Source organism: uncultured Maribacter sp., from assembly GCF_963974015.1.
GTDB lineage: Bacteria > Bacteroidota > Bacteroidia > Flavobacteriales > Flavobacteriaceae > Maribacter.
Genome location: NZ_CAXBBZ010000007.1, coordinates 1 through 57,671, shown reverse-complemented (window position 1 = coordinate 57,671; position 57,671 = coordinate 1). Strand labels below are relative to the sequence as shown.

The window sequence follows — 57,671 nt, the reverse complement described above, 5'->3', positions numbered from 1 at the left end:
ATCACCCAGTCACCTTTTATGGATGAGTTTACAGGGACAAAAATAAATTTAGATAAAAATACATTTGCGCTTCAAAAAAACATGGAAAAAAGAATAGATGATGGGGTTATGGTCGATGGTATTTCTGGTGCAACTATGACTAGTGAAGGGGCAATAGAAATGGTCAACGAAGGATTAAAAAAATATAAGGCATATTTAAGGCCTTAAAAGATGAAAATAGAATCATAATTATTGGTTGAATTTTAGGCTAAGCTTTTGGGCGAATCTTGTCACATGCCACCCATAGCACTTTATAAACGCCAAATTGGTTTCATATTAAACTTGATTTGGAATTTTAGGAGGCATGACTTTGATTACTAATCTAAAGGTTTTAGACCCTTCCACCTTCTAAGATTGGGAAGGGTGCTGTGGGCCAATATTGTAGCTTCTTCTCTGGGCATTCCCCTTTTCTCCGCAAATGCAATATTATTTTCTATTTTCTGCTCTAAGGTTATTCCATGGTCTACAAATGCTCCTTTTACATAGCAAAAATGACAATAATCGGTATTGACAGTGCCATCTTTATTGGTGCCGAAATCTGATAAATGGTGCATGGGCATACCACAACTTTGACAAATATTTAATGAAGGTTTCATTTGTTTGAATTTTAGAATTCTAATGCTATTATGTCCTAAGGTAGAGTTCTAATCAAAAAATTAAAATGATTTTCGTCAGTTGTACTTTTCTTCTCGAAACAGCACCATAGCAAATATTCCTAATCCATCAAAATTAGGATTTTAGGGATGTTTATGTCCTTGCCCGTTAGACAAGTGAAATCGGTTAATACCAACCGATAATTGCGTAGTACTCCTCGGTTGTTTTGCCAATCCCACACTTGGACGGGCAGTAAAGTTAAAGTTGGTTCCATGTGGAGGTAAACTCTTAAAAGTATTAAGGATTTCTCCACTAAAATCAATGAATAGTCTAATACCAGCTATGCGAATGCAATGCTATCTAAAAAGGAAAGATGTGCCTGTTCCAAAACTCTCAGTTCTTGTTTCTTGTGTGTCTGCATCTATGTTCAGAATCTGAAACCCAATGGTTGTAGAGAGATCTAAAAGACCGTAAAATGCCAGGTTTTTGAAAGCATTGAACCGTATCCTATATGAAGGGAGTAAGCTTCCACTGAAGTGTCAAAACCAGAGGCATATTCCAATCCAACGAAATAGAGTTTTCCACCTTTCTGGTAGAAACAATTATTGGTTTTATTTTGAGCGATCAAACTTGAAATTGTGATTAGAAGATAACATCTCAAAAGAAATGATAACCGTATTTTTTAAATATATCAAGTCTAATAATTGTTAGTATAACTATTGATATTTTAACTGCATTTATCTTCTAAATTTATCCCACAGGGTTGTAATATTTGATTCGCTCGGCTACCATTTCGGTATATTGTTATCCCTTTTAGACCATACCTCCAGGCAGTGTTGTAGATTTCAGAAACCTCTAGGGTTGTAGTATTTCTTGAAAGGTTAATAGTTTTGGATACAGCATTGTCCGTATACTTTTGAAAGGCCCTTTGATGTAACAAGTGGTATTTCCACGGAATTTCTAAACTCGTTTTAAATAATTTTTTTATTTCTTTTGGAATGCACTTTATATTTTGAATGCTTCCATTCACGATGACTTCATGTTGTATTTCCTTAGACCATAATCCTAAGGATTTCATTTTTTCAACGAAAATAGAATTGATTTCTATTTGGGTCTTATCATCTAAAATACCGGATCTTTTATATGCAAGAGCGTAGAGTGGTTCTATGGAATAAGAGGTGTCGGCAATGACCGAAATGCTTCCAGTAGGTGCAATGCTATTACAGGTGGCGTTACGTAATAAAGTATTGGGAGCATATCGACTAGCTTTCCAAGATGGGAAACACCCTCGTGTCTGTGCCAAGTTGCCCGATGCTTCATGGCTTTTTTTTTGTATGAATTTCATGAGTACTTCAGCAAGCTCGACGGCCTTTTCCGAGGCATAGGGTATGCCAAGTATAATCAACAGTTCGGCCCAGCCCATAACACCTAATCCTATTTTACGGTTGGCCAATGTTATTTCCTTGATATTGGGTAATAAGTAGTGATTAGAACTGATAACGTTGTCTAGAAACCGAATTGCTATCAAAATAGTTTTTTCGAGTTTATTCCAATCTATTTCATTTTTTTTCTCATCATGCACTACCATTTTGGTCAGATTGATGGAACCTAGATTGCAGCTCTCAAAATCGAATAGCGGTACTTCTCCACAGGGATTGGTACAATGAATTTCTCCCTGTTTTGGCAATGGATTGTCTTGGTTAATGGTATCTAAAAAAATAAGTCCAGGCTCTCCGGTTTTTTGGGCATGTTCTACAATCAAGTCCCAAAGCTTTTTGGCCCGAATCGTCTTCGATACTTTTTTAGTTCTTGGGTTAACCAATTGCCAATCTTTGTTCTTTTCTACTGCATTCATAAATACATTCGTAATGCCTACGGAAATATTGAAGTTTTGTAGACTTTTCCCATCAGATTTTGAGGTGACGAAAGCTTCGATATCTGAATGTGTAACATCCAAGATTCCCATGTTGGCACCTCGTCGTTTGCCTGCCTGTTTCACATACTCGGTGGCGGTATCATATATTTTCATAAAAGCGATTGCCCCAGCCGAGGAGCCTTCAGATGATGTAATAATATCGCCCTTGGGGCGAAGTTTTGAGAAATTATAACCTGTACCCCCACCACTATTATGAATAAGTGCTGCATTCTTAAGCGTAGTGAAAATGGCCTCCAAATTATCTTCAACAGGAAGTACGAAACAGGCACTTAATTGGCCATTCGGTAAACCGGCATTCATTAAGGTAGGACTATTGGGTAGAAATTCAAGATTTCGCATAACACCATAAAAACGGTCGAACCATAAATCGCGGTTATCATTTTCTACGGTCACAATATGCTTTGCCACTCGTTGAAAAAGGTCATCGGGAGTTTCTGCTTTGTGCAAGTAACGAGCATGAAAAATTTGTAGCCCATTGGGGCTTAGATTCGTCATTTACTTATATTCTGAATTACTTTTTTTAGTTTTTCACGAACCGTTTCGGCTACCGTGATCAGTGCGTCATTTCTAACGGCCTGCATTGAGGCTGCGGGATCAACTGCGGCGATTTCAATCGTATTTTTTTCTTTTTCTTGAAGAATAACGTTACAAGGTAGCATTGTACCGATTTTGTCTTCAGCCTCAAGCGCCTTATATGCCAATGATGGATTACAAGCTCCTAAAATTGTATAATTGTAGAAGTCTACATCCAATTTTTTTTTCAAGGTGGCTTTCATATCTATTTCTGTAAGCACTCCAAAACCTTCTAATTTTAGCGCCTCTTTTGTTTTTGATATCGCCTCATCGAACGTTGAATTTTTTAGTTGAGTTGAAAAATAGTAGTCCATTATAAGTGTGTTTTTTTTGGTTGTTATTATGCGTTTATTTTCATTTTTTTAGTGGAATCTGTATTCGAAATTATCCATTCATTCAATTCTTCCACATCCTTCTTTTTGCAGAGTTGAGTGCCTTCTGTCATGGTAGCGGCGGTACCACAAGCCACGCCATATTTTACCATATCCGTCATCGATTTTCCGTTGGCCATGGCATGTACCATTCCTGCAACCATACTGTCACCGGCACCAATAGTGCTTTTCTGGTAAACAATAGGCGCCGCAATATGCTCAACTACGTCATTTGTTACCATAAGTGCTCCCTGTGACCCTAATGAGATCACTAACACCTCACACGCATTGTTTCTTATGAAATCTTTAGCAATAGATTCCACATCTAAAAAAGAGATGGTCTTTACACCGCAGAGTGCTGCCAGTTCACCTAAATTTGGTTTTAATAAATAAACTCCTGCTTGGGCTCCTTTTAATAAGGCTTCACCAGATGTATCAAGAATTAATTTTGCATTTTCTTTTTGGGCGATTTTAGAAACTTTAGCAAAAAAATCAACAGGCATACCTGGGCATAGACTACCACTAGCTACCAAGAAATCGCCTTCCGATAGTACCGATTCCAATTGTCTTAAAGTGTTTTTACATTCGTATTCATTGACTATGGGGCCCGGCATTCCAAATCGGTATTGCTGGTTGTTTATAGTATCGGTGACCGAGAGGTTTTCTCTTACCCATCCTGCTATTGGAATAACCTGTTGTTGTATATCCAAATCGATAAGCATATCTCGTAATTGGTTTCCAGTAGGTCCTCCGGCCATATACATGCCTAAAGAGTTTCCTCCCAATTCATTGATGACCCGTGAAACATTGATACCCCCACCACCAGCTTCATATACAGGAACTTCACAACGTAACTTACTGTTTGGCTGTATTCCTGCCACAGTAGTGCTTTTATCAATAGCTGGGTTGACCGTTAGTGTGATGATCTTTTTCATATTCAGTTCTTTTAAGCATGTGTTTAGTATCAAATGTAATGGTTCGCGTAAAGGTCTCATATGACCAAAGTCATTGTTGAAAAAGCACTACGAAAATACCCAAGTGAAAATTTTTAGAATGAAGGGATTTTTAGAATTGGGCAAGTAGCAAGTATAAAATTAGAGGTATATTTTAATCTTGCCTTGCTATTCTATCGGAAAGGATTTGTGTAATTCCAAAATTATAGTAGTGTGTAAAAGGGGGGGTATGGCCAAGGTCTGACATTTGCACTCATGGTTTGTGTAATACTTCATGATTTAGGTCATGTCCTTAGAGGAAGAAAGTTCAATAAACGTAATTTCGGGTCTCATACCTAACCTGCCAGGAAATCCCATCCAGCCTAAGCCTCGGGTCACATAAAGGTATTGACTACCTTCTTTATATAAACCTGCCCAATGTTTGTATTTATATTTTATAGGGCTCCATTTTTTATTTCTAAAACTAATTCCGGCCTGCATGCCATGGGTATGACCCGATAGGGTCAATGCAATATCTGTATGGTGTGCCACCTCTTCAGGCCAATGCGAAGGGTCATGCGATAATAAAATTTTGAAATTGGAGTCATCCACTTTTTCTAAAGCTTTTTCCAAATCACCATATTTTTTAAAACCAACATTTCCCCAGTTTTCTACGCCGATGATGGCTATTTGTGTATCGGTATTTTCAATAATTTCTGCTTCGTTCATCAACAGTTTAAAATCAATTTTTTTATAAAATTCTTGAATTCTATTAAAATTGATTTCTTTGTCGAGTGATGTAGGCCATTGACTGTAATCTCCGTAATCGTGGTTCCCCAAAACGGCGAATTTTCCTTGCTTAGCCGATAATTGTTTCAAAACAGAATCCCAACCTCGTAGTTCCCAAGCAAAATTATTCACTAAATCTCCTGTAAAGAAAATAAAATCAGGCTCTAAGTGATTTATTTTTTTGATGGCCTTTTGCAGATTATGATACTTGTAATTAAAACTGCCCAAATGAAGGTCTGAAATGTGTACGATGCGTAAGCCATAAAACCTCATAGGCAAGGCATCGAAATTTAATTTAATGTGATGTACCTTAAAACGATAAACTGCACTAAAGATGGCATAAAGAATCACGAAAAAAGGCAGAAAACCAGAAAAAATACCGACTAGAGGTATGACGATAAGGGACTCCTGTTCAGAAAATATGAAATTAGAAAAGTATAGAATGCTGATGACCACTACAAAAATAATTTTAGGGATAAATGACGATACTGTTAACCCGTATAATCTTGATATAATAAGCTGTTGACGTTCAGGTGCTACTAATTCCAATTTTATTTTTAGAAGTAAAATTGACGATATTAGGCCAATGGTAAAAATCCAGAAGGCGATATAGATACTGTTTTTTAGTAGTATCGATGTAATTGGTCGGGTTATGGATAATAACCAATAAAAGGCTAAAGCATCAATTAATAATATGGCCAGACATAAAAGAACAATGGTAAAAAAAGAGTAGGAGCGCATGTTATATTTTATTGCTTTGTGGCATTAGTGCCTTTTAATCTTCTTTTATCCTTTAGAGCGAAAAGAAGACCCTTAACATCCGCTACCCAAGAATCGTACATAAAGATGAGTATAATTTCCTCTAATGTTTCTAAAAGCCCTACTATAATCATAAAATAGAACAGCCAATATACGTGGCCGAAAAATAGTAGCCATAGTATAAAAACCCCTTGAACAACAGCAGATACTTTTGCCAAATAGGTATGAAAAGATGTTGCCTTACCATATTTGATGAATGCTATAATCATTTGAAGTAGATATGGCACAAATGCAATCAAGATGAGTGTTAGATTCGATTTTATAAAATCGGTCTCGAAAACTACTAGACCGATAAGACCCATTGTAAATGTTAATTGATCTCCGATTGAATCTAATTGAGAGCCTCGGGCGCTGGTTATTTTTAATTTTCTAGCTAAATACCCATCAATCGCATCGGTACTATAACTAATAAGTAAAAACCAAGTAAACAGTTCTCGTTCTCCGAACCATAAGAGTATTGATAGCAAAGGTACTGCTGCAATCCGATAAAATGAAAACCAATCGGCGATATTAAAGTTTTTGAATTTCCACATAGGTTTTCTCAAGCTTATTAAATAGGTGTAATTACTCTTCTTTGAAGAAAAAAGAATAAATTCTTGTGTCTAAAGCTAGAGGATAATAACGATTTTCTAAATGATATTTATCATAATTGAACGCGTAGTAAACCAGAATAGATAGTTAAATAAGTACTATTGATAGCTATTGGCATCCTTTTTTTAAAATAATAGCAAAAAAAAAATCTGTACTGACCTGCGTCATTTTATACTCTTTGTCATGAACCTAATTTTGGGGTATAATTAAATGTATAACCTTAAAATAAAATAATATGTCACTAGTAAAATTTAAAAGACAACCTTTCGGAAACTTGATTACACAAGATTTTTTTGACATGGACGATTTCTTCGAAAATCGGGGATGGATCAGAAATATGGTACCAGAAAATTTCTGGAACGGTAAAAGGTCAGAACCTGCATTGAATATTAAGGAAACTGATGATAATTTCGAAATCGAGCTTGCCGCTCCTGGTTTTGGTAAAAAGGATTTTGAGGTGACCATTGATAATGGTTGCCTGAACATTAAGGCCGAAAAGTCGTCCTCTGAAGAAGAAACCGATGATAACTATACACGTAGAGAGTTTAGTTATAATGCTTTCGAGCGCTCTTTGCAACTACCTGAAAGTGTAAAACAGGAAGCCATTAAAGCTAAATACAACGATGGTATTTTAAGTTTTAACCTAGCGAAAAAGGAAGAGGCAAAAAAACTACCACCTAAAAAGGTTCAGATTGCCTAGTGTTTAAGACACTAGTTAATTTAACCCTACTTTTTACAATACCCTCCGGCCAAAGCCTAAATACGTAAATGTTGATAGGTAAGGTTCGGAGGGTATTAATTTATACCCTTAACTCATAATATAAATGGACATAATTGTCGAGAAACCGTTTGCAATTCCCATAGACAAAGTTGTAGCCAGTTTGGATAGTCATTCCCAATTGGGGTTAGATAGGGAGGTGATCCATCAACGTTTGAACAAATATGGTACTAACGAAATACCACAATATGCACCCAAAAAAAGATGGCGCATTCTTGTTGATCAGTTATTGAATCCTATACTGTATATTCTTATAGCCGCTTCCATACTCGCATTTATTTTTAATGATATTTTAGAAGGTATTGCTATTATCATCGTTATTTTAATTTCGGCTGGTATTGGGTTTTTTATGGAACTTCAAGCTGTGCGTTCGTTAGAAGCGCTTCGTAAAATGGGTCAGTCAAAAATATTCGTCACTAGGTCGGGGAAAAGTGAACAGATTAAGGCATTTGAAGTTGTGCCTGGCGATATTATTATGTTGAGAACCGGTGATATGGTTCCTGCCGATGCTCGTTTAATACTAGTAGACAACTTATTGGTAAAAGAATCGGCCTTGACCGGTGAAAGTGCCCCGGTCATAAAGCAAACAGGAATTTTACCCAAACATACACCGATAACCGACCAATATAATATGGTATTTAGGGGCACCATGGTAATAGCAGGTTCAGGAAAGGCAATTGTTACCGCCACGGCCAAGCATACACAATTGGGGCACATACAACAACTCGGTATCGAAGCCGTTGAAGAGCGAACCCCTTTAGAAAAAAAGTTGAACCAATTGAGTAAATGGTTGATCTGGTTGACTTTGTTTTTTGCAATAACCGTAATTGTGGCAGGATATATAAGGGGAAACGATTTTTTATTAATGGTAGAAACGGGAGTAGCATTGGCCGTGGCCGCCATACCAGAAGGCCTACCTATCGTGGCGACCATTGCTTTGGCACAAGGTATGTTACGGTTATCGAAACGCCAAGTCATTATAAAAGAACTGGAAGCGGTTCAAACCCTTGGTGCAACTGATATTATCTGTACGGATAAGACAGGTACCTTGACCGAAGACCGTATGAAAGTACATGCATTACTTTATGGTAACGAATCGGTAGATATTGCATATACCGCAGAAATATCTTCTTCAATTAAAGAAAATCCAGTTTTTGAAACAATAATTCGTGCCAGTATTCTTTGTAATAATGCAGATACGAATGCTAATGATGCTCAAGGTGATTCTATTGAAATGGCATTATTGGAATTTGCCAAATATTTAGGATACGACCCGCTTTCTATAAAAGGAGATAATCCAGAAGTCTTGGAATTACCTTTTGAAGCAGCCCGCAAATTTATGGCAACCGCCCATAATCATGGAGAACATATTCATGTGTATGCCAAAGGGGCTTTTGAAAGCCTTATTACACATTGCGATTTTATGATGAATGACACCGGCATTATATCTTTTGATACTAAAAGCGAATGGCAAGAGAAGGTGAACATTCTAGCTGGCCAGGGTTTACGAACCTTAGCGTTTGCTTTTAAAGAAACGCAAAAAATACCAACTTCTAAAACGATAATGGATGGGCTTACTTTCTTAGGTATTATAGGGTTTCTTGATCCGGCACGTAAAGATGTTAAGGCGACCATAGATATTTATAAAAAAGCAGGAATAAAAGTAGTTATGGTTACTGGGGATCACCCTGGTACATCGAAAAAAATAGCGCAAGAAGTAGGTCTGTTAGAAATGAATGCTTCTCCAGATAAAGTGCTGATAGCCAAAGACCTATTTATAGTGAAGAATCCTAATACGACTGTAATGAAAAGGTTATTGAATGCTACTGTTTTTGCGCGCGTTACCCCAGAGCAAAAGCTGGATCTTGTCAAATTATATCAAAATAATAACCACATAGTAGGTATGATCGGTGATGGTATAAATGATGTTCCCGCTTTGAAAAAAGCTGATATTGGTATCGCAATGGGTATTCGTGGTACTGAGGCCGCCCGTGAAGCAGCAGATGTTATCTTGAAGAACGATGAGTTTACCGCTATAGAACTAGCAATAAGACAAGGTAGGGTGATTTTCGAGAATATCCGTCAGTTCGTGGTATATCTACTATCATGTAATTTGGCAGAGATACTTTCAGTTGGTGTCGCCGCATCTTTGAACTTTCCGTCGCCCTTGTTGCCTATGCAAATTTTGTTCTTGAACTTGATAACCGATGTCTTTCCTTCATTAGCACTAGGGTTGGGAAAAGGGGAGATAGATATTATGGAGCGACCGCCTAAAAATCCTAAGTCACCCATCATTAATAAAAGGGATTGGTACACAATAATTTTGTACGGACTTTGTATCAGTCTTGCAGTTTTAGGTATTGTTGCCTATTCACATCTTGTGTTGGAATTAACAAGTGAGACTATAAATAATATGGCATTTTATACGTTGGTAATGGCACAATTATTCAATGTTTTCAATTTACCACGACATACAGAATCTTTTTGGATCAATGAGGTGACTACTAACATTTGGGTGTGGGGGGCAATAGTTTTATCTCTAGTAATAACATTTGGTGTGTATCTAATCACTCCTGTTGCCAAAGTATTATCATTAGAGCCCATTTCTATGCAACAATTGATTTTGGTTGTGCTATTTGCCATGGGTTCTTTGGTTCTGGCGCAATTATTAAAACGTTCGAAACTATATTTCCTTGGTAAAACATGAATTGGCTAATATAATAGTACATCAATTCAAAGCGGTGTTTTAAAACCAAGTCAGCATGAGACCAAAGTTTTGAAACCTTATTCGTGACCATATGTAATTCATATCATTCTTTATATAAAATATTATGGTTTGTTTAAATTAGGTAATCATTCATTTTTCAAAAGAATTTACATAAATCTTCCATTACCTTTTCGCAATACAAAATAATCAGGTTTTTAGTTGAATTGTTGAAAGTACCGCCAACTATATAATAACCTTCTCTGAATGATAAAGGTGTATAAAGCTTGGGTACTGTGCCGAAGCCAAAACAGTTTTTATGAGTTCTCTTAGGCGAAAAACGTTTTGCTACCATTAAAAAAAAAATATTTTCTTTTTCGAACCTGATTGATGACTAATATCATTTTTATCCTTGCATAGCAATGATACATTTGAAGAAATGCAATACATGGTGATGTGTATTTCAGAAATAATCTAAAAAAAATTATTGGTTTTGTTAACAATATAATCGGTCAGATAAATTGCCAAAAATATATTATTCAGAATACGAAATGTAAGAAGTATAAATTTATGTAACGCTATGAACCGATTAAAAGAAAAAGGTAAAAAAAAACCAAAATTAACTGAAGCTTCCATATATCAAGTCATTTTCGACTCTTCTTTAGCAGGTTTGTTCGTGCTTGATGCAGAGGGCAATATTCTAAAAGCAAATGCTAAGAGTGAGCGTATGTTCGGTTACAAAAAAGGAGCATTAATAAATAAAAATATCGAGATCATCTTTCCGAAGAGATTTAAAAAAGAGTTAGAATTCTTCATGAAAAACCCGCCCTCAGATCCAGTACAGATTTTAGGTTTAGATAAAAATGGGGTAGAATTTGCGATTGATTTTAGAATGGTTAGAACAGTTATCGAAGACCAAACAATTTCAGCGGTTTATTGTAAGAACGCCGATCTAGCCGTTTTTGAAAGTGACAGAAAACTTAGAACACTTATTGCGAACGCACCTGGTATTGTATACCGATGTAAAACGGATAAGCTCTGGACAATGGAATTTCTTAGCAGCGCATGTGAATCTATCAGTGGGTATGTACCAGAACAATTTTATGAACAAGGTAATTTAAGTTGGGATACACTCATTCATACTAATGATAGGGACGAGGTCAATAATGAAAGGCGAAAAGCCATATCGAAGAAAGAATCGTATCAAATTTGCTATCGAATTACAACAGCCACCAACAAGTTAAAATGGATATTGGAAATGGGGTCTTGTGTAGAAGATCAATTAGGTAGTGTTGATTATCTAGAGGGTTTTATGCAAGATATTACCAAACAAAGAGAATTTGAAGTTTCACTTACAAAAGAGAAGGAACTGCTTCATAAATATTTAGATACTGCCGCATCGATTTTTCTGGTTATTGATATTGACCATAAAATTACGATGGTAAACCGAAAAGCGTGCGAGGTACTTGGTTATGAGGCTAAGGAGATTTTGGGTAAGAATTGGTTTAATCATTTTATTGATAAAAGCGAACAAAAAGATTTAGACCATTTGTTCGACGATATAATTAAATGTAGAATAGAAGCACCTGATGTATATGAGAACTGGGTGATTGCCAAAGGAAATAAAAGTAAATTGATTCGTTGGCGAAATGCTTTATTGAAAGATGAAAACGGTACAGTGACCGGTTTGATAAGTTCAGGTATCGATGTTACCGAACAAGTAGGTGCTGAAAAGGAATTAAGCGATAGCGTAGATAAAAACAAGGCTATTCTTAAAGCTTTGCCTGATGTAATGACCATACATGATAAAAAGGGTACTATTATAGAATTACATGTTCCCGAAGAATCATGTCACGTTGGCCCAATAGCTAAATTTGAGGTAAAAAAAATAAAAGATCTTCTACCAAAAGAAGTGGGGGATAAGCTGAAAAAGGCAATATCAACTGTTCTTCGTAACCAACAAATGGAAACAATGGAAGTAACGGTACCAGTGGCCTACAAAAAGGTCGATTACGAATGTAGGTTAGTACCATTGAACAAAAGTCAAGTGTTGACAATTGCTCGAGATATTTCAAAAACAAAGGAAATTCAAAACACGTTACGTTTAAGGAACAAAGCACTAAATGTTGCCGGAAATGGAATCGTTATCGTTGACGCCCAAAAACTTGAATTACCCATAATTTATTGTAATAATGCATTTATTGAAATGACAGGTTACGAACGCGAAGAAGTTATAGGTGCCAATTGTCAATTTCTACAGAATGACGATCGAGATCAAGAGGCCATTGTGACAATGGCAAAAGCGATTCAAAAAGGTGAAGCATGTCGAGTGTTTTTGCGAAATTATCGCAAAGATGGCTCCCTATTTTGGAACGATCTGAGTATTACACCCTTATTCGATGAAAATAAAAAATTAACCCACTTCATTGGGGTACAGAACGATGTTACCGAAATTCAGAATGCAAAAAACCAGTTAGAACAATACGCTATTAAGCTAGAAGATAAAGTAGCCGAACGCACTAGGGAAATAGAAGCTACGGTACAAAAATTGGTCGAGAACAATCTTATTCTTGAAGATCAGATTCAAGAGACCAAATTAGCAGAAAGTATGGCCAAGTTTAGCCAAGCTCAGTTCAACGCAATTGCTGAAAATTTCCCAAATGGGGTTATTATGGTATTCAATGCCGATTTTGAACTTGTGTATATAGAAGGGGAAGAACTCAAACATTCGTACCTCAATAAAGACGATTTTGAAGGAAAACATATTGATGTTATCCCGATTTTTTCCAAAAAGGAAATTAATCAAATAAAGCAAGATCTACTCAGAACTATAGCGGGTGAAAGTCTTTCTTTTGAGGCAGAGTTCGGGAGCAATTTTTATGCCGTGAATACCACGCCCTTAAAGTCTAATGAAGAAAGTTTGGTTTGGGCACTTATGGTTTACAATAATATTACCGAACAAAAAAAAGTACAAGTAGAATTATCCAAGGCTTTAAGGGCAGAACGAGAACTCAATGATCTAAAATCACGCTTTATCTCAATGGCCTCTCATGAGTTTCGCACGCCATTAAGTATTATTCAATCTTCTGCGATTTTGATAGGAAAGCAAAATGGACCGGATATGGAAAAACGACGAGAAAAACATGTTTCGCGAATACATACCCATGTAAAAAATTTGGTTGTTATCCTAAATGATTTTCTATCACTAAGTAAATTGGAAGAAGGTAAGTTGTTTGCAAAACCTCAATATTTTGAATTGATCGATTACTGCAAAACTGTTATCGATGAAATGGAGTCGACTAAAAAGGAAGGACAGACTATTCTATTAACGTATACAAGTGCTGAAATATCTGTCTTTTTAGATCCAAAATTGTTGAGCCACATCTTAATCAACCTGTTGTCAAACGCCTTAAAATATTCTGAAGAGGGCAAAGAGGTGATTATGGAAATTCAACAGGCCAATGAAGCAGTAGTAATTAAAATCACAGACAATGGTATCGGCATACCGGAAAAGGAACAAAAGAGTTTGTTTGAACGTTTTTTTCGCGCCGAGAACGTAACGAATATAAGTGGTACCGGCCTTGGGCTGCATATAGTCAAACACTATACAGAGCTGATGGATGGCACTGTAGGTTTTAAAAGTAAAACCGGTAAGGGAAGCACCTTTACGGTACAACTTCCTTCTAAATAAATAAGAACATGAAAAAAATACTATTGATCGAGGACAACGAAGATGTTCGAGAAAATACAGCAGAAATATTGGAACTGGCCAATTACCAGGTAGTTACCGCTGAGAATGGTAAAATAGGAATAGAAAAAACGAAGGAATTCACACCTGATATAGTGCTTTGTGATATCATGATGCCACTAATGGATGGATTTGAAGTACTACGAGCTTTTGAAAAAGATGGTAGTATAGCTAGTACACCCTTTATTTTTCTTACGGCAAAGACAGATAGGTCGGACATGCGAATGGGTATGAACTTAGGCGCAGATGACTATTTGACAAAACCATTTGAGGAACAAGAATTGTTGGATGCAATTGCCTGTCGTCTTAATAAACATGAGAATTTAAAAAAAGAAATCATAAAAAATTTAGAGGGTCTCAATAGATTTTTTGGTGAAGTTTCTGAATATGAAGATATGGAAGGCCTCTCTAAAAACCATAGCCTAAAGCCCTATCAAAAAAAGGAAATTATATTTTGGGAAGGGGACAATGCCCATTCACTTTACTTTATAGAAAGTGGAAACGTAAAAACCTACAAAAGTACCGAGTCTGGTAAAGAATTAGTTACAGGGCTTTATGGGCCAGGTGATTTTGTTGGGCAATTATCATTATTACATGCTGCCGGAACCTATGTAGAAAATGCTGTTATTATGGAAGAGGCTGAACTTTGTGCCATACCTAAGTCTGATTTTATAAAATTGCTTAATGGTAACCCAGCGGTCTCTCAAAAATTTATTTCTCTGATTTCTAATAACTTAATAAACGTTCAGACACATCTAGTAGATATGGCCTTTGCTACCGTGCGACAACGTGTGGCCAAAGCACTATTGGAACTATACGAGAAAGGTCTTATTAAAGACAAACCGAACAAGGGTATGTCAATTCCTCGTGAAGATTTTGCAGGTATGATCGGCACGGCCACCGAAACTGCCATTCGCACACTTTCCGATTTTAAAGATGAAGGTTTGATTACAACAGATAGTGGTCGAAGAATCATTATTCTAGATAAAGAAGAATTACTTCATATTGCAGATTGTTAAATCGTGTGAACTACTATTACTTAATCATTTTTAATATCTGCTTAAAAACAACTTGGGGAAAATGCTCTTGAAATGACTTGAATTATACTTAAAAAGTATGGAGTTGTTTAAATATGCCTTAGTGGAACTTGTTTATCTACATCTATTACAAACCTTATGAAGTCGTGAAAACAATATGGTTAAAACAGGATTCTCGGTACTTTTTTAATTAAAATTTATCGAAGGCCACCCCATATTAAAGAGGCAATTCTAGAAATAAGTAATACTACTTCAGTAAAACCAAATATTTCCATTTTAGGAAAATTAGGGCAAGATTGTTTACTGAACAATAAACAAACCAAATTAGCCAAAACGGAATTAAAGCATTATTTGAATGGGGTATTGGGAGAAAAACTGATTTTGCGATTTTCTGTTATCTCGAAATAGGTACACTGTTCATAACAGGTTCTTTGGCTTCCCAGTTTTTGAATGAAAATCATGTTACAGTTTTGGTGAAATACCTTCTGGACCATATGGTATTCTAAGAGGTCTTGGTATAACCGAAAATAATTCATCCAAATATTTAAAAGATTTGAACGAGGAATGTTTTCTTCTCTTCGTAAGAGGTTATGATCCTGAATTGAAAATCATTGAATAATTACTTTAAAAATAAAATTCACAGCATGATACATTTTAGAGTAATTCTCTCATCACTTATATTTTAAAATAGAACAAATAAAAACAGGAGACCGAGGCCTCCTGTTTCACACGAAACGTATGAATTCGTTTATGATTTCTATCTAACTTTTACATCATTTTATCTCTAAATTGATTCAAAAGTTGATTTTGACACTTACGGCATCATCCGAAACGCTATGGTTTCTTTTTCCTTACAGAACTAAAAACCAATTTTGTATTTAAAAAAGAAACCGAAGTACCGAAATACCTCGGTTTCCTAGAAGATGTTCTTCAACTTAATTTCTACTATAATGATCCTACTTAAACATATTGCTATATCCGTTCGAGATTAAAAAGGTATCAACTAGTTTTCGCAACCTCTTCTTTTCTTGCATTTTAGTACTCTTTATGAATACTAAATATAACTGTTGTTTTTCAATGAACTTTTAATGATACAGCTAAGTTGCATTGTTGTTTTGATATCTAAAATGACCTAGGTCAGTTTGGCTGTTTTTTTATATTATACGAACTCGGGGTAAGATTGTACCACAATATCATTTTGTACATGTCGAACACCATTAGCTTTATAAGCTGTTTTTTCTATCAATTCCCGTTCCTTTAAAGAATGAACCCTTCCCTTAAGCTGAACAGTGTCACCATCAACTTGAACTCGAATACCTTTGGCCATCAAATTGGTAGAACGCTCTAAGGCCTGGGTAATTTGCTCTTCAATATTCTTGGCTTTTGCCACTGGTATTATCTCGATGTTGTTGACGACACCCTTTACTCCTAATAAGTTTTGTAAACTGTATTCTGCCTCTTTTCGTTGAAAATCCCAAGCTACATTACCTGATAAATATATATAACCATCTTCAACAAAAACCATGATTTTTTCATTGGGTATTTTAGCGTTCCATTCCAATGCGTGTACCGCTGCTTTTGCAATTTCTTTATCGGTCTTTTTAAAATCTTCACCATATTTTACCTCAATATCTTCAGCAACTGCTTTAACGCCAGCAACATGCTTCGCAACTTTATTGGCCAAGGCTTTTTTGTGGTATTCATTTACAACGCCACTTAGTGTTACAATACCATCTTCAACAATAACTCCTATTTGTGTTTCGTCTATATTGGGTTCAAACACGAGTTCGTCTAATATATCTTGTTTTATTTGTGCATCTGATTTCATGTAATGTTGATTTTACATAAAATTACTTTATTCAAAAGGCTTTAAAAATGACGTTGGTCAGTTTTAGTACTAATTTATTACGCCTATATTTTTAGTGAGAATTTATACTGATCTAAATCATTTGGTGCTATAAAACTATTTTGAATTTTTGAGGAGTAATAAAATCAAAATAAAATTCAAATGAAAACAGCAACTTCAAATACAAAAGCAGCATTATTACTATTGGGTGCGAGCCTTGATGTTCTTCATCAAGAAAGTAGAGAGTGGTTAGAAACCATTGCCTTCTGGCAAGACGAAACCAAATTCTTTGCCAATTTGTTGAATAAGGATAAAAAAAAGACATCTGAGTATACCGAAATGTTGAAGAATTTAGACCAAATACATGCAAATCTGTTTGATTATTTAGAAGACGATATTAAACAGCATGAGCGCCTTTTATCACATTTAATTAAAGGTCAAAAAGGATTATCTGACATGGACTACCGTGATAAACATAGAAGCCTTGGTGAGCGAATGGATTTATTCACCAATGATTTCAGGGAATTCAAAAAAATGGTGTTCGGGTATGTCAAGAAACTCTAAATGTTAAAAAACTAAAGCTATGGAACTGACCGTATTTATAAATGATTTTAGACCTGTGGATAGCATTGCCCGTTTTATGGATTTTTACTATAGCGCACAAATGACGTATTTAGCTAGTGATCTATTGGAACAAGGCCTATCACCCAAGCAGATATCAGATGCGGTTATTAAGGCGATAAATATAAGCAAGGCTTCAGGATTGGAATTGAACAAACATTTCAAACCGGTTTTTAGTGGGATCGAAAGACAAATTATAAACGATTGTAAACTATCCCACTTGGCTTATGGCCTAGTGATGATTAATGCAGATGTAGAACTTTCGGTCGTAGGTGATTTTCAGGTAAGTTTGTTACAGTCCTATTTAATTAATCATAGCTGATTGAATATCGATTTCCTAGCCTATTGGGCAATGGTCAGAGCCAAGTAATTGAGAATATATAGTAACTGCTTTTACTTATTATACTATTGATTTGATAATTAAAAAATAGTCGTTTCATCAGCCAGTATTGCGTGCTCAAATTTGAAAGTGACAGCTTCAATATTTTGTGTGGAGATTTAAATGTTTTTAATAACTACCCTAAGACCTAATTTATATTTCATAGAATAATCTTCATACTTTAAATCTTATAGAATTTGACCCAATGAAAAAGCCCTAACTATAGATATAAAGAAAGAGCTTTTTCATTGATACTATACTAAGCTTACCTAAAGATTATGCATATGTGGGATAGTATTGAACTTTAAGTTTGTTAACAACATGAAGTACTCCTGGAGCCCTAAATGCCGCTTTTTCCGCTTCCTCTTTTTCTTTGATTGAGTTTACTTTTCCACTAAGGGTTACGGTATTACCATCGGTAGAGACCATAATCCCCTTTGCATCGATTCGTGCAGATCTCTCAAAAGCTTCCTCAATGGTGTCTTTCACCAATATAGGTTTTACATCTTGTTTGATCGAAATACTATTGGATACGCCTTTAACACCTACCAAATCTTTTACGGCATTTGAAGCTGAATATTTTTGGTAAGCCCATTTAACAGCTCCCGAAAGAGTCACCCAACCATTCTCTACTTTTACAATAACAGCGTCATTTGGTACTGAAGAGTGCCATTCTAAAGCATCAACAGCGGCCTTGGCAATTTCAGTATCAGATTTATCCAAACTTGACGGATATTTCACCATGATATCTTCTGCGACCGCTTTTACGCCACTCACCCGTTTGGCCGCTTTTTCAGCTGCTATTTTTTTTGAATGGCTATCCACTTCACCACTTAAGGTAACGACACCTTCGTCTACCGCCACGCCGATTTTGGTTTCATCTATACTAGGTTCCCATGCCAGTTCGTCTTGTACATCTAATTTAATTGTTGCATCTGTTTTCATCTGTAAATTATTTAATTGTTTATTTTTTTTATTTGTAATTCGCCAATAATGGTATAGGTTAAAAATGACTATCTGCTTGGATCTAGTCAAAGTATTTAGATTTGGCTTATACTATTAAGAGTAAATGTATAATGATGCTAAGCGGCTTAAAATGATGTGCATCAGTATAGAATATTTTAACAAATTAGATTAGTTGTTCTGATGGGTAAATAATTATGCCAGGTTTTACGATAATTCGAATATATTCTTAACCGCGTAAGAGAAATAAAAAAGTATTAGGTTTTACTTTAGCATACTAGTTTTACAGGTAATTAAGAAATTAAAGTTGGGTGTTTTTTACCAGTAACCGATGTATTCACTAATTCAAGGGTATTGAAATTGTTCATTAAAGGTTTTACGAATGTTTGCAGTTATGTATTTCTTGAAAATTAAAAGAACCTTTAGCCCAAACAGGTAATTTTTTTTAAATACGAAGGATCTTATTTTAAGATATGAGGATAAGATAGTCATGTTTTCTTATCTCAAATATAGTATTGGCCGGTTAACTATTTATTTGACAGAAACATTTAATTTCACCCATTTAAAGATTTTTTCAACATCTTCTTTTTGACAAAGTTGGGTTCCACGTTTTAAGGTAGCGGCGGCTCCAGCAGCGACTCCATATTGTATCATAGTTTTGGGAGTATGCCCTGCCTGTGCTTTCAAAAGCATACCAGCTAACATACTGTCGCCAGCACCGATCGTATTCTTTTCATGGACTATGGGCGCCGGTATGTATTCAAGAATATCTTCAGTAACCAATAAAGCACCACGACGCCCTAATGATACGGCCATGATTTTGCAATTATGGGTTGCCATAAAATCTTTAGCAGATTCTTCTAACATCTTGTTTGATAACATCTCATTTCCATAAAGACTTGCGAGTTCGGATAAATTTGGTTTAAATAAATAAATGTCCGTATTTATGGCGTGCTTTAAGGCTCTTCCTTTGGTGTCTAAAATAAATTTTGCTCTTTTTCGCTTGGCTATCTCGCCTACCATCATATAATAATCATCTGGGATACCTGAAGTTAATTTTCCGCTGACTACTAAAAAATCGGTTTCGTTTAAAGTGCTTTCAATTATGTTCAAACCTTTTTGCCATTCATTATCGTTTACGGTCGGTCCTGGGAGTCCGAAACGATAATATAAATCTGTAGCGGTATCAAATACTGAAAGGTTCTCACGCGTTGTTCCTTTCAAGTCAATAACATAGTGTTCAATATCTTCATTTGATAATAATTCTTGAAGATGTATTCCTATACGCCCACCAGAGAAATGAATGGCGACTGATTTGCCTCCCAAATTATTTATGGCCCTAGAAACGTTGATGCCACCTCCGCCAGAATAATATACTGGTTCAGTACATCCTATCTTTTTGTGAGGTACTAAACTTGGTATTGTCGTGTTTTTATCAACGACTGGGTTTACGGTAAGGGTGAAGATTCTGTTCAATTAGTTGTGTTTATTTAAAATGAATTTATAGTTACTGCTTTCTGCTAGCCTAGAGTTAGTTCGTTTTTTTCACCTTTGTTGATGTTCCCGGTACCTTGTAAAAAGGCATCGGGGTTAAATGAATTACTATCAATGTCCTCATCGACCAGAAATTGGGCAAATTCAGGAAAATCGCTAGGTGCTTGTCCGCATAATTCGAATTTTGTATTGAACGCTTTAGCAGATTTGATTGCCATTTATCTACCGAAATAATCCCATCAGCACATAATTGGACTATTGAATTTTTACACATAGCAACTATTTTGTGCCCTTCAGACGAATAACCGGTAATCGTATTGGTAGCATAAACATAGTAGTATGTAATGGGTACTACTTGGGGGGTAAGAGCTTGAAATATATGCTAAATGACCAATGTAATTGTTGGTCAATAGTTCAATAGTCAATAGACTCCTTTTTATTTTAATTTCTTCTCATAACCTCCGGTATTTCTTAGCTTTTCTTAAAACTAAGACTTACACGTTGTACGGCATATGATTTTGGTCAGTACTTATAAAATTGATAATTAATCGGTTTATACATTTTTTTTCAACTGATACAGGTCATTGTAGACAATGGCATTCCTCAATAATTTAGCCAATAGCAACAAGTGAAAAATTAAGTAAACACGAACATTTAAGTATTAACTAAAAAATTAAAAATCATGAAAAAAGTATTATTAGGTTTATTGGCAATTGGGTTAAGCTCTCAAGCTTATTCCCAAATTATTAAGACAGAGAAGTTATCTGAGGTATCTGTGTATGCAACTAATTATAAGTACTTGAACGAATTAAATACAAAAGAAGAAGCATCGATTCCTGTAGAATTATTACAACGTAAGGTCGCATCGTTCGATGTTAAAGATTCTGAGTTTTATCAAGATGATTATGATTTATATCAGATTAACTTTTTTATTCCTGAGGGCACTATTTTAGCTGCCTACGATGCAGATGGAAAACTGATCCGTACAGCAGAAAGATTTAAGAATGTCAACCTGCCGAAAGCTGTGAGGGAATCTGTTTATAATCGTTTTCCTGGATGGACAATTACCAAAGATATTTATTTAGTGAATTATCAAGATAACAAGGGAGCAAGTAAGAAGTATAAGTTGAAACTAGAAAACGGTAATGAAGTTGTAAGGGTCAAAGTTGATGAAATGGGAAACTTTCTTTAAAAAAAATTATTAATCATAAAAAATAAAAATTATGTCTGTACTAAAAGTCATTGAACTCATGGGAAACTCAACTGAAAGTTTTGAAAAAGCAGTTGAGAACGTTATTGCACAAGCATCAAAAACGATAAATAATATTAGATCAGTTTACATTCAAGATATGCAGGTATCGGTAGATAACAATAAAATTGTTCAATATAGAGTAACTACCAAAGTTTCCTTCGAAATTTCAATGCAAGAATGATTTTGGCAATTTAATTGAGAGCGTTGTTTTATGAATATCCGATCAAATTCTAGATGTTCAAAACAACCTCTCATTTTGTGATTTTTTTATAAATAAAAAAAATATTATGGAAACTCAAATTTTAAACAAGCAGCACCGGCATCTTAATCGTAATATGGATAGGATTGCCAAAGTTAAACCGCAAGTGACTATTCAAATAGAAGCGAACGGTTTACATGAACTTTTTAAAAAGAGCTTAAAAAGCTTGGCCAATAAGTTGAAATATAAAATTTACAATCCTACGCGACATACTGATTGTACAATGAAAATAGAGGTTGATGCAACAAATAGCACGAATTTATTGAAGAAATTCTTAAACCAAGTCTTAGAATTGACACATACACATCATACCATTTTTTGCACTATGTACATCGAAGAACTTAATGAGAAGAGATTGATTGCACAATTATTTGGTAATTGGTTCGATAAGTTTGATAATAAGATAAAATATGTTCCTGAAAACGGTATTCTTATAAGTAGTGAAACGGATTCGTCAAACCCTTTTACAGGCTCAATCATTTTTAAGTGTGAAGAGTAATTCTAACGGTGTATTTGAACAATATTTTCAAATACAAGCTTTTTCAAATTGGTAATTAGCTACCTCATAAATAATTAACAGGGTCATTCTGTAAGTTATTTATCGAGATAGATTTATATTTTTTTTCTTCAAAATAGTTAAGTGTATTCTCACTTGTAATATTATAAAGTTTTAACCTTCATAATAAGATTTGAAAACAAGTATATTTTTATTCAAATCGATATTGGATTATTAGTTCATGCTATTGATCCACATTGCATGAACTAAGCTCATATCTTCTCTAATGGACACCAAATAAAGTGCCGATACGTTCATATCAATTTTCAAACTTCAAGGAAGCCTTTTTCTGCAACAGTGTATATGTAATTAATCCATATGCCATTGCGATAACGACAAAGGATAATAAGGTACCTAAGAAGGGTATAAAGGTCAGCAAACGTATAACCGAGGCAATACCCAAAGCCAAAATTGCCATTGACCAAAAATTCCATTGTTTATCGGCTTTTTTGCCAAGATATTGCGCAATTAACAAGGCCGTTATTAAATGCCCAAATAGTAAGCTGAAGACATAAAAGCCCCCTAGAAATAAACCAATAGGAATACCGATGATCATGACGATCATTGCTATAACTAGAAAAGGAACTCCGATGAGATATATTGCCCCGTAGCCCACGCTCTTTAAAAAGGTAGTATCTAGATAGGAGGCAGCAGTTGAAAAAAAGTTGCCAAATGCCCAATTCAAAAGAACGATAACCAAAAATGCCGAGAAAAGATAGAACAACCAAAAACCGAAAGCGGCGATACCAAAACCTTTCCATGAAAATTCTTGTCGGTCGCCCATAAGCGTTTCATCAAAATTGGCCGTTGCGCCGATAAGGGAATTCTTAAAATCTACTTGATTGTCCTCTGACCAATAGTGTACATTCTCATGAAACTTGGCACTTTCGCCAATGGTAATCGATGAAGCCGCTAATTTAGAGGTGCCTTTGATTTCTCCATTAATGAGTATGTCTTCACCAAATAGCTCAGCTTCTTCGTTAATAGTTCCATTTATTATTAGTTCTCCTGAATACGATTTTATAGTTCCCATGACTTCACCATTCATTTCTATATCACCAGAAAAATTGATGAGGTTACCGTGAATGATGGTATTTTCGGTAATAAGAACTTCACCACCGGCCACGATAACATCGTCACCAACTTCAGCGTCAATGGTCAATTTTCCTCCTGCTGCACGTATATCATCGGCCACATAGCCTTTGACGATGACTTCACCACCGGCGACTATTAAATCTTGATAAATGGTATCTCGAATCGTAATTTTACTACCTGCCAAAACCATATCGCCACTTACTACAGCATTGATATCTATGTTTTTTCCAGCCAGATAGATGTCATCTTTTTGATGTTCTGAAATTAGTATGTCCTTTCCTCGTTCATGCTGAGCGATGGCTACTATTGTAAAGAGTAATGTACAGTGAAGTAGTAGTGTTCTCATAACGCTGGTTTTAAAAAGTTTAACTCAAAGTAATTGAAAACTAGAATGTTATAAAATGATTTGAGTCAGGTGGTATATATTTTTATGCATGTATCAAGAACTTGAATTTCATTCGATACGAGTATTGTATTTAATCAAATTTTTATAGCCATAATCCGTTCTTGTAATAATCAACAGGAAAAGGTTTTATCCCAAAGAATAAAGCCTACAGAATCGGTATGTATATTTGTTCTCTTATACCTTGCCCTATGGCCAAAGTGTAGATTTTAATATACTTCTAAATATAGGTAATGCCCTTACCATTGTAGGGTCAGGTTTGCTAAGGTCTTATCGATTTTGAACCGATTTATTTTTCTAAACGAAAAATTATTTTACTATAATCTTGGTTTGGATGGAAGTTATTTAGCGCTTTTATGGGTTTCTAGATGGTGTTTCAATAATTGCTTTAAACTTTCTAGGTATTCTTGCATGACTTCCTTATCGATATGTGGATTTTGCTTAGTGGGAATAGTCAATGGATTTTCATCCAAAGAACGATAAAGTTCTGGATAATTGGTCTCGATATTCGTTGTAAGCTTTTCGATTTCATCTACTACCTTTCTTAAATCGTTCATGACACTAGTGCATTAGTTGTGAGGAGTAAATATATTCTACATTTTAAATGAAGAGCATGATATAGGTCATTTGTTAGCATGTTAATGGTTAATAGTTTTGAACTCAAATTAAAAGCAATCAAATTGAAAACAATTTTATACGCCACAGATTATTCCGATAATTCAGCAGCAGCTTTAAAATATGCCCATGCATTGAACACGCAGTTAGGTACTCGTTTGGTTATAACACATGTGTTCGATTACCCCACTGTACTGGGCACTGAGGTGCTTTCAGAACCTTTTCCGGATTTAGAGAAAGATAATTTTAAAATGCACCGTTCTAAATTAGAGAAATTTTGCAACGAACATTTGGGCAAAGATTGGAATGCCCCGAACATACATTTAGAGATTGTAGAAAACAAATCTGTTATACAAGGTCTTTTTACAATAGCCAACGAATGGCACGCCAATATAATTCTTGTTGGTATGAAGGGAGGTAGTGGTATACGAGAATTGATTATGGGTAGCACAACTAAACAACTCATAGAAAATGCACCTTGCCCTATATTGGCGATACCAGCTGATATGAGCCATGTTGAGATAAAAACTATTGTGTATGCCACAGATTTTGAAGAAGAAGATATTCATACGATCAAGAGCCTGGTCGAAATTGCAAAACCCTTAGATGCGAAGATCAATATCGTTCATATTTCCACAAAGAAAGAATATAAAGGAGATATGCAGATGGAGTGGTTCAAAGACGCGCTTAAAGAACGGGTGATGTATAAAAACATTGAATTTAAACTGTTTATTTCTGATGATATTTTTGATTCGCTTCGAGTTTATTTAGGAGATGTCGGCGCCGATTTGGTGGTTATGCTTGAAAGGGAAAAGAAAGGCTTGAAAAAATGGCTTCATCAGGACCTGGTCAAAAAAATGGAGTCTTACGGCAGGGTTCCCCTAATGAGTTTTAATGAACGTAATCATCAAACCTTTAATTATTAATTATACCACTTAAAATAACCACCTATTATGGCCAGAAGAATATTTAGAATAGTAATAGTGATTTCAATTGCATTGGCAATTTATCTATTTGCCTTAAAAGATAATCATACGAAAAGTTTTCTTATAGTTGCTTCTAGTCTAACATTTCTGATATTTAGTTTTGGAATACATGGACTTATAGCACATTCACTACAACCTAATTCCAAAGGGAATTTAATTGTATATCCTATATTGATGTGGGCACTTTGGGCTGTTCTATTTTTACTATTTGTATTTTTTATAATACCTATTTACTGTCCCGACTTTTTAATTGATTTCTAGTTTATTGAAAACGGTAAATAATCTTTGTCTTTTTATTTAAATTGATGGTATCAATTTGCTTCGGATTTCCTGTAACATAAATTTTACCGGTGCCCTGACCATTTATTTTAAGACGATCTTCTGCAAATACCTGAATATCCTCAGAGTTTGATGAGAAAAGATACACGTCTTTTGCTAAGAGTGCCCAAGCATATAATTGTGCTTTGTTGTCTACTGTTGCACTTAATGATTGTGTCTTTCCATTTAAGCTTACTATACTCTTGTCCGATTGTTTCACATTAACTTTGTTAGATTTTAGTTTCATTGATGTGTTTGAGGCTCCTTTCGCATCTATAGATACATTTTTTGCTTCTACAGATATATTTCCTGTACTCGAACCATCCATAATTAAATTAAAATTCTGACAATCGATTAGTAGGTCGTAATAGGATTCTCCTAAAGAATACAGGGTAAAGCTGTCTGTAGCTAATTTTTCATTGGTCTCTATTGAAGCCGTTTCTGACAATTTTACTTCTTTCAGTTCATTTACATAAAGAATAATTTCAGTAGTACTGGCCAAAGGGTTTTCTTGATTCGTATAAAGTATTAGCGTTGAATTTTCAAATTTCCATTTTATAATGTCCTTTAGACTCCTATCTCCCTTAATCTGTACACCATAAAAATATGTTGGGTATAGACTAACACAAAGATTGTTATGTATTTCAATAGTCTTAACACCTTCAAGGGTTGCATATGAACTGAATGTTTTGTCTTCTTGGGCGAATAGATAATTGAAAGATAAGACTACGATAATACACCAGGCTTTTTTCATAATAGAGATAGATAGACCATTTAAGCATGAAATTTATTTACTAATAGGTGATTTTAAAATGATATTGGTCATTACAGGTAATAACAAACGGTTATACCTTAACATCTTAAACAAATTAATTTATGAAAGCTGCATATCTAATAAAGTACGGAAATTCCGAGAAGGCTTTTGAAATTAGGGAAGCAGATAAGCCCAAGCCTAGACCAAACCAGGTTTTGATAAAAGTAGAAGCCTTTGGGTTGAATTTTGCCGATGTTATGGCGCGATTGGGACTTTACAAAGCAGCTCCTCCATTGCCTGCAATATTGGGTTACGATGTGGTGGGTGTAATAGATGCGATCGGCGCTGAGGTACATCATCTGAAATTGGGAGATAGAGTTATTGCATTGACCAAGTTCGGGGGGTATGCCGAATTTGCTTTGGCCGACAATGGGGTAGTTTATAAAATACCGAATTTATTCTCTGCAGGTTTTGCCGTTGCTTTAGCGACCCAATACAACACTGCCTATTTTTTAAGTCACAATATGGCCAATTTACAAGAAAATGATATTGTACTTATACATGCAGCAGCAGGGGGAGTGGGTACGGCCCTAGTTCAGATGGCATTGCATAAAAAGTGTATTGTTTTCGGTACGTGTGGTTCTCAAGAAAAGGTGGCCTATCTCAAAAAGAATGGCGTGCACTATCCAATAAATTACCGAAAAGATGATTTTGAAGAAGTTATAAGGAAAGTTATTGTGAAAAAGGGCTTGGATGCTGTTTTTGATCCAGTTGGTGGAAAATCGGTTAAAAAGGACTTTCGTTTGCTCGGGGCAGGTGGAAGAGTATTTTCTTTTGGTATTTCAAGTATGAACCGGACCAAGACCATATTTGGAAAAATTCGGGTGCTTTTGCAGTTCGGGCTATATCACCCATTACAATTTTTGAGCGGTTCAAAGGGAATGATAGGTATCAATATGTTGAAAGTTGCAGAAGAAAATCCAGAGAAAATAGCAAAGGTTATGCAAGAGGTCATTCGATTGACGGAAGAAGGGATTTTTAAGCCACATGTAGGTGGCGAATATCAAGTAGCGCAACTCGCAGAGGCCCACGCTTTTTTGGAATCTCGAAAATCTATGGGAAAGATCGTTGTAAAATGGTAATGGTATGAAGAAGAATTACTTAAAAAATAAAGTGGTTTTAGTAACTGGTTCTAGCATGGGTATTGGCAAGGCCATAGCTTGGGAGTTGGCGAAACAGGGTGCCGAGGTTATGCTAAACGGTAGAGATGATGAGAAATTAATAGGTACAGAAAATGAACTCTTGGCTAATGGCTGTAATGTAAAAGCTGCTATTGCAGATATTCGAAAACAGGACCAATGTAGATTTTTGATTGATATGGTCATAAAAAAGTATGGTAGACTAGATATTTTGGTGAATAATGCAGGGGTAAGTAGTAGGGGTTCTATTGAGAATTCGGCAGACAGAAATTTCACCATTCTTTCTGAGACCAATTTTACTGGGGCTGCCCATTTAAGCAAGTATGCCATACCTCACCTAAAAAAAACAAAAGGGCATGTTATCTTTATCAATAGCATAGCAGGCTTTAGGGGAATGCCATTCAATTCGGCCTACAGTGCTTCTAAAATGGCCCAGGCAGCACTTTCAGAGGCCCTTCGAATAGAACTTTGGGATTATGGTGTTCATGTTGGTATCGCCTTTGTGGGTTTTACCCAAAACGACCCGAATAAAAAAATCTTGGATGTTGATGGTTCTCTGGTCTATTTACCCAAACGTACGAACATGCATTTGGCCACTCAAGAATCTGTTGCCCAAAGCATTCGTAAGATGATTGAAAAAAGAACAAATAGAATAACATTAACAGGATTGGGAAATTTGGCCAATTTCACTATCCGTTATCTTCCTGCATTTAGCAGCTGGCTACTTTGGCTCTATCGAGAAAAAATAAAAAGCCAGTATACTATGATCGGTGGGCTAAAAGTAGATGAAAGTGCTCAGGTAACTAGTGAATATCAAGAAATCATTGCTGATTCTGACGTTGAGGTAGTTAAAGTCCCCCGACATTAAAACTAAGTAAAGGCACAGTACTTTTTTTTACCATTTGTTGTACCAAGTCGGGTTGAAAGTATTTTTGATAAAAAGCACCTTCTTTCCGTTCCAACATTACTAAAAGGTCAGCTTCTGCATTTTCAAGATACCATAGTAAGTCTTCAAAAATTTGTTCTGAAAAGACGAGGTCAAATTCCATTTTGGCATAGTCCACTTTTTGTTTTAGGGTTTCCTTAAACCATTCCATTTGGCCCTCACCATCATATTCATTTCGTGTTGTAATATGTACCACTCTTATTTGTGCATCAAATTGATGTGCAATTTTTGCAAGTTTGTTAAGGGCAAAAATATCTGCCTGCTCAAAATCTGTGGCATAGACCATTTTATTCATTTCTGTCTTTTCACCACCTGTAGGTACGACCAATAACGGACATGGAGATTTTTTTAGGAGTGTTTTCGCTGTACTTCCCAATAATAATTCTTTTAATACACTGGCTCCTTTGGCACCGACACATATCAGATCTGCATTGAACTTGATAGCTTTTTCTATAATGCTGCTTGAAACAGAAGTACCTTCATATACCACAAAATTCAAATCCATGTACATTTCTATAGTATCTAGATAATGGTCAACAAAGTTTTTCAATTTGGCTCGGTTTTCTACATATAGCTTTTTTTCCTTTTTCAAATAAGTTACCGTAACTGTACTTGCCAAAGTAATGGGCATATCAAAAACATGCATAACAATCAGTTTTGCACTTAATTTCTTTGCTAAAGAATATGCAAGTCGTAATGCGGAAACCGAATTTTCAGAGTAATCAGTGGCATATAAAATAGTTTTCATAGCAATAGATTTATTATGATACTGTAAATCTACAGCTACCTCATGTTAGTGAAAATGACTAACGTCATAAGAAATTTATCTTACTAATGATTTGGGTCATTTGTATTAATAAGGCACTCTATTATATTTAAATCACAAATAAAAACTTGAGTGTGATGAGTAATTTAAAATACAGTGAAGACATTGAATTTTTAAAAAATGGACCATGGGACGAACTCTATGTGTTGACAAAATATTGGATATCTGATCTTGAGTTCTATCGTGATGATCTATTATTTCTGCACCATCTTATCGATAAGTATTTTATTTGGATTACAAAGCAAGAAAATATGGATATGGTGAAAGAGCTGAAATTGGGATTGCAAGAAATGACTGTGAGCGTTAAAGACTTGCTTGAAAAAGTAAGTAGGCACCATGTTCGATTAGGTTTTTTGATAGAAGACTCGAATGCAAAGGATGCAGGAATTGTAATAACAGAGCACGAACATTTAGAAAAGGAGATGGAGCAGTTCGTAATAGCTTTTCGAAAAAATAGAAAAGAGACTTTTAAGGTTACCGAATACATAATGGATAGCGAAGAGCTATCAAGTATCATTGACTCATAATTCATATTGAATGAATGTTACACAAATTATAGGTAAGTAAATTTTAAGCTTATTGACCTAAACAAGCAGTAATAAGTTTTTTATAAAAATGAGAATTGAATATTGAAGGTAAACCCAAGTTAACTTCTGTTAGAATCTAATAGAAGTTACGATAAAGCCACAGTAATGAAGTCTTATCCTCAAGATTTAAAAAAAACTTTAAGAGTAGTATTTATAAACTCGTAATACCATAATAAGATGAAACTTTTCAAAAAAGTAGTTTTAATAATTTTAGCTGTAATGATTGTCTTTTTCCTTTTTCTTATATGGTACCAATACAACTATTCGATGGATGTTGTAGCGCCTTATGAAGTCAACACTCCCAGCTTTGAAAAAAAGCTATTGATTGCCACCCAGGGCAGTGATTTTAAAAATAAGGTGACCAGTGGAGTAGTGGATCATTTTAAAGCTGATTCTGTATATATCGAAGTTGTTGATATTTCAACACTGCCGACTATTGACCCAAGAAAATATAACGCTCTCGTTATCATGCATACTTGGGAGAATTGGAAACCGCCCTTAACTGTGCAAACTTTTATTGAAGAATATCCTGAGTATAGTAATAAAATTATTGTTCTCACAACCTCTGGTGAAGGCAGTTATAAAATGGAAGGTGTAGATGCCATAACAGGCGAATCAATACTAGCTGATGCTCCACTTTTTGTAGATACAATTATTGAGCGATTGAATAAGATTTTAATTTCAAAAAACAACTAATGAGCGAATGACCCAGGTAAGAATGAAACGAGGAAAATTTAAAATATTAAATATGGATCTCGATACAGCAGTGTTGATTATACTTGCATTTTTACTGTTTGTTGACATTTTAATTGGAATTTTTATATTTTTTGATATACCATATGATAATATAAGTATTCCATTTTTATAAAAAATAAATTAAAGAAGTAGTTAAAAAGGTAAGCAAGGACATTGTTAGTAAATCAAACATTTGTTTCGATGTATTCGTTGCTATTAGTTATCAAAACAAATTACTGCTGATTTTTATCATTTTTTAAGTTGACAGTTACCCTTAGTTTTATAATACAAACTTTAGTGAATTATTATAAAACATTAAAAATGAAAAAAGGATTGATAAGAATTCTTAAAACAGTTGTAATAATATTGCTTTTGGCTTCATGTCAACCAGCAGTAGTTTTTGGAGAACCACAACCTGTTGCTGTTAAACCACTCTCAACAATTCCGAATATGTACAAGGGTATTTACTGGTGCAAGGTAGACAGTGCATCTTTGTATGTTGACGATAAGGTCTTTGTAAGGCGTAAGGAGTTTTTGATTAAAACAACCAAAGAAGAAGTAGTGGCAGACCCTGATCTTGAACTGGTAAATGGGCAGCTGTACGTAAAGGATTGGGAAGGGTATTTTCCCATTACCGAAAAAGGGGATACCTTAGTTTCCCAAATTATTATACGCGATACTATTTTTGCAATTGGTGATGCAGGGATTTTAAAACCCTTTAAAGGGCATCTTGTTTTAAACCTAAAATTGAAAGAAGATGCATGGGAAGTTTTGGTGGTTTCTCAAAGAAGGGGAGACTTCCTGTCTATTGCTCGGGCAGATATACCTGATAACTTGGCGCAATTAGATTCCATTACCACAGTGGGTACGCTTAAAGGAACTGATAGTATTCGTACCCAAATTTACTTGAAACCTACGGCCAAAGAGTTTGAGCGAATTTATGATGAAGGACTACTTTTCGATGTATCATGTACTGAATATGAAAGAATTTTTCCCTTAAAAGAAATTATTTATTGATTGTCTTAGAACTTTTTATTGTACCAAGTTTGTAAAAACATAGGGTATATAGATTATGCTTATTACCCTGATTTATTGTTATAATGTTTTTAAAAAACTGGTGGTCAATCTTCGGGTAGTTGTATGGTAAAAGTACTGCCATGGCTCAAGGCACTGACATATTCGATGCTTCCACTTAACAGTTCAACATACCTTTTTACAATACTCAGCCCCAAGCCAGTGCCTTGATAGTCTTTAACATTCTCGGCCCTAAAAAACCTTTTGAAAAGATTTTTTTGATCCTGTTCAGGAATACCGATTCCTTCGTCTTTTACAATAACCGTCAATTCCCCGTTTCTATTTATAGTATTTAGCACCACATCTGTTTCAGAGTATTTTATGGCGTTGGTCAAAAGATTGACCAATATATTATGTAATATTTTTTGATTTTGTACTACCAAATTGTTTCCTTCGTGCGAATAATGAATATGTTGCTCTGGTTTGAGTATGGCTTCCATTTCTTCGGTAAGTACCTTCATAAATTCTATGATATCAAAAGTCTCTTTTTTTACCCTTACAATGCCCCGTTCTAATTTTTCCAAAGAAAGAAAATCATCAAGAATTACGGTGAAATTTTTTATCGCAGATTTGATGCGTTGAATATGCCGGTCAATTTTTTCGTATTCCCCTTTATTCTTGAACTTTTCCATAAGGATAACAGAAGATAGAATAATGGTTACAGGGGTGCGTAGTTCATGTGAAGCAATTGAGATAAAGGCACTTTTCATCTCGTTGATATCCTTTTCCGATTCGAGGGCGTCGCTCAGTTCTTTAGTGCGCTCCAAAACGATTTTCTCCAGTTCTTGATTGTATTTTTCGATTTTCGTGTTTTCCCTCTCTAGGTCTTCATGTTGTTCTTGTAAGACCTCCATCTTTCGAGTTTCGGTAATATCTTGAATTGCAACACGACATACGGGACCATCTATATTTTGGACGGTATCTATTATACCATGCATTAGCGCGTTAAAGTATGTATTGTCTTTACGTCTTATTTTAAATTCTAAGGTAGCTAGGGTACCTGTCTTGAAAGCCTTTCGTAAATTAACGAAAAACATATTAGCTTCTCCACTCGATAAATATGCGGATAGGGGTTTGCCCTTTACATGTAAACGTTCTATGCCGAGCAGGTTACAGGCCGTAAGATTAATGTTGTTGATTACCCCCCTGTCGTCCAATATCAAATAGCCCACAGGTGCAAAGTCGAACAGATCACAATATTCATCACGCGCTTTTTCTAATTGCTGCTGGGCCTCGCGCAATTCTTGGTTTTGCATTTCAAGTTCTATCTGATGCACTTCAAGTTCGTGCATCAAAATCTTGGCCTTTTCCATAGTTAGGTCTAGGGTCGATAGGGGCAAATTTTTTATTTGTGCCTCCGCCTTTTTTCGCAAAGCGTTATTCGGTAGATTTTTCGCCTTCATTCCTTTCTTTTTTTATTTCCACCAACTCTTTTTTAGCTTCATGCAGTTCTGTGATATCTATCAAGGTACAGGCAATTCCTTCCATAGCATCATTCAAGTAAACAGGTCTCACCAATAAATCGTACAGGAACGTTGTCTTACCAATAGTTAAGTCAATTCTTTCCCGTATGGCTTTTCCTTTTTTTAAGACCTCCATCTTTATTTTTTCCAATCTTGACGCATCTTTCTTCGAATAAAAATCGCTATCTTTTTTTCCGACCATTTTTGCAAACTGAAAGTTGGGTTGAATGTTGTCGCCGATACTTGTGTATTTTAAATCTTTATCTTGGGTATAGACAATGGTCTTTGACATTTCAAGTAAATCTTCATAGCTCTTCTTGGCATTCTTTAGGTCATCTGCCAATTGTTTTTCATGGGTTATATCGACAAAAGTGATTACCACGCCTTCTATCATATTTTCAGAAGTACGATACGGTAATATTTCCATTTTGTACCAAGTGCCGTCGCTGCTTTGAACCGATGATGTGATTGGGACGAGCTTTTTCAGTACTTGTTTTATATCATTTTCGAGTCCATCGTAGCCCAAATTCGATGATAAATGTGTAATTGGCCTCCCAATGTCGGTCTGTATTAAATTTATGATTTTTGTCATCGGGGGGGTAAATCGTTTTATGTTGAGGTCAGTATCTAAGAAAACTGTTCCTATATCGGTACTTGCCAGCAGATTGTTCATGTCATCATACGCCAAGGCAAGTTCGTCAATTTTTGAGGTGAGCTCAGTATTTATAGTTATGATTTCCTCGTTAACGCTTTGTAGTTCTTCTTTTGAGGTTTCGAGTTCCTCGTTGGTGCTTTGTAGCTCTTCATTACTAGACTGTAGTTCTTCATTACTAGATTTTAACTCCTCGTTCGAAACTTCAAGTTCTTCAATGGTAGAGCGCAGGTATTCTTTAGTTGCCGTGAGTTCTTGCTCTAATGCATGAATTTCAGATATTTCTTGGGGTTTTACCGGCGTAACTTCTAAATGGGAAATCTTTACATTATCTATGTCTTCGAAAGTTATCATATAAAAACCTTCAAAGGTATTTAAAGGTTCTAATGGCGTTATTTGAAGTATTATGGTCTGATAATTACCATTGGTCTTTACATTGACCCCTTTACTTATTTCGGTCTTTTTGCTCTTTCGTACCTTAACGATAAGTGCACGTAGGTCTGTTTTGAGTCCTTCACGTGCCATATCTACAATGTTCAGCTTTGCCTCACCTGGGGAAGGCTGAAGATATTTACCGGTATTACCCAAAAAATAAACAGCATCACCTTCGTTGTTTATAATGGCGCATGCAGGGGCATATTTGGCCAATAATAAACGCTCGGTTACCTCGGCTAGGTTTTCACGGGGTTGAAATTTTATGGGAAGCGAATTTTCTAAAACTATTTGGCCTTGCTCTCGAAATAGTTGACTAATATCGGGCACTTTGGCAGTAACCACATTTTTATGCCTGAATATTTTATTTTTTCGGTCGATGACTTCAAAAATATTGGCAAGTTCCCCTAAAGATTCAGAACTGCCCAAGAACAAAATGCCATCGGGTTTTAACGCATAATGAAAAATGGTGAACACACGTTTTTGTGCTTCTTGGTTCAGATAGATCAAGAGGTTTCTGCAGCTTACCAAATCTTGTTTTGAGAAAGGGGGGTCTTTAACGAGGTTATGCTCGGCAAATATGATCTGATCCCGTATTTCCTTTTTGATCCTAAAAGTTGCTTGGTTTTTTATGAAATACCGGAAGAGCCTTTTGGCACCTACATCTGTTGCAATGGTCTCTGGATAGATACCCTGCCGAGCTAGATTAATACTGTCACCGTCAAGATCAGAAGCAAAAATCTGCACTTTCAAATTTTTACCACACTTACCAATTTCCTCATCAAATAGTATGGCCAAAGAATAGGCTTCCTCACCAGTAGAACAGCCAGCGACCCAGATACGGATGGTTTCACCATCTTTTTTTTTATCCAATATTTCTGGGATTATAGCTTTTTGTAAGGCTTCATACGCCTCGGTATCGCGAAAAAAATTGGTTACACCGATGAGCAGTTCTTTAAAGAGTTTGAGAACTTCTTCTCGGTCTTTTTGAAGGTACTTTAAATAGTTTTCAAGTTTATCGATTTGGTTGAGTGCCATACGTTTGTCTATCCTCCTAATAACAGTACTACTCTTATAATCCCCGAAATTACATCCTGTTTCATTGCGCAAAACAATGAATATTTTTTCTAATAAGTTTTTGGTCGTATCTATTTTTGTGGTTGTTTTTTCTAAACCAAATTTTCGATTTTTAGCATATTTGATTAACATTTCGGGCATTTCCTTGATGGGAAGTATAAAATCATGGGCATCTGCGGCAATGACACTTCTTGGCATACCGTCATATTTTGCGGTATCGGGTTTTTGTACAATAGAGAGTCCGCCTTGCCCTTTAACTTGTTTCAGACCCAAAGTACCCTCGGTACCTGTACCTGATAAAATTATACCAACGGCCCTGTCCATCTGGTCTGCTGCCAGTGAGCGTAAAAAATTATCGATCGGTTTTCGAAAACCCCGGGCCATTGTAGGCTCCATTAAGTGCAGTACGCCTTTAAAAATGGCCATATCCTTATTGGGAGGAATGACATAGATATGGTTCGGTTGTACTTCTGTATGATCCACAACCTCGGATATTTCCATCTGGGTATGCCTTTTTATCAAATCTACCATGAGGCTTTTGTGGGTAGGATCTAGGTGTTGTACTAAAACAAACGCCATACCTGGGTTTTCGGGCATGGCCTCAAAAAACTGGTTAAAGGTCTCTAGCCCGCCTGCGGAAGCGCCCATACCAACGATAAGAAAATTGCTTTCCGTGTTTTTATCTGAGCTTTTTTTCACTTGAGCCTCTGACTTATCGGTCTTTTTAATCGATGGTTTTCTATTGGCCATAATCTTTTACAATGCCTTTTATTGATATTCAAATATAAGCAAAAGTACATTCTTGAATTCATGAAAGCTGAGGTACAAGATATATTGAAAAACATACATTTTGTATGATAAATATCACATATAAGAGATGTAATTACTATGTTTTTGGCCGTTTAGTCCTCTTTAAGAATATTGACGAAAAAAGCGTTAACTACATAGTTTTTGAAAGAAAACGGAAAAAATCCTTTTTAAGATCGGCATAGATCTGTCGTTGGGTTTCCATTTGATTTCTGAATTCTAGATGTTTTTTGGTGAGTGCGGTGTCCAATGATTCTTGACCAGAATTAACCTGCCCTGCAATACGGGTTTCATGCTTTTCTATAGTTTCTTGAAGTTTGTCAATAATGCCCTCATGAAGTATAAATTCATTTTGGTAATGCTCTAATTGTGCTAATACTTCTTTATTCGTCCAACGCTTTATTAGATCACCCAAACGGTTTTTGAACGACTTTAGCTCGTCTTTCCAAAAATCTAATTCGCTTTGCCATTGTTTGTGCTCAAAATGTAAATTTTCATTGTAAAGTACTTCGGTTTTTGTTTTCATGATTAACTCGTTTTAATTATTTATGATTTTAAAATGCTTGATATCTTTAGCAATTAATTTGCACGCCTTTTCTGTCAACTTAAAATCTTGGGGCATACTCTAATGATACGTTTTTGGTATAGCACATTAGAAAGTAAAGTTTTTATTCCTTCCCCACCAATACTTCCATTTCGCGTTTGCCGAGTAGTTGTTCTAAACTTTCTTTTTCCACAACTTCTTGTTTTAAAAGAAGTTGTGCCAGTTTTTCAAGTTTGTCTTTATGTTTCAATAATAAGTTCTTTGTTCTTTCATAGGCGGTGGTAATCAATGCTTGCACTTCCTTATCAATCAGTTTAGCCATTTTTTCACTATAAGGTTTACCTATTATTTGTTCATTTTGTCCCGTAGAATCGTAAAAACTGATGGGGCCTATTTCCCTATCTAATCCATAATAGGCAACCATAGCATAGGCCTGTTTGGTTACCTTTTCAAGGTCGTCTAATGCACCTGTAGATATTTCGTTAAAAATGATCTCCTCTGCGGCACGCCCTCCTAACGAAGCACAGATTTGGTCTATAAATTGAGATTTGGTAACAATCTGTCGTTCCTCAGGTAAATACCAAGCAGCACCTAAAGATTTTCCGCGGGGAATAATAGAAACCTTTAACAATGGATCAACATGTTCTAAAAACCAACTCGCAATTGCATGACCTGCTTCATGATGCGCTACGATTTCTTTTTCCTTGGGAGAAATGATCTTACTTTTGCGCTCTACACCACCGATGACGCGGTCTCGGGCCTCCATAAAATCGGTATGTTCAACTTCTTTCTTTTTCTTTCGGGCTGCAATTAGAGCGGCCTCATTGCAGATATTCGCGATATCGGCACCGGAAAACCCTGGACTCAGTTTGGCAAGTTGAGCACGATCTACATTTTTTGATAGTTTTAAAGGACGTAGATGTACCCCGAAAATTTCTTCCCGTTCTTCTTTAGTAGGTAGTTCTAAATAAATATGGCGGTCAAAACGGCCAGGTCGTAACAGTGCTTTGTCCAATACGTCGGGGCGATTGGTAGCGGCCAGTACGATAACACCGGTGTTCTGCCCAAAACCATCAAGCTCGGTCAGTAATTGATTCAAGGTACTTTCTCTTTCGTCATTGGCCTGAAAGGCGTTTATTTTTCCACGAGAACGGCCCACGGCATCGATTTCGTCTATGAAAATGATACTCGGTGCTTTTTCCTTGGCCCTTTTGAATAGGTCACGCACTCTTGAGGCACCGACACCAACGAACATTTCTACAAATTCAGAACCCGAAATAGAGAAAAATGGCACTTGGGCTTCGCCCGCCATCGCTTTGGCCATTAATGTCTTTCCTGTTCCTGGCGGCCCCACGAGCATTACTCCTTTGGGAATTTTAGCACCTAATTTGGTATACCTCTCGGGGTTTTTTAGAAAATCGACTACCTCCATTACTTCTGCTTTAGCCTCTTTAAGTCCTGCGATATCGTTAAATGTAACAGGACTTTTGGCGCCTTTTTCGGTCAGCTTTGCGGTAGATTTGCCGAAGTTGAAAAGCGTACCGCCCCTAGAGCTGCCGCCTCCCATTTTGCGGAGCATGAATAGCCAGAATAAAATAATGATCCCAAAGGGGAGTAACCATGAAAATAGGTTAATCCAACTCGTTTGGTTTTGATACTGCACATCAATTTTTTCCTCTTTCGAGAAACCCTCTTGCGCTTGTTGTAATTTGTTCTCAAAGGTCTCTACAGATCCTATAGTCATTCGGTAGTGGGCCCTTTCTTTGGTACTTAAAACTCCGTCGGTTATCCATTTATACTTTTCATTTTTAAGGCGGTCTTGTTTGATGTATATATTTGCCACTTCCTTGTTGATGACCACAATCTTTTCCACATCGTGTTCTGCCAAAAGATTCTGCTCAAAATCTGACCAACTTATTTCCCGTACTTGGTTAGTATTATTTAAGGTCAGATAAATAACCGTCATAAGAATAACGAAGATGATATAGAACCAACTAGATCCATAGCTTCCATTAGGTGGTGAAATTTCACCATTTTCCGGGAGTTGGGTTTTATCTTCTTTATCGTTTTGATTTTTCATTCTATGTTGGGTACGGATGTCATCCCTATTAAGGTTTTAAAACTATTTCAATAAGATTGGTATAAAAATGATGTAGGTCATTTACAATCTTTTCATCATCCTTTTATTTTGTTGTCAAATATTGAAGTGATGGAAAGCAGAAACTTATATAAATCTTTTGTTCTATTTATAACAGTAATAATTTTATTGTTTTTAGCCAGTTGTGGCCCCATAGTTGTGTCATCTAGGATCGGCCAACCACCACCACCATGGTTCTATCCAAATCGATTGGAAGTAGTTAGGTATGTCTATTTTCCTGAATATAGCTTCTATTATGATCTTTCGGCGCGAACCTATGTATATCTAGATGGTGGGGTATGGGTAAGGCGAAACGTGTTGCCACCGCGATACCGAAATATCGATTTAAGTCGTGCGAAATATGAACGAATTCGTAATTATAACGATGAGAACATACGTCGTTACCATGAAGAACATAATGCAAATAGGGGCAGAAGCAATAGAACGACACCACGTTCTCGTTCTTCAAAAAGAAGTAATTGATCAATAAATCACAACAAATGAACACTTAAATAATAACTATGCCAGTATAGCTTTTTGTTGGCATGTAAAGGACAATAAAAAGAGCCGCTGACTAGCCGAACAAAGAAGTATTCGGTCATTGAAGCCAAAGGTTCTTGGAATGTTAATAGATTATATGACGAACTCGCGAATTTGATCAAGTACGATTCTGTGTATGTGTAAACTAACATTGAAGGCGTTTCGATTATGGTAAACCTAGATTAGCATTATTATTAGCTCTTTTTGAAAATAATATCAGTAAAATGCTCTTTTGTAATGGAAAAACAATTTTTCATTTTTCCCTAAAAACTATTTCCTTTTTTATGAAAGTTTTTTAATGACGATTATTTCTTTAATCAGCAATGGGAACCACAACCTAATGTAGATTGAGGATATAATGAGAAAAATGGACTTTATTTGTAATGCCTTCTTAAAGCGATTTAACCCTGATTAAATGAAATCTATAAAGAAAGATTAGTGAAATTCCTTTTAAAAGATAATGGGAAACATATTCATGATCCCATAGAATTTATCGGTCTTATAGTTTTTCAGGAAGAACCAAGAGTGGTACGTGGGTCATGAAAGTCATATTTTTAATAATCGGTTCACGTACCAATTTTTCAAAAAAACTATGTTTGGTCTTTAGAAAGGTAACCATGCCGATGTTCTTATATTGTTTTTCTAAATCTTTTAGCGTTGACGAAACCGAATTCTTTTTCTTAACTTTTATAAATCGATGCCTAGTGTCCTTTAGGTGATTTTGAACCAATTCTTTGTTCGATTTTTGAATGTCTTCAAGCTCGTTTTTTGAATTGATGTATACAATGTTTATGATTGAATCCCAAAGGGAGGATATCTTGATCAAGGGTGTTAATTCAAAGGATGTGAATGCATGTTTGAAATCGCTTGCAAAAAGAATATCATCAGGTATATCATAATCATATTCACCGGGTACGGCAACGATAGGGCAATTATCAATATATTTTATGACACTGGTAGTAACGCTTCCCATAAAGATTTCCTTTAATGCTGAAGATCCCTTCGTACCCATAAAAACATAATCGATGTCTTTTTCAGCTATAGTTTTTTCTATACCACCCAAAGCCGTATCGGTCAACAATACGTTTTCAAACGTGTGTTTTGCATTTTTCAATGCCTCTAGTCTTTTTTGTAGTAGCCCTAATGCATTACCTGCATCTAATTTAGTACCTGTTTCAGAAGGTACAATATAATAGGCATGTAATAGGTAAAAAGTACAAGGCTCCCGTTCAAAAAGATATACGGCATAGTCGATAGCATTTTGAGCTATATCTGAAAAATCGGTGGGTAGCAATATTTTGTACATGGTGTAATTTTTTTTTAAAAGTACTGTTGACATTTATGCAAAACCATGATATCGGTCAGTCAGTTAAAAGAGCTGATGATTTGGTTTTAATGCATTTATAATGTTGCCTAATTGGACAAAGTGACCCTCGTCATTTTGGGTAAGATGAAAAATCATCAAATTTATCTTCATGTAAAAAATTTGTTCAACATCGCTAAAAAATAATAATAATGGCTTCAATTATACATTTTGATATTTCTGCAGAAGATGTTCTTAGGGCCAAGAGTTTTTACGAAAACTTATTTGGATGGAAAATAGAGAAATTCCCTAATGGCCCTACCGAATACTATCTTATTGAGACTTTGGCAAAGACAGGAGAAAAAGGTATTGGTGGCGGAATAGCCAAAAGGGAAAAGTCTGGTCAGCATATTACAAATTTTATTGAAGTAGATTCTATTGATGAAGCTATGGCCAAAGTGAAGGAACTAGGTGGGGAAATCGTTGAACCTAAATCTATTATTTCAAATATCGGGTACATCGCAGGTTGTAAGGACACCGAGGGAAATAGCTTTGGACTCATGGAGATTACTGAAAAATAATACCACCAAAGCTTACTTTATGTGAATATGACTATGTAACTGCGGATGAAAAAATATTTTCAAGGTGTAAAAAGAGGGATGATCTAGAGTGAATTACCACTTAGAACTACAGCTTTGATTTTTACGGTATTACTTTTATCTGCTAGTGAATATTTAGGCCCACAACTGCTAACGCATGGGTTACTTTTAAGAAAGAGTACTTTGAATGAGTATCACCCAAGAGAGGCATTACAGAACCTATTAAAATCTTTTTGAAAATTAAATCATGGAATGACAAATGTCATTTTTATCCTTTTTATTTAGGGCTAGCTTTATCCTGATAGTTTAGTTGGCAATATCAAAAATGAATACGAAAAACTAAATGGTAATAAATTGTAACTAACCTTTTTGATCTCAATTATGACAATAACCAAATATTTACACGAGCATAAGAAAGCAAACGACTTTACCCAATTTTATAAAAAATTGGAGGGTTTTGTTCCAGAATTGAAAAAGTTCATAGCCGGAAGCCTAAAGGTAGCGGAAGATCAAGGTCTACTAGATATAGGATTTTACTCTGCCGATGATATGCTCGATGAAATCTTTTTAGAGACATTTAATGCCTATTTACCCGAAATCGAAACTGCTCAATTACATAGATCTCTTTTTAAAATGGCCATTCAAAAAATGGAAGCAATAAAAGAACAGGAAGTTCCCGATGATGTTAATTATCATACACTTTTAAAGACAGAACTGAAAACTCTGAATGAAAAGTTCACTACCGATGGTGATGGTGACCGCATAACCTTTGATGAGTTAGACGATATTTCGTACACTCAAAAACAAGGTTGGTCAAAACAGATTTATTTAGATGAAACCTTAGAAAGACAATTGGTAGACAAACTAGAACTTCATGAAGCCTCATTGCTGTCCGATGAAAAAAGACGACTGTTAGGGTTATTGTATGCCGCCATTCCTACAAGAAGTAAAACTGTAATCGAGTTGCTTATTTTTGGTACACAGAATGCAGGCAGTATCTCCCAAATTTTAGATGTTCCCCAAGATGTCGTTGACAAAATCTTGTTCAAGGTCAAAGAAAAATTTAAATTGATATAATTTTTTTAAAAACGATGCGAAAATATACTCTCAATTTAGCAAATACTTTTTATTTCATATTTACGCTTACCCTTGTTGTCTGGATTCTTGTTGCGGCCAAAGTGGTAATTATTCCGCTAGTATTCAGTTTTTTTTTGCCTTAATGTTAAAACCCATAGTGTCCTTTTTTGAACTTAAATTTCATAATCGAATTTTAGCCATATTTACGGCATATCTTTTAGCCGTTGCTCCACTGTTCATTTTAATTTTCTTCTTTTTCAACCAAACCAGAATTCTCTTTAGTGATCTGCCCTCGGTTAGAGGTCGCTTGGCAGAAATGATGACTGTTATTTCTGATTGGTCAGACCAAAAACTTAGTTTAAAGGCTGATACAACCGCTAGTTGGGTATCTGAAAATGTGCTTGCGGCATCTGATTTTTCAATCAATATTATTAAGGGAAGTCTGCAATCGACCACTACTGTATTGGCCCATTTAGTGCTTATTGTGGTCATCACCTATTTTATACTATTATACAGTACGGCATTCAAAAGTTTTTTATTGGTACAATCAAATCTTGAAAACAGAAAAAGACTTGATCGATTTTTTGAGAAGTTGCAATACCTTGCTAAGCGTTATTTGTTAGGGCAGGGCTTGGTCATAATAATTTTAGGACTCTTAATTGGGTCAGGGTTGTGGCTTATAGGTGTTCCTTATCCTTTCTTTTGGGGTTTTTTGGCAGGGTTTCTTGAAATTATCCCCTATATCGGTACGTCTATCGGTGGAATTTTGCCCGTTTTTTACATGTTTATGATCGCCGATAATTTTTGGCAACCTATTGCTGTAGTTTGTCTTTACATAGTTGTGCAACAATTGGAGGGTAATTTAATTTCGCCGAACATTATGGGTACTAGTATTAGAATAAACCCCTTTTTCGTAATTCTTGGACTTTTTATTGGAGGTATTTTATGGGGAATTTCAGGTATGATTTTAGCATTGCCGATTTTGGCGATGACAAAAGAAATATTTAGAAGTTTTGATATGTTTAAACCATTGAGCTACCTAATGGAAGATGGTCTAGCCCGTAAAAAGAATGTTTTTCTAGAACATTTCGATGATGAAAAATATAGGTTTATCAACTTTTTTTTCCAAGAAAGGCAAGAATAGCATAAAGTTTTACCTATCGACTCACTTGATTTTGATTTTGATTTTCAATATAATAGGATTGTCTAACTACTCTGTACAAGGCCATGTCTAGACCAATGAACCAGCTAATAAATAATGCAAACGTAAATTTTTGTACGACAGGAAGCGCCTTTATATAAATGCCGGTTTCGTAAATATAATAATTGGAAAGAAAGGTAATAATACAGACTAGACCTAAAAGAAAAAGTTTTTTATGGTTCGTTCTATTAAGTTCTACACAACAAGCAATAAATGCAACAACACCAAATACTCCTGCTATACGCACAATTACATCATGATTGCCGAGTGCTAAAAATAGGATGGTCAATAATGATAAGTACCCCGAGGCACTCATAATCTTTTGAATGTTATTTTTTGTTTTGAATAATTTTGGAAGTAAAGACCATAAAAAAAATATACCGAGGCAAAGCAGGCATAAAGCTGTAATTGCATAAGTTCGACCTTTGTTGGGTTCACCGTTAATGGCATTTATATCTAATAAGTCGCATAAATAATTGTGCCAAAAACTAAAACCATTTTTATCAGGGAGTATCCAAGATCCCCCAGGATAATATTTAGCAGCCATAAAATAAAAAAAAATAAAGGATCCAATACCAATTAATGGAAGCGACAATAGAAAAAGCTTGTAAGTATCCAATACTGGCTTAGTTTTCATGAGCAGGTATTCGTATCTATTCTATTGTTAAAGTTGAAAGGTATACAAACAGAAACAGGAGGCCTATGGTCTCCTGTTTCTTTTGCAGTGTTCGTTTTATTCTTTGCGTTACATCTAGCCTTAAGTCATGTTATCGCTAAAATGACATAGGGGTGATTTTGTCAATAAATAATTCGAACACCTACCGACCTTAATAACCTTGCGATAATTTTGGTCTTTCCCTAAATGTTTTTTAAAAAGGACCAGAATACCAGAATATCTGGCCCTTTTTTTGGTATCGCATTTCTGTAAATTTTGAACGCAGATCAAGCTATAATGTACTAGCTACATTTTCGCTTTCTTTTCTCTATAAAAGAAATGGGTGCGATACCAAATATATGGCCGCTAAGGCATTGCTGCTTAGAAGCCTTAATTTTTAGTTATAATTTTATAGAAGAAACAGGAAGCCGAAACTTCCTGTTTTCCGTAAAGAATTTAATTAGTCGTTACCTTTTATCGATCTTTTAAATCAACTTATTGCTAAGATTATTTAACATATCGATTTGGGTAGCAACAGCATTTCCTTCTTTACTATGACTTGTATCCTCTTGCGATAATGCAAATCAATTCCTTTTTATTTTATAAGAAACCAAGTTACTACGGTAACTTGGTTTCTAAGAAGACGATATTTCACCAATTTACGCTTACTTTGACTCTAATTTTGTGATTATTGCCAAACTCAAAATAGAATTCAAACGGGCAAAATGGTTACGTGTTATCTTCTTGTTAAATTGAATCCCGGTTCCCCCGAACAAGATTCAAATGGTTATTAATTTCAAAGAACTTTATAATGTTTGATTATTATTGTGCTAATGTAATACGAGCAGTACCTTTTTAAAATGACCTAGGTCAGTTTGGCGAAAATTTTTCGGTTTTAGGAATTTTTAATGCCAAATTCATGATTTTACCCTTTCTTAAGATGGTGGCTTTTAATGTATCTCCAAATTGAAGGTTATGTATAAAAGACCACGCCTTAGCCAGATTTTTTTCATTTGTTAGCGGTATGTCATTAAAAGTCAATAAAACATCACCACCAACATCTAATTGATCACCCTCAATATTTAGTTTATAGTATGATCCCCGTAGACCTAGGTTTTCTCCTATAGATTGTGGGGCTACTTTTTGTACCATTACCCCGGCAATTTGTGGCAAGTTCAATATTTCCGCTAAAGGTGCGGTAATGAAATATGCCTCAATACCGGTCCAAATGGGTCTCTCGTCACAAAGAAGCTCTTTGGCAATATTAGAGGTCGCCGCAAACGATATACCTTGAAACCCCTCGGAATGACTTAATATAAAACTGGCAATGCCAATTACTTCTCCTTTCATGTTAAATAATGGTCCGCCAGAGCTACCTTCGTTTACAGCGGCATCGGTTTGTAAGAATTCTGTCTTTATGAATCCGCTTGAGATTTGTTTACGGGAATATTTTCCACTTATATAGCCAACCGACAGCGAATGGCCCAAACCAAAAGGTGATCCGATGACAAAAACTTGATCACCAATTTTAACTTTATCCGAATCGGCCAAAGTAACAACAGATAGCGGGGTGTTTTTCGATTCGGTCAGTCTGATCAATGCAACATCGGCAGTCGGGTATGAGTAAAGAACCTGTGCCGGTAGTTCTTCTCCATCCGAGAAAACTACCCTGATCATAGCGGCACTCTGTACAATATGTGCCGCGGTCATAATATCACCGTCATTTGAAATAACGAAACCCGACCCAAGTCCTGCTAAGGTAACCATGGTTTTCATTTTTCCCTGGCCATATATTTCTGGTTGCCACGTTTTAATGAGTACAACAGATGCATTGGCCTTTTCATATAACTTGCTTATACTTTGTGATTTGGCTAACGTTACGAAGAAAAATGAAATTAATAGTATTGTCGTTTTCATAGTATAATATTGAAACTATTCATGCCAATTAGTTATTGGGACTTTATGGTCAAGGTTATTAGTGTTTAAACAATGGTCTAGCTTTTGTAGAAGCATTTCTGATCTTTCACTTTTACCTCTAAGTTTTGCCTTGTGCACGGCATATTTCTTTTGATTTAAACATAAGATTACTAAAATGAGGATAGTAAAAATGGTTAGTATTGGAATATTCATATTTCTAAAGTTATAATTGATAATAAATTTCATAACAAAGTAATCTTCGATGGTTTACTATGAAATGATGTACGTCATACATGAAATGTAGTCGTCATTTACTTTTTTCAATGAAATAGCGCAATGATTACGGGTAACCTACCCAAAATTGGTTAGGTGTTTAAATGGGTTTTGATTTTGTGTGATAAGGATGTTTAACTGTAAGTCTTACTTTCAAATGCCCTCTATATTTAATTACAATTCATGAAGCTTGAAAATATTATTTTTCCTACATATTAATTTTGTATCTTTTATGTTCTCCAAAAATTAGAAACTTAATTGGTTTTACGTATGATCAAAATTCTTATCATAGAAGATGATAATGCCATTCGAGAAAATACTTCCGAACTTCTAGAACTAGAAGGCTATGCTACTCTGACGGCTTCAAATGGTAAGATAGGGTTAGAAAAAATTAAACGTCATCTGCCAGATTTAATACTTTGTGATCTTCGTATGCCCGAAATGGATGGTTTTACAGTACTTAAGAATCTTGGTGAAAGTCCTGATTTAAAAAGAATACCATTTATATTCTTCAGTGCCAAATCTGAAAAAATTGATATAAAGACAGGCATGGATGCTGGTGCAGATGCTTATCTCGCGAAGCCTTTTGAATTTGAAGAACTTTTGGCATCCATCCAAAAATGCATAAATAATAAAAAACAAGTTTAAAAAGATAAAGTAGAACTTTCGAATAAATTACTTCTATTCTTCATCAGATTTTAACACAGTATTTTTTACTACCTGATTCAAATCATTTTACCTCTTTTGTGCAATCGGTACTTTGGCAGAAAATTGATTGAATATGTATACTGCTGAAAAACATCCGCTAACAAAGACAACTTTTGAAACATTGATAAAGAGGAACGCCCTTTATTGCGTGTCAATATATTTTTCGATGGATAAACAAGGGATGCAACAAAACCTTCATTTGGCCCAAGCATTGTTGAAAAATTGTTTAGAAGAGGTGCGAGTAGTATTGTTGCAGCATCAACTACATGAGAATGAGGTAGAAGATTACCTTGAGCCAATAGTACAATTATTAAATAGGGTAGATTTATGGCGAAACCCATCTGACGGACTTGCTATCTTTCTAGATTCCGAAGCGGGGTTACAATACTACCAGATACCCCTACCTTTTGAGACACAAACATTTGTAGCAAGTCATTTTTACCTGAAGCCCTTGTTGCCACTATACCAAAATGACGGTCTCTATTATCTTTTGGAACTTAGTCGTGATTATGTAAAGCTGTTTAAAGCATCAAGATATCATTTTGAAGATCTATACGTCGAAGATTTTGCACCCAAACGCTTAGAAGAGGCCATTGGGTTTGATTATAAGCCAAAAATGTTACAGTTTAGAAGTGGACAGAATATAGGTGGGGCAGGTTTATTTCATGGACATGGGGAGGGTAAGGATGATAATAAAAAAGAGTTGGTCAAATTTTTTAGGGAGGTTGATAAAGGAGTAAAAAAGACCATTGAAAATCAAAATGCCCCTTTATTATTGGCTTGTACCGATTACCTGTACAGTTTCTATAAACAAACAAGTTCTTATAAAAACGTTTATGATCAGCATTTAGGTGGTGATCCAGAATTTAAAGTAAAGACTTCATTGCATCAAGATTCTTGGAACCTAATAGAACCCTATTTTAAAAAAATCGAGTCTGATATGATACTGAAATTTAAAGAATTATATCATACCCAAAAAACTTCGTATGAAACAGGTAACATACTTAGTGCCGCGTTAAATGGTATCGTAGATACGCTTTTCATTGAAAACGAGAAAGATATTTTTGGCACGTTTGATTTAAAAACCAATAGGGTAATCATAGATAAATCAAAAAATATCAGTAATACTTCATTAACGAATTTGGCTGCTATAGAAACCTTTAGACAAGGTGGTAAGGTATTTTTATTATCTGCTGAAGATATGCCTGTGAAAAATAGTAACCTAAATGCAATTTTTAGGTATTGATCCTTCTATGAAAGGCATTTACCTAAGAATTACGAGAAAATTACGCCAGTTGTATCATTGTAAATGAAACGAGATATTGTTCTCTGGTTATATTTTTAATAACTAAAAAGTAAGATATGAAACTTAGATGTATAGTATTGGAAAATTCCATTATACAGCAAAAGATAATGGAAAAGATGATAAACAATCATCCGAACTTGGTATTGTCTGGCATATGTAGTAATGTGTTAGAAGCCAAACATCAAATAACGAATTCAAAAATAGACTTAATGTTTTTGGATGTTGATTTGCAGTTACTCTCTGCATTCGAATTTTTGGAGTCTTTAGAAAATCCGCCACAAACAATAATGACTTCAAGTAATTCTGACTATGCTGTAAAAGCGTTTGAGTATAATATTTCGTATTACTTGTTAAAACCTATTACCTCAATGAGTTTTAATATTGCGGTTAAAAAAGCGTTAAAGCAACATACCATATTAAATCAAATCGGAGAGGAAGAATTCGTACTTGTAAAAAGTAATTTGAAAAAAGTAAAAGTTGTACTACGAGATATTAAATGGGTAAAGGCAATTGGTGATTACATAAACATAGTAACTGCAAAGCAGAATTTCATTGTTCATTTAACAATGAAGGCATTTGAAGAAATGCTGCCAGAAGAAAAATTTCTAAGAATACACAAATCATATATTGTAAACCTTAAAAGGATTGAGCAATTCAGCTGTAAAAATGTCGAAATAAGTGGTAAGAAATTACCGTTAAGTGTAAGTAAAAAAGAGTTGCTTTCTGATAAATTGATATTTAGTTGAAAACCAATTAGTGTTCTTGTCATTCCTTCACATCTTTTTCACTAAACCTAGTTCAACATAGTTGTAGTTTCTTTAGAGTTACTGATAGACCTTATTTTCAGTATAAAAATTCTACCATAAATGACCTATATCATTTTAAGGACAATGCATTCTTTCGATCTTTAAGGTAACCATAAAATAAAAAAAATGCCACATACTAAAATATTTGACCAAAATGTTGAAGCCTATGAGCAATGGTACGAAGACTACCCTCAGGTATTTGAATCAGAACTTTTGGCTATAAAAGAGCAGTTCCAGAAATTACCCGAAAATCTTCATGGTATCGAAGTGGGACTAGGAACAGGAAAGTTTTCTGTTCCTTTAGGAATTAAAGAAGGTGTAGAGCCTGCTAAAGAAATGGCAGCATTAGCCGTTAAAAGAGGAATTTCAGTAGTAGACGGGTATGCCGAACAGCTACCATTTGGTGACCTGAAATTTGATTTTGTACTTTTTGTAACGATATGTCATTTGGATAATTTCAAATATGCTCTGGCTGAAGCGAATAGGGTTCTAAAAAGAAAAGGGACAATTTTAATCGGCTTTTTAGATAAGGAAAGGAGTGTGGCCAAACAGTATATAGAAAATCGGCATAGAAGTACATTTTTTGCAAATGCAAATTTTTATACAGTTAGCCGAATACAAACTTTGCTTAAGGAGGCTGGGTTCATAGATTTAGTGTTTAATCAAACCCTCTTTGGCCTATTAGATGAAATTAAAGAAATTCAAATACCTAAAGAAGGCTTTGGAGAGGGCTCTTTTGTGGTGGTGAAAGCCACTAAAAAATAACGGGTAGTTGATCAATAGTTACAAGTAACTAAAACGAATTTACAAACCAAGATTTTTGTTTTACTTAAAGACCACCAAGTGTTTTTTTGGAATTGGCTTTTTCTAGTATGTGAATTGCTTCTTGATCAGAAACTTGTTCGAATTCTTTATAGAATTGGCCGACCGCATGGAAATTATCGGGTATAAGAATACAGATGACTTCATCTACATTTTGGGTATTCGATATTTTATGGATTGCAGAAACTGGGGCAACAGGTATGGCTACTACAATTTTAGATGGTTTTTGTTTGTATACTAGTTCTACGGTCGCTAGCAACGTACTGCCCGTTGCGACACCATCATCGACTATAATTACCGTCTTGTTCTTAAGATTTGAGGGTGATTGATGCTTATAATATTGATTGTAACGATCTCTTAGCGTTTTACGTATGCGGGCGGTCTCGGCGTCAATATAACTTTTGTCTATGTTCAAGGAATTGGTTAAGATGATGTTTTCTAGACCAACGGCACCAATAGCATATTCTTTATTGGTTGAGTGCCCTATTTTTTTAGTTAGAACTACATCTAATGGTGCGTTAAGATCTTTTGCTACTAATGCTCCTATAGGTAAACCACCTCTAGGAATGGCCAATACTATTACGTTTTCATTTTTGTATTTGGCTAATTTTTTAGCTAGTTGTGTTCCTGCATCAAATCTGTTTTCAAACATGGGTTTTTATTTTTTGTTCAACATATGTTTAGTGAACCAAGATGCCGATATTCGCGAAACTTCCTCCAATTTTCCCGGCTCCTCGAACAAATGGGTTGCATTTGGTATAATTTCTAATTTCCGCTCGCATTTTAGTTCTTGATAGGCTTTTTCATTCAGTTCAATAACTACATTATCCCAACCTCCAACTATTAGTAGTGTGGGAGCGGTAACCTTATGGAGGTCTTTTAGCGCGAGATCGGGTCGTCCACCTCGTGAAATAACAGTTTTTATATCGTCACCATAGAATGCCGCGGCCTTCAAGGCCGATGCGGCTCCAGTACTGGCCCCAAAATAACCTATGGGCAAGTTTTTAGTGTCTTGTAGTTGTTGTGCCCATTGCGTTACATCTATAAGGCGAAGTGTGAGTAAATCGATATTGAATCGATTTTCGTAGATTTTGTCTTCGTCTACTGTCAATAAATCAAAGAGTAAAGTGGCCAAGTGATTTTTTTGTAAAATCTCGGCCACATAGTTATTTCGAGGACTTAGGCGGCTGCTACCACTTCCATGAGAAAAAATTACTAAGCCTATGGGGTTTTGGGGTACGGCCAGTTTTCCTTTAAGTATCACCCTGTCTATCTGTATACTTACGGTTCTATGGTTAAACTCATTTTTCATTTTTTGATTTTCTGTTTACCAAGAATTGAAAGTAAGGGAAGGTTATGGTGTGTAAAATGATACAGGTCATAGATCTTCCTTCGTGAAAATTTAGCATTTTCGGGTAATAGCCCTTGCACCACTAATAGTTCCATTTTGTAGTTCCATTTTGGAACTTCCGGAGTTCCATAAAACAAATTAAGTTCTAAAAATCAATTTACCTCTTATCCTTTATTTAATCTAATTCAATCTTTCACTAGAGTGATTGAGATCATTGTGGACTCCTGAAGTGTCTTATAAATTTGTATTTACTCTTTTGTTAAATAAGAATGTTACCATGAAAACTCTTCAAAAATTACTTTTAATTATTCCCGTAATAATCCTTCTTTTTCTCGGTTGTACAAAGGATTCTGATGACGAGACAATTCAATTCTCCATAAATGTTTCTGTAACCCCAACAGAGGGGGGAGTGGTTACTCCGACAAGTGGTACTTATGATGAAGGAGCTATTGTAACTATGGAGGCTACCCCTTCTAATGGGTATTCATTTGTTGAATGGACCGGAAGTATTCAAATTACAGATAATCCTGTTACCATAACCATGGATTCCGACATGGATATTACCGCTGTTTTTGAAATATTAGATTCAGACGAAGATGGGGTAACTGATGATATGGATACCTGCCCTGATACCCCAAGTGGAGAACAGGTTGGTGAAAACGGATGTTCTGATTCTCAGAAAGACACTGATGGAGATGGAGTTACTGATGACATGGACCTGTGTAGTAATACTCCTCAGGGCGAAAATGTAGATGAAAATGGATGCCCAAAACTATCACCAATATACCTAGATGAAAATGGTATAACTATAAAATGCTACGAATGGGGGGAAATTGGTGAACAGGGTACAATTAATGGAGTTGTCTACACTATTGTTGATGAAACTATGTTGAGAGAGATGTTGCGGGATGGTGAAGATATAACCAAAGTTTGTACTACCAAGGTTACAGGTATGAGTTATTTGTTCAAAGATTTAAATTTCAACCAATCCATTGGTTCCTGGGATGTAAGCAATGTTACTAATATGGCAGGAATGTTCTGGAGTCCCTTAGGAATGGGAGCTTCAGCTCCAAATCCTTTTAACCAGGATATCAGTGCTTGGGATGTAAGTAATGTTACCAATATGTGGGTTATGTTTGCGGGTAGCCTGTTCAATCAAGATATTAGTGCCTGGAATGTAAGTAAAGTTACTAATATGAGTGCTATGTTTTCAACTTCTGTATTCAATCAAGATATAAGCTCCTGGAATGTGAGTAGTGTGACTAACATGGCAAGTATGTTTTATAATTCTTCATTTAATCAACCCATACGGAACTGGGATGTGAGCAATGTTACTGATATGAATAACCTGTTCGCCTACTCCTCTTTTAATCAAGACATTAGCTCATGGGATGTGAGTAGTGTTATTTCTATGCAAGGGATGTTTCAGAGTCTGGACCTTTATATTAATGTAGCCCCTAATCCTTTTAACCAGGATATAAGTTCATGGGAAGTAAGTAATGTTACTGATATGTCTTATATGTTTGCTCATTCATCCTTTAATCAGGACTTAAGTGCCTGGGATGTTGAAAATGTAACAGTATGTCAAGGATTTAATCTAAATTCATCTGAATGGACACTCCCATTACCTAATTTCACAAACTGTAATCCCTATTTTTAAGGGAAAAACTAAAAAAATTAACCCCTTGAAATTTAAGGGGTTAATTTTTGTTTTTCCACCTAGACTCGAACCAGCTACCTTCGGATTATCAGCTCATCATATTCATTCAAAAGTTCTTTAACCTTTACCGGTAGGCGGTTTTTGACTTTTCTCCTCATAGGTAGCCCGAAAGACTTATACACACAATGGTTCTATTCGTTTTTCAATGGCTTTACTTCGTTGCGCAAACGCTCGTAAGTTTACCAATAATCTTCCTCCAAGCGTTCTTTTTCTTTTTGTCGTTAAGCCTCCTCGATTTCCGTATCGTCATTGGCAAAGGTTTATAATAGGATATATTTTTATCTATATTTAGGATATGGCACGCCATACTGAAATCAAAATGGAAAAGTTGTTTCGCTATACTTCGCTATTGGCAAGGCTTTAGGGCTTTATTTCTATTATCTCCTAGGGCATTTGATAGTGTAGTGCAAGGGTAGTATGCAAGGTTCTAGTTTTTTTCATTGTTTGCATAAGGAAAGGCAATTAAATTCTGTATTTTTAAATCACCTACACACAAAAAAATAGAATTCATGAAAAATATTTTTCGCTCCCTTTTGGTCATTTTGGTAATGGCCGCTACAACTACAGTAGCCCATGCTCAAAAAAAATTAGATCAACAAACTATTGTGGATCTGGAAAAAACACCCAAATATGGCTTCATACTTACCACGGAAAGACATTTTAAGGGAGTGCTAAGCATGTATGATCTGCTTATAGAAAACGGTGCTGTAATAGAGGAGTACGAAATTGTGGTAAAAGGTAAAGTGGTGACCCAATTGGTCAAAAATTCGAAACTGGAAGAGTTTTTTCAAAAATATAAGGGAAAGGTCAAGGTAAGCGTATGTAGTGTTGCCATGGAAAAATTAGGCGTAGCGGAAGAGTCGCTTTTTGAAGGTCTCAACATTACCCCGACCGCCTCGGTACGGATGCTTCAATTACAGGCTAATGGCTACAATACGTTGACTTATTAGATAGGAAGATTTAACAAAAAAAAAGGAAACTACTTTAACTCTTCTTGATAGAGGGTTTTTTTATGGTTTATCTTCAAGTTACACACCATTTTGATTTCTGTAAAAACATTTGGCTATTTACAAAAACCATGCATTTATTCAAGGACAATAAAGCGTAATTGCTTGATTTAATATATAATTATATTCGAATAACTACCGAGTAATTAAATTTATTAGTCTATATTCACAGACCCCCCCCCCTGTATATTTACTTGTCTTTCTAAGGTCTTTTGAATTATATCAATGAAAAAAGCTCACTTATTATTTGTATTTATTTTTATAACGAATTTTAGCTTTGCACAAGAACTGAATTCTACTATTTCAGTTATAGCTGCACAAGGTGGGTTTGACAAAACTGAATTTATCTCTTTAGAATGGTCATTAGGAGAAAACTTTGTTGAGACTGCCTACTTAGAGAACGCAATATTTACACAGGGCTTTCATCAAAGTTTCTTAAGTAAAAATTTAACCGAAGAAAATCTTTTTAAATCGGTAATTTATCCAAACCCTATATCTTCCGAGCTTAATATTGAGTTAAGTTCAAGTGAAAATTCTATCTTTTTAATAAGACTGTTCGAGGTAAATGGCAGGTTAATTAAACAAGCTAACGTAAACGCAGAAGACTCTAATTTTACGATGAACATAGAGGGCTTAACGACTGGAATGTACCTTTTGCAAATTTCAAAAATAAATGGACCTATTAAAGAGATTCATAAGGTTATCAAACTCTAAATAAAACCAAAAGTCATGAAAAACTTATCGATTTCTATTATATTAATATTTCTATTTGGATTAGGAGCTATAGCCCAATCAGGGCCACAAGGAATTAAATATCAAGCTATTGCTAGAGATCTTAATGGGGAAATATTGGTGAATAAAGAAATTTCCTTACAAGTTGAACTCTATAGCAACAATGAACTTATAACAAAATATTTCTCCGAAACACATGAAGCAATAACCAACCAGTTTGGTCTGTTTTCTTTAGTAATTGGAGAAGGTATATCCAATAGCGGTGTTTTTAATAAAATCCCATGGGATATTGAAAATATTTGGATGGAAATTGCGATTAAGGATGACGACAAATCTAACTATAGTCCCATAAGTAATAGTAAACTACTTGCTGTACCTTATGCATTTCATGCTGCTTCAGCATCTAGATTAAGTGAAGAAATAATTAATATTGGAAATGGACAAGTAACTGTAAAAGCAGAACTCGAAGAAACTGATCAAAAAAATTATGATGCATATCCTTTAAGGGTAGAAGGAGGAGAACAAGGCATAGCAATAAGAATAAATGGAGATGCCCCTACCCGAGACCAAAATTGGTTGACATTTATGAATGAAGGTGGTGAATCCATGGGCAGAATTGAAGGCACTTTCGGTAAAATCAGAGAAATAGCTGTAGATGTCGTAGAAACTATAATAAAAGGACCTACTGATGGCGGTGCTTGGGAAGTAGTGACAGAAAACAGAACTTATGATTTAAATAGCCCATCTGATATTATAGATATTAGAAACACTTATTTTAAAAATAGTTATACGGAAGGACTTCGCGACAATGTAATTGAGCAAATGAAGTCTTTTAAAGATTTTGTTGTGGATGCTGCGGGAGCAGGTGGTACAGCATGTACGTTGGGTGATTGTGATGATATAATTAAGAAGATAATAGACCTCATTATAGGACGATTAAAAATATTAGCATACATAAATAGTGGCACAAGTTCTGGTGTAGCTTTCGAATCTGGGGGAGCCGATTATGCAGAGTGGATGAAGAAGGCTTATCCTGACGAAAAGATATCTTTTGGCGAAGTTGTTGGAATAAAAGGTGGGCAAATATCAAAAAGATTTACAGAGGCAAATCAATTCGTAACTATTACAAGTAATCCCATAATAGTTGGGGCAATGCCAAAAAAAGGAAATGAAAAAAACTTCGAAAAAGTTGCTTTAATGGGGCAAGTACCTACTTTGGTATTTGGTAAAGTTAATGTAGGAGATTACATTTTACCATCAGGTAATGGGGATGGCACCGCAAAGTCTATTAATCCAGCAGATATGGTAGCAAGCGATTTTTCGAAAATTATTGGAGTCGCTTGGTCTGACTCTGAGGACGAAAACATATTTAACTATATCAATACAGCTGTCGGATTTAATGCCAATCAAATGGGAATGATGGTAAATAATATGCAAGTGATAATGAATAAAATACAGGATGAGATTGTTAAGCTAAATCCAGAATATGACCCTATTTATTTTAGTGCAAATGGGGTGAGTTCTATTAATTCATTAGACAACAATTCAATCAGCTTGGCGGCTCAAGAATTGGATAACACTATAGCACTATGTGGCTGTGCTACGGAAGTCGGTGACAATAAAACAAATTGTCTAATAGATTGTTGGATTAAGGATGGCGGAAGATTCCGAGACGTTATGAAAAAGTTTATGAATGGGACAGGAGTTTTTTCGGGAGCAAACGGATTCAAAATTGGTGATATAAATAGAAATTCAAATATAATTAGGGATATAGTTAAAAGAACAAAATCCATCGACGGAGAGGATATTAATTTAGTAGTTGAGTTAATTCGAGGGCAAGCTCAAGAAAAGATTAAAATACCAGTTCAAGATTTTATGGATAAGCTATTTGAACCTAATGGCTTTATAGATATTGAGAAGCAATTTGAAGGTTATCCTGAAATAAAAGATCTTTTAAATAATATTAAAAATTTAGATTTTGAAAAATTCAATTTTTCTGTTTTAAAAGATAAAATAAATAGTATAATTGATAGAATCCAAGTTTTGTCACTACTACTAAATACTGAAGACTAGATACTACTATTAATATTGAGATTGTTAAAGGTTAAGAACTTATTCATTCCATGAATATATCATAATCATATGGCTATCTTAAACTTTTGTTTACTCAACATAAATAATACCTACTTTTCCTCATTGATTAATGGCTCGATTATGGAAGTGATAAGCTTTACACTAAATCCTATGTAGCTCCGTTATTTAATTGATGGATAACGTTATCGGAAACATCTTATATAAATATTCAAGGGTATTAGGGTTCATGCTCATGTTCCTGATCTTCACTTCACATATTCCCATTGATGCTTCTGGGGTTTATATCTGCAAAGGAAAATACAGCAAGAAATACCATTATAACAAGACCTGTAGAGGATTGTCAAATTGCTCCACCGCTGTTGAAGAAGTAGAATTAAACGAGGTCAAAAGGATTGGTAGGACCCTTTGTGGTTGAGAAAATTAGTGAAAATCTTTAGAATTAGTAAAGAGTATAAAGCTAAATAAACAGATCTTTTATGATATCCATGTTGTTTTTGAAAAATGACACAATAAGTGACACAGGTTTTTAAACAAAAAACGCACAAACCTGTTAATTAGGTTGATGCGTTTTTGTTTCGTGACCTCGACTGGATTCAAACCAGTAACCTCTTGAGCCGTAATCAAGTGCG

Annotated in this window: 51 protein-coding genes (1 of these 51 running past the window's edge); 28 read left to right on the top strand and 23 right to left on the bottom strand. The window is 35.3% G+C overall.

The window, feature by feature from the left end:
- On the top strand, nt 1–207 hold the 3' end of the coding sequence (locus AACZ41_RS11420; protein ID WP_339628593.1) for an FMN-binding protein. 465 nt of this gene lie to the left of the window's left edge; only the last 207 of its 672 coding nucleotides appear in the window; its start codon lies beyond the left edge, outside the window; the stop codon is at nt 205–207.
- Nucleotides 208–356: 149 nt separating this feature from the next.
- Here AACZ41_RS11420 and AACZ41_RS11415 read toward each other — a convergent pair whose 3' ends face one another.
- The 6 genes from AACZ41_RS11415 to AACZ41_RS11390 form a co-directional block, all read right to left on the bottom strand.
- Nucleotides 357–635, bottom strand: coding sequence for a zinc ribbon domain-containing protein (locus AACZ41_RS11415; protein ID WP_339628591.1), 279 nt, complete (start codon nt 633–635; stop codon nt 357–359).
- A gap of 725 nt (nt 636–1,360) precedes the next feature.
- Nucleotides 1,361–3,064, bottom strand: coding sequence for an adenosylcobalamin-dependent ribonucleoside-diphosphate reductase (locus AACZ41_RS11410; protein ID WP_339628590.1), 1,704 nt, complete (start codon nt 3,062–3,064; stop codon nt 1,361–1,363).
- Entirely contained in the window at nt 3,061–3,456 is a 396-nt protein-coding gene (locus AACZ41_RS11405; RefSeq protein WP_339628589.1) for a DUF302 domain-containing protein, read from the bottom strand. The genes AACZ41_RS11410 and AACZ41_RS11405 overlap by 4 nt, the downstream gene beginning before the upstream one ends.
- A gap of 26 nt (nt 3,457–3,482) precedes the next feature.
- Entirely contained in the window at nt 3,483–4,448 is a 966-nt protein-coding gene (locus tag AACZ41_RS11400) for a 1-phosphofructokinase family hexose kinase (RefSeq protein WP_339628588.1), read from the bottom strand.
- A 297-nt stretch (nt 4,449–4,745) separates the two neighbouring features.
- Nucleotides 4,746–5,783 carry a metallophosphoesterase gene (locus AACZ41_RS11395; RefSeq protein ID WP_339628587.1) on the bottom strand — a complete coding sequence of 346 codons (1,038 nt, stop codon included), beginning with the start codon at nt 5,781–5,783 and terminating at the stop codon, nt 4,746–4,748.
- A gap of 200 nt (nt 5,784–5,983) precedes the next feature.
- Nucleotides 5,984–6,586, bottom strand: coding sequence for a CDP-alcohol phosphatidyltransferase family protein (locus AACZ41_RS11390; RefSeq protein ID WP_339628586.1), 603 nt, complete (start codon nt 6,584–6,586; stop codon nt 5,984–5,986).
- Nucleotides 6,587–6,879: 293 nt separating this feature from the next.
- On the opposite strand from AACZ41_RS11390, the gene AACZ41_RS11385 reads away from it, so the two are divergent.
- The 4 genes from AACZ41_RS11385 (at nt 6,880) to AACZ41_RS11370 (ending at nt 14,893) form a co-directional block, all read left to right on the top strand.
- On the top strand, nt 6,880–7,344 hold the full coding sequence (locus AACZ41_RS11385; RefSeq protein WP_339628585.1) for an Hsp20/alpha crystallin family protein: 465 nt from the start codon (nt 6,880–6,882) through the stop codon (nt 7,342–7,344).
- A 124-nt stretch (nt 7,345–7,468) separates the two neighbouring features.
- A complete protein-coding gene (locus AACZ41_RS11380; RefSeq protein WP_339628584.1) occupies nt 7,469–10,129 on the top strand; it encodes a cation-transporting P-type ATPase in 2,661 nt (886 codons plus the stop codon).
- Nucleotides 10,130–10,706: 577 nt separating this feature from the next.
- A complete protein-coding gene (locus AACZ41_RS11375) occupies nt 10,707–13,817 on the top strand; it encodes a PAS domain S-box protein (protein WP_339628583.1) in 3,111 nt (1,036 codons plus the stop codon).
- 8 nt (nt 13,818–13,825) lie between these two features.
- Nucleotides 13,826–14,893 carry a response regulator gene (locus tag AACZ41_RS11370; protein WP_339628582.1) on the top strand — a complete coding sequence of 356 codons (1,068 nt, stop codon included), beginning with the start codon at nt 13,826–13,828 and terminating at the stop codon, nt 14,891–14,893.
- A 1,177-nt stretch (nt 14,894–16,070) separates the two neighbouring features.
- Here AACZ41_RS11370 and AACZ41_RS11365 read toward each other — a convergent pair.
- Entirely contained in the window at nt 16,071–16,739 is a 669-nt protein-coding gene (locus AACZ41_RS11365; protein WP_339628581.1) for a BON domain-containing protein, read from the bottom strand.
- 180 nt (nt 16,740–16,919) lie between these two features.
- On the opposite strand from AACZ41_RS11365, the gene AACZ41_RS11360 reads away from it, so the two are divergent.
- Nucleotides 16,920–17,321, top strand: a complete 402-nt coding sequence (locus AACZ41_RS11360; protein WP_339628580.1) for a hypothetical protein — start codon at nt 16,920–16,922, stop codon at nt 17,319–17,321.
- A gap of 19 nt (nt 17,322–17,340) precedes the next feature.
- A complete protein-coding gene (locus AACZ41_RS11355; protein ID WP_339628579.1) occupies nt 17,341–17,700 on the top strand; it encodes a hypothetical protein in 360 nt (119 codons plus the stop codon).
- Nucleotides 17,701–18,033: 333 nt separating this feature from the next.
- Here AACZ41_RS11355 and AACZ41_RS11350 read toward each other — a convergent pair whose 3' ends face one another.
- The 3 genes from AACZ41_RS11350 to AACZ41_RS11340 form a co-directional block, all read right to left on the bottom strand.
- Nucleotides 18,034–18,702: a BON domain-containing protein gene (locus AACZ41_RS11350; RefSeq protein WP_339628578.1), complete on the bottom strand. Its 669-nt coding sequence runs from the start codon at nt 18,700–18,702 to the stop codon at nt 18,034–18,036.
- A 549-nt stretch (nt 18,703–19,251) separates the two neighbouring features.
- Complete coding sequence (locus AACZ41_RS11345; RefSeq protein ID WP_339628577.1) at nt 19,252–20,196, bottom strand: 1-phosphofructokinase family hexose kinase; 945 nt, start codon at nt 20,194–20,196, stop codon at nt 19,252–19,254.
- A gap of 44 nt (nt 20,197–20,240) precedes the next feature.
- Entirely contained in the window at nt 20,241–20,432 is a 192-nt protein-coding gene (locus AACZ41_RS11340; RefSeq protein ID WP_339628576.1) for a hypothetical protein, read from the bottom strand.
- 464 nt (nt 20,433–20,896) lie between these two features.
- Here AACZ41_RS11340 and AACZ41_RS11335 point away from each other — a divergent pair, with 464 nt between their 5' ends.
- The 3 genes from AACZ41_RS11335 to AACZ41_RS11325 all read left to right on the top strand — a co-directional run bounded on the left by AACZ41_RS11335 (nt 20,897) and on the right by AACZ41_RS11325 (nt 22,224).
- On the top strand, nt 20,897–21,406 hold the full coding sequence (locus AACZ41_RS11335) for a nicotinate-nucleotide adenylyltransferase (RefSeq protein ID WP_339628575.1): 510 nt from the start codon (nt 20,897–20,899) through the stop codon (nt 21,404–21,406).
- Between the two features lie 31 nt (nt 21,407–21,437).
- Nucleotides 21,438–21,647, top strand: coding sequence for a dodecin family protein (locus AACZ41_RS11330; protein WP_339628573.1), 210 nt, complete (start codon nt 21,438–21,440; stop codon nt 21,645–21,647).
- 106 nt (nt 21,648–21,753) lie between these two features.
- Nucleotides 21,754–22,224, top strand: a complete 471-nt coding sequence (locus tag AACZ41_RS11325; protein WP_339628572.1) for an archease — start codon at nt 21,754–21,756, stop codon at nt 22,222–22,224.
- A gap of 316 nt (nt 22,225–22,540) precedes the next feature.
- Here the strand turns inward: AACZ41_RS11325 and AACZ41_RS11320 are convergent, their stop codons facing one another.
- Together AACZ41_RS11320 and AACZ41_RS11315 are read right to left on the bottom strand one after the other, a co-directional pair.
- Entirely contained in the window at nt 22,541–23,722 is a 1,182-nt protein-coding gene (locus AACZ41_RS11320; protein WP_339628571.1) for a polymer-forming cytoskeletal protein, read from the bottom strand.
- 398 nt (nt 23,723–24,120) lie between these two features.
- Nucleotides 24,121–24,336, bottom strand: coding sequence for a hypothetical protein (locus tag AACZ41_RS11315; RefSeq protein ID WP_339628570.1), 216 nt, complete (start codon nt 24,334–24,336; stop codon nt 24,121–24,123).
- Nucleotides 24,337–24,459: 123 nt separating this feature from the next.
- Between AACZ41_RS11315 and AACZ41_RS11310 the strand changes: the two genes are divergently transcribed.
- Nucleotides 24,460–25,320 (top strand): universal stress protein, encoded by an 861-nt coding sequence (locus AACZ41_RS11310; RefSeq protein WP_339628569.1) that lies wholly within the window; start codon nt 24,460–24,462, stop codon nt 25,318–25,320.
- Nucleotides 25,321–25,642: 322 nt separating this feature from the next.
- On the opposite strand, the gene AACZ41_RS11305 is transcribed toward AACZ41_RS11310, so the two are convergent.
- Nucleotides 25,643–26,452: a DUF2807 domain-containing protein gene (locus AACZ41_RS11305; protein WP_339628568.1), complete on the bottom strand. Its 810-nt coding sequence runs from the start codon at nt 26,450–26,452 to the stop codon at nt 25,643–25,645.
- A 122-nt stretch (nt 26,453–26,574) separates the two neighbouring features.
- Between AACZ41_RS11305 and AACZ41_RS11300 the strand changes: the two genes are divergently transcribed.
- Together AACZ41_RS11300 and AACZ41_RS11295 are read left to right on the top strand one after the other, a co-directional pair.
- Nucleotides 26,575–27,594: a zinc-binding dehydrogenase gene (locus AACZ41_RS11300; RefSeq protein WP_339628567.1), complete on the top strand. Its 1,020-nt coding sequence runs from the start codon at nt 26,575–26,577 to the stop codon at nt 27,592–27,594.
- 4 nt (nt 27,595–27,598) lie between these two features.
- Complete coding sequence (locus AACZ41_RS11295) at nt 27,599–28,519, top strand: SDR family NAD(P)-dependent oxidoreductase (protein WP_339628566.1); 921 nt, start codon at nt 27,599–27,601, stop codon at nt 28,517–28,519.
- Here AACZ41_RS11295 and AACZ41_RS11290 read toward each other — a convergent pair.
- Nucleotides 28,500–29,345, bottom strand: a complete 846-nt coding sequence (locus tag AACZ41_RS11290) for a universal stress protein (RefSeq protein WP_339628565.1) — start codon at nt 29,343–29,345, stop codon at nt 28,500–28,502. The two genes, AACZ41_RS11295 and AACZ41_RS11290, sit on opposite strands and share 20 nt — an antisense overlap.
- Nucleotides 29,346–29,500: 155 nt before the next feature.
- On the opposite strand from AACZ41_RS11290, the gene AACZ41_RS11285 reads away from it, so the two are divergent.
- The 3 genes from AACZ41_RS11285 (at nt 29,501) to AACZ41_RS11275 (ending at nt 31,762) form a co-directional block, all read left to right on the top strand.
- Entirely contained in the window at nt 29,501–29,950 is a 450-nt protein-coding gene (locus tag AACZ41_RS11285; RefSeq protein ID WP_339628564.1) for a hypothetical protein, read from the top strand.
- Nucleotides 29,951–30,187: 237 nt separating this feature from the next.
- Nucleotides 30,188–30,706, top strand: a complete 519-nt coding sequence (locus tag AACZ41_RS11280; RefSeq protein ID WP_339628563.1) for a hypothetical protein — start codon at nt 30,188–30,190, stop codon at nt 30,704–30,706.
- A 360-nt stretch (nt 30,707–31,066) separates the two neighbouring features.
- Nucleotides 31,067–31,762, top strand: a complete 696-nt coding sequence (locus tag AACZ41_RS11275; RefSeq protein WP_339628562.1) for a hypothetical protein — start codon at nt 31,067–31,069, stop codon at nt 31,760–31,762.
- Nucleotides 31,763–31,866: 104 nt separating this feature from the next.
- On the opposite strand, the gene AACZ41_RS11270 is transcribed toward AACZ41_RS11275, so the two are convergent.
- The 4 genes from AACZ41_RS11270 to ftsH form a co-directional block, all read right to left on the bottom strand.
- Nucleotides 31,867–33,222 carry a PAS domain-containing sensor histidine kinase gene (locus tag AACZ41_RS11270; RefSeq protein ID WP_339628561.1) on the bottom strand — a complete coding sequence of 452 codons (1,356 nt, stop codon included), beginning with the start codon at nt 33,220–33,222 and terminating at the stop codon, nt 31,867–31,869.
- Nucleotides 33,197–36,193, bottom strand: coding sequence for a CheR family methyltransferase (locus AACZ41_RS11265; protein WP_339628560.1), 2,997 nt, complete (start codon nt 36,191–36,193; stop codon nt 33,197–33,199). Before AACZ41_RS11265 ends, AACZ41_RS11270 begins: the two co-directional genes overlap by 26 nt.
- A gap of 190 nt (nt 36,194–36,383) precedes the next feature.
- Entirely contained in the window at nt 36,384–36,776 is a 393-nt protein-coding gene (locus AACZ41_RS11260) for a hypothetical protein (RefSeq protein ID WP_339628559.1), read from the bottom strand.
- 142 nt (nt 36,777–36,918) lie between these two features.
- Nucleotides 36,919–38,874 (bottom strand): ATP-dependent zinc metalloprotease FtsH, encoded by a 1,956-nt coding sequence (gene ftsH / locus AACZ41_RS11255; protein WP_339628558.1) that lies wholly within the window; start codon nt 38,872–38,874, stop codon nt 36,919–36,921.
- Nucleotides 38,875–39,003: 129 nt separating this feature from the next.
- Between ftsH and AACZ41_RS11250 the strand changes: the two genes are divergently transcribed.
- A complete protein-coding gene (locus AACZ41_RS11250; RefSeq protein WP_339628557.1) occupies nt 39,004–39,414 on the top strand; it encodes a hypothetical protein in 411 nt (136 codons plus the stop codon).
- A 556-nt stretch (nt 39,415–39,970) separates the two neighbouring features.
- On the opposite strand, the gene AACZ41_RS11245 is transcribed toward AACZ41_RS11250, so the two are convergent.
- Complete coding sequence (locus tag AACZ41_RS11245) at nt 39,971–40,777, bottom strand: universal stress protein (protein ID WP_339628556.1); 807 nt, start codon at nt 40,775–40,777, stop codon at nt 39,971–39,973.
- Nucleotides 40,778–40,986: 209 nt separating this feature from the next.
- On the opposite strand from AACZ41_RS11245, the gene AACZ41_RS11240 reads away from it, so the two are divergent.
- The 3 genes from AACZ41_RS11240 to AACZ41_RS11230 all read left to right on the top strand — a co-directional run bounded on the left by AACZ41_RS11240 (nt 40,987) and on the right by AACZ41_RS11230 (nt 43,594).
- Entirely contained in the window at nt 40,987–41,355 is a 369-nt protein-coding gene (locus AACZ41_RS11240; RefSeq protein ID WP_339628555.1) for a VOC family protein, read from the top strand.
- A gap of 399 nt (nt 41,356–41,754) precedes the next feature.
- Nucleotides 41,755–42,450 (top strand): hypothetical protein, encoded by a 696-nt coding sequence (locus AACZ41_RS11235; RefSeq protein WP_339628554.1) that lies wholly within the window; start codon nt 41,755–41,757, stop codon nt 42,448–42,450.
- Between the two features lie 22 nt (nt 42,451–42,472).
- Nucleotides 42,473–43,594 carry an AI-2E family transporter gene (locus tag AACZ41_RS11230; protein WP_339628674.1) on the top strand — a complete coding sequence of 374 codons (1,122 nt, stop codon included), beginning with the start codon at nt 42,473–42,475 and terminating at the stop codon, nt 43,592–43,594.
- Nucleotides 43,595–43,607: 13 nt separating this feature from the next.
- On the opposite strand, the gene AACZ41_RS11225 is transcribed toward AACZ41_RS11230, so the two are convergent.
- Both AACZ41_RS11225 and AACZ41_RS11220 read right to left on the bottom strand, forming a co-directional pair.
- A complete protein-coding gene (locus AACZ41_RS11225; protein WP_339628553.1) occupies nt 43,608–44,288 on the bottom strand; it encodes a hypothetical protein in 681 nt (226 codons plus the stop codon).
- 888 nt (nt 44,289–45,176) lie between these two features.
- Nucleotides 45,177–46,223, bottom strand: coding sequence for a trypsin-like peptidase domain-containing protein (locus tag AACZ41_RS11220; RefSeq protein WP_339628552.1), 1,047 nt, complete (start codon nt 46,221–46,223; stop codon nt 45,177–45,179).
- Nucleotides 46,224–46,766: 543 nt separating this feature from the next.
- Between AACZ41_RS11220 and AACZ41_RS11215 the strand changes: the two genes are divergently transcribed.
- The 4 genes from AACZ41_RS11215 (at nt 46,767) to AACZ41_RS11200 (ending at nt 50,081) form a co-directional block, all read left to right on the top strand.
- A complete protein-coding gene (locus AACZ41_RS11215; RefSeq protein WP_339628551.1) occupies nt 46,767–47,144 on the top strand; it encodes a response regulator in 378 nt (125 codons plus the stop codon).
- Between the two features lie 226 nt (nt 47,145–47,370).
- Entirely contained in the window at nt 47,371–48,450 is a 1,080-nt protein-coding gene (locus AACZ41_RS11210; protein ID WP_339628550.1) for a hypothetical protein, read from the top strand.
- Nucleotides 48,451–48,566: 116 nt separating this feature from the next.
- Nucleotides 48,567–49,256 carry a LytTR family DNA-binding domain-containing protein gene (locus tag AACZ41_RS11205; RefSeq protein ID WP_339628549.1) on the top strand — a complete coding sequence of 230 codons (690 nt, stop codon included), beginning with the start codon at nt 48,567–48,569 and terminating at the stop codon, nt 49,254–49,256.
- 186 nt (nt 49,257–49,442) lie between these two features.
- On the top strand, nt 49,443–50,081 hold the full coding sequence (locus AACZ41_RS11200; protein ID WP_339628547.1) for a class I SAM-dependent methyltransferase: 639 nt from the start codon (nt 49,443–49,445) through the stop codon (nt 50,079–50,081).
- Between the two features lie 64 nt (nt 50,082–50,145).
- Here the strand turns inward: AACZ41_RS11200 and AACZ41_RS11195 are convergent, their stop codons facing one another.
- Nucleotides 50,146–50,790: a phosphoribosyltransferase family protein gene (locus tag AACZ41_RS11195; RefSeq protein ID WP_339628545.1), complete on the bottom strand. Its 645-nt coding sequence runs from the start codon at nt 50,788–50,790 to the stop codon at nt 50,146–50,148.
- 6 nt (nt 50,791–50,796) lie between these two features.
- Nucleotides 50,797–51,450, bottom strand: a complete 654-nt coding sequence (locus AACZ41_RS11190) for an alpha/beta hydrolase (protein ID WP_339628543.1) — start codon at nt 51,448–51,450, stop codon at nt 50,797–50,799.
- 316 nt (nt 51,451–51,766) lie between these two features.
- On the opposite strand from AACZ41_RS11190, the gene AACZ41_RS11185 reads away from it, so the two are divergent.
- The 4 genes from AACZ41_RS11185 to AACZ41_RS11170 all read left to right on the top strand — a co-directional run bounded on the left by AACZ41_RS11185 (nt 51,767) and on the right by AACZ41_RS11170 (nt 57,021).
- Nucleotides 51,767–53,149, top strand: a complete 1,383-nt coding sequence (locus tag AACZ41_RS11185) for a BspA family leucine-rich repeat surface protein (RefSeq protein ID WP_339628541.1) — start codon at nt 51,767–51,769, stop codon at nt 53,147–53,149.
- A gap of 569 nt (nt 53,150–53,718) precedes the next feature.
- Nucleotides 53,719–54,159: a DsrE family protein gene (locus AACZ41_RS11180; protein WP_339628540.1), complete on the top strand. Its 441-nt coding sequence runs from the start codon at nt 53,719–53,721 to the stop codon at nt 54,157–54,159.
- A gap of 282 nt (nt 54,160–54,441) precedes the next feature.
- Nucleotides 54,442–54,930: a T9SS type A sorting domain-containing protein gene (locus tag AACZ41_RS11175; protein WP_339628539.1), complete on the top strand. Its 489-nt coding sequence runs from the start codon at nt 54,442–54,444 to the stop codon at nt 54,928–54,930.
- A 15-nt stretch (nt 54,931–54,945) separates the two neighbouring features.
- Nucleotides 54,946–57,021, top strand: a complete 2,076-nt coding sequence (locus AACZ41_RS11170) for a hypothetical protein (RefSeq protein ID WP_339628536.1) — start codon at nt 54,946–54,948, stop codon at nt 57,019–57,021.
- Nucleotides 57,022–57,671 lie beyond the last annotated feature (650 nt).

Coding starts and splice junctions, on each gene's coding strand:
- AACZ41_RS11410 (WP_339628590.1), bottom strand. CDS start 3,064: ATGACGAATCTAAGCCCCAATGGGCTACAAATTTTTCATGCTCGTTAC.
- AACZ41_RS11205 (WP_339628549.1), top strand. CDS start 48,567: ATGAAACTTAGATGTATAGTATTGGAAAATTCCATTATACAGCAAAAG.
- AACZ41_RS11390 (WP_339628586.1), bottom strand. CDS start 6,586: ATGTGGAAATTCAAAAACTTTAATATCGCCGATTGGTTTTCATTTTAT.
- AACZ41_RS11400 (WP_339628588.1), bottom strand. CDS start 4,448: ATGAAAAAGATCATCACACTAACGGTCAACCCAGCTATTGATAAAAGC.
- AACZ41_RS11285 (WP_339628564.1), top strand. CDS start 29,501: ATGAGTAATTTAAAATACAGTGAAGACATTGAATTTTTAAAAAATGGA.
- AACZ41_RS11325 (WP_339628572.1), top strand. CDS start 21,754: ATGGAAACTCAAATTTTAAACAAGCAGCACCGGCATCTTAATCGTAAT.
- AACZ41_RS11290 (WP_339628565.1), bottom strand. CDS start 29,345: ATGAAAACTATTTTATATGCCACTGATTACTCTGAAAATTCGGTTTCC.
- AACZ41_RS11315 (WP_339628570.1), bottom strand. CDS start 24,336: ATGAACGATTTAAGAAAGGTAGTAGATGAAATCGAAAAGCTTACAACG.
- AACZ41_RS11195 (WP_339628545.1), bottom strand. CDS start 50,790: ATGTTTGAAAACAGATTTGATGCAGGAACACAACTAGCTAAAAAATTA.
- AACZ41_RS11265 (WP_339628560.1), bottom strand. CDS start 36,193: ATGGCCAATAGAAAACCATCGATTAAAAAGACCGATAAGTCAGAGGCT.
- AACZ41_RS11380 (WP_339628584.1), top strand. CDS start 7,469: ATGGACATAATTGTCGAGAAACCGTTTGCAATTCCCATAGACAAAGTT.
- AACZ41_RS11240 (WP_339628555.1), top strand. CDS start 40,987: ATGGCTTCAATTATACATTTTGATATTTCTGCAGAAGATGTTCTTAGG.
- AACZ41_RS11185 (WP_339628541.1), top strand. CDS start 51,767: ATGAAAACTCTTCAAAAATTACTTTTAATTATTCCCGTAATAATCCTT.
- AACZ41_RS11320 (WP_339628571.1), bottom strand. CDS start 23,722: ATGAGAACACTACTACTTCACTGTACATTACTCTTTACAATAGTAGCC.
- AACZ41_RS11360 (WP_339628580.1), top strand. CDS start 16,920: ATGAAAACAGCAACTTCAAATACAAAAGCAGCATTATTACTATTGGGT.
- AACZ41_RS11170 (WP_339628536.1), top strand. CDS start 54,946: ATGAAAAACTTATCGATTTCTATTATATTAATATTTCTATTTGGATTA.
- AACZ41_RS11335 (WP_339628575.1), top strand. CDS start 20,897: ATGAAAAAAGTATTATTAGGTTTATTGGCAATTGGGTTAAGCTCTCAA.
- AACZ41_RS11215 (WP_339628551.1), top strand. CDS start 46,767: ATGATCAAAATTCTTATCATAGAAGATGATAATGCCATTCGAGAAAAT.
- AACZ41_RS11370 (WP_339628582.1), top strand. CDS start 13,826: ATGAAAAAAATACTATTGATCGAGGACAACGAAGATGTTCGAGAAAAT.
- AACZ41_RS11235 (WP_339628554.1), top strand. CDS start 41,755: ATGACAATAACCAAATATTTACACGAGCATAAGAAAGCAAACGACTTT.
- AACZ41_RS11220 (WP_339628552.1), bottom strand. CDS start 46,223: ATGAAAACGACAATACTATTAATTTCATTTTTCTTCGTAACGTTAGCC.
- AACZ41_RS11225 (WP_339628553.1), bottom strand. CDS start 44,288: ATGAAAACTAAGCCAGTATTGGATACTTACAAGCTTTTTCTATTGTCG.
- AACZ41_RS11330 (WP_339628573.1), top strand. CDS start 21,438: ATGTCTGTACTAAAAGTCATTGAACTCATGGGAAACTCAACTGAAAGT.
- AACZ41_RS11280 (WP_339628563.1), top strand. CDS start 30,188: ATGAAACTTTTCAAAAAAGTAGTTTTAATAATTTTAGCTGTAATGATT.
- AACZ41_RS11375 (WP_339628583.1), top strand. CDS start 10,707: ATGAACCGATTAAAAGAAAAAGGTAAAAAAAAACCAAAATTAACTGAA.
- AACZ41_RS11385 (WP_339628585.1), top strand. CDS start 6,880: ATGTCACTAGTAAAATTTAAAAGACAACCTTTCGGAAACTTGATTACA.
- AACZ41_RS11270 (WP_339628561.1), bottom strand. CDS start 33,222: ATGAAGGCGAAAAATCTACCGAATAACGCTTTGCGAAAAAAGGCGGAG.
- AACZ41_RS11365 (WP_339628581.1), bottom strand. CDS start 16,739: ATGAAATCAGATGCACAAATAAAACAAGATATATTAGACGAACTCGTG.
- AACZ41_RS11305 (WP_339628568.1), bottom strand. CDS start 26,452: ATGAAAAAAGCCTGGTGTATTATCGTAGTCTTATCTTTCAATTATCTA.
- AACZ41_RS11200 (WP_339628547.1), top strand. CDS start 49,443: ATGCCACATACTAAAATATTTGACCAAAATGTTGAAGCCTATGAGCAA.
- AACZ41_RS11180 (WP_339628540.1), top strand. CDS start 53,719: ATGAAAAATATTTTTCGCTCCCTTTTGGTCATTTTGGTAATGGCCGCT.
- AACZ41_RS11300 (WP_339628567.1), top strand. CDS start 26,575: ATGAAAGCTGCATATCTAATAAAGTACGGAAATTCCGAGAAGGCTTTT.
- AACZ41_RS11260 (WP_339628559.1), bottom strand. CDS start 36,776: ATGAAAACAAAAACCGAAGTACTTTACAATGAAAATTTACATTTTGAG.
- AACZ41_RS11350 (WP_339628578.1), bottom strand. CDS start 18,702: ATGAAAACAGATGCAACAATTAAATTAGATGTACAAGACGAACTGGCA.
- AACZ41_RS11415 (WP_339628591.1), bottom strand. CDS start 635: ATGAAACCTTCATTAAATATTTGTCAAAGTTGTGGTATGCCCATGCAC.
- AACZ41_RS11355 (WP_339628579.1), top strand. CDS start 17,341: ATGGAACTGACCGTATTTATAAATGATTTTAGACCTGTGGATAGCATT.
- AACZ41_RS11250 (WP_339628557.1), top strand. CDS start 39,004: ATGGAAAGCAGAAACTTATATAAATCTTTTGTTCTATTTATAACAGTA.
- AACZ41_RS11275 (WP_339628562.1), top strand. CDS start 31,067: ATGAAAAAAGGATTGATAAGAATTCTTAAAACAGTTGTAATAATATTG.
- AACZ41_RS11405 (WP_339628589.1), bottom strand. CDS start 3,456: ATGGACTACTATTTTTCAACTCAACTAAAAAATTCAACGTTCGATGAG.
- AACZ41_RS11210 (WP_339628550.1), top strand. CDS start 47,371: ATGGATAAACAAGGGATGCAACAAAACCTTCATTTGGCCCAAGCATTG.
- AACZ41_RS11190 (WP_339628543.1), bottom strand. CDS start 51,450: ATGAAAAATGAGTTTAACCATAGAACCGTAAGTATACAGATAGACAGG.
- AACZ41_RS11340 (WP_339628576.1), bottom strand. CDS start 20,432: ATGGCAATCAAATCTGCTAAAGCGTTCAATACAAAATTCGAATTATGC.
- ftsH (WP_339628558.1), bottom strand. CDS start 38,874: ATGAAAAATCAAAACGATAAAGAAGATAAAACCCAACTCCCGGAAAAT.
- AACZ41_RS11175 (WP_339628539.1), top strand. CDS start 54,442: ATGAAAAAAGCTCACTTATTATTTGTATTTATTTTTATAACGAATTTT.
- AACZ41_RS11245 (WP_339628556.1), bottom strand. CDS start 40,777: ATGTACAAAATATTGCTACCCACCGATTTTTCAGATATAGCTCAAAAT.
- AACZ41_RS11295 (WP_339628566.1), top strand. CDS start 27,599: ATGAAGAAGAATTACTTAAAAAATAAAGTGGTTTTAGTAACTGGTTCT.